Below are 57311 nucleotides of genomic sequence, written 5' to 3' on the forward strand. Positions count from 1 at the left end.
GAACGCCTTGGAGCCTTCGTCCTGCAGCGACCAGTGCCAGTTGGTGGAACCGAAGATCCCCTTCACGTTGGCGCCCGCACCCTTCGCCATCAGGCGGGAGTAAAGCGGAACAACGATCTCGAAGTTCTTGTTGTTCACCAGCTTGTCACGCAGGCCGAACTGAACCGCGTTGGTCAGCGAGTTCACCATGTTGCCGCCGTAGTGGTTCAGAACCAGCACGTCCGCGCCCGATTGCAGAACCGGCGCGATGTAGGACGAGAAGTCGGTCTGTGTCAGCGGCGTTTTCACGGCTGCAACAGTTTCCCAACCCATGGCTTCGGTCGAGGTGCGCACGGCTTCTTCGGTCGTGTAGCCCCAGTTGTAGTCAGCCGTCAGGTGGTAGGCTTTACGATCCGTGCCGTAGTTGTTGGCCAGGATCGGCGCCAGCGCCGCACCGGACATGTAGGAGTTGAAGAAGTGGCGGAAGCCGTTGGCCTTCTTGTCCTTGCCGGTCGTGTCGTTCGAGTGGGTCAGACCCGCCATGAAGATCACGCCCGCCTCTTGGCAGAGCGCCTGCACGGCCACAGCCACACCGGAGGACGAACCACCCGTGATCATCACGGCGCCGTCTTTTTCGATCATCGAACGTGCCGATGCGCGGGCTGCGTCAGATTTGGTCTGCGTGTCGCCTGTGACGTACTCGACCTTTTTGCCCATGATGCCGTTGCCTTGCAGGGCCTTGGACGAGAAGGTGTTCATCAGGCCGCCGTCGCCGCCACCGTTCAGGTGCTCGACCGCCAGCTCGTAGGCGCGCAGTTCGTCCGCACCTTCGTCAGCGTAGGGGCCGGTTTGCGGCACGTTGAAGCCCAGCGTCACGGAAGAGCCGGTGGGCTCGTTCGTGAAAGCAGCGGCCGACTGCGCCGTAAAGATCGTTGGTGCGGCAACACCGGCACCCGCGATGGCACCGGTCTTGAGCACGCCACGGCGCGTCAGATTCATTTTGGACATGAATATCCTCCCATTTGTTGAAATGCGCGGACCTGCTCCTCAACCGGACCGCGCGCGCACATTGTGCAAAGCCACTATCGCGTATGGTTGGAAAATTGCGCAATAAACCCCTTGTTTTGCAGAATTATTTTGTAAACAATTGCACAATGCGACGGTATACTTTGTAAAGTTCATTATGTCGCAGCGCAGAAACGCGTTGAAATAACTCACAAACGCAAGGGAATGGTGCATGGCGCGAGACGCACTGACTGGCACGCGAATACGCGAGCGGCGCGCCATGGGTGGGCTCAAGCAGTCCGATCTTGCCAAGCAGATTGGCATATCAGCGTCGTATTTGAACCTGATCGAGCATAATCGCCGCAGAATCGGCGGTAAGCTGCTTCTGGATATCGCCGCTGCGCTTGACGTCGAACCGACCGTATTGAGCGAGGGGGCCGAGGCCGCGTTGATCGCCGCCTTGCAGGAGGCCGCCCAACGTGCCCGTTTGCCTGAAGAAGAGAGTGCGCGGGCCGAGGAATTTGCGGGCCGGTTTCCAGGTTGGGCTGAGGCACTGGCGGCGGCCCATCGCAAGATCGCAGACCTTCAGCGCATGGTCGAAACCCTGAGCGACCGTTTGGCGCATGATCCGGAACTGGCCGCATCCGTGCACGAGGTCTTGTCGACCGCAGCGTCCATCCGATCGACGGCGTCCATTCTGGCCGAAGACAAGAGCATCACCGCCGAGTGGCGCGACCGCTTCCACGCCAATATCGATGCAGACAGCCGCCGCCTGGCGCATAGTTCGAAGGCGCTGGTCGGTTTTCTGGATGCCGAAACGGGGGAGGCGGCCCCGTCGGGGTCCCCGCAGGAAGAGGTCGCGGCCTTTCTCGCAGGTCATGCGCAGGCATTGGAGACATTGGAAGGCGGCGACGCGGAGGCTGATCGGCTTGTTACGACTGCCACAGAGCTCGCTTCGGCCCAGTCGCGGCATTTGGCCCGCACGATCCTTGATCGCATGGTTCAGGACAGCGCCCGGGTTGGCTTGTCCGATCTGAAAGATGCGCTGTCATCGCATGGGCCGGATGTTATCACCCTGGCCGGTCATTTTGGTGTGTCGGTGCCTCATATCATGCGCCGCCTGGCGGCGGTACAGCAGCTTGATGCCGGGTTGGTTGTTGCGGATCGCGCGGGCAGCCTGCTGTTTCGCAAGGACACGGATGGGTTTGCCATCCCACGTCATGGGGCTGCGTGCCCACTTTGGCCGCTGTTTCAGGTGATGGGCCAACCGGGGCAGGTCATCCGGGCGCGGGTCGAGATGCCCACCCGCGACAATGCCGTATTTGATTGCTACGCCGCTGCCGAACAGGTGGGACCCGCCATTCTGAATGCCCCGCCGCTTCTGGAGGCCACGATGCTGATCCTGCCGGCCCCTGATACACCAGGCGCGCGGGATGTGCCGATGGAACAGGTGGGCCCGGCCTGCCATATCTGTCCCCGGTCCGGATGTCGGGGCCGCCGCGAGCCGTCGATCCTGAGCGACGGGTTCGGTGGTTTTTGACAGGTCTGCCAATTCCGCACATAGTTGACGGGCGGGGTCCAAAGAGCGAAACAGCCTCCGGCCTGCGCGATTTGGGGAGGAGACGCAGACATGGGCAAGCATGTCCTGCTCGTTGAAGACGAGATCAATATTATAGAAGCGATACAGTTTCTGCTGAGCCGGGAGGGCTGGAAGGTGGATACCCACTCCGATGGCGCAACGGCCGTCGAAACAGTGCGCACCATGAAGCCCGATCTTGTTGTGCTGGACTACATGCTGCCCGGCAAGAACGGTATCGACATCCTGACCGAACTGCGCGCTGATCCGGAGTTTGCCCGGTTGCCCATTCTGATGCTGACCGCGCGCGGTCAGGGCAGGGATCGGGAACTGGCGGAGCGGGCGGGCGTCAGCCGCTTCATGAGCAAGCCGTTCTCCAACACCGAGGTGATGACGGCGGTCCGTGACCTTGTGCAGCTGGCGCAATGAGTGATCAGACCCCCAGCGCGACCCTGTTTCTGGAAAAGCGCAGCTATCGCCGTCGTCGGCTGATGGATGCCTTGCGCCTGTTGCCGATCGTCGGGGTGCTGTTGTGGATGCTGCCGGTGTTCTGGCCGAGCGGAGGGGATCACCCTGCCGATCCAACACCTGTCGCGATGTCGAGCGCCGTCACATATGTGTTTGTCGTTTGGATACTGTTGATCCTGGCCGCAGCTGTCTTGTGGTGGTTCATCGGTGAGCGTGACCGGGCGGACGAGGGCTCATGATCTCGGTCAACCAGCTGCTTGGCGTCAGCCTGGTTTACGTGGCCTTTCTGTTTGCCATCGCCTTTTTTGCCGAACGTGCATCCATGCGTGGCAAAGGCAGCTGGTTGCGGTCGCCGACCGTCTACACGCTGTCCCTGTCGATCTATTGCACCGCCTGGACATTTTATGGCGCCGTAGGCTACGCCGCCCGGTCGGGGATGGAGTTTGTCACCATCTATTTGGGCCCGAGCCTTGTGATGATCGGCTGGTGGTGGGTGCTGCGCAAGTTGGTGCGGATCGGACGGGCGCAGCGGGCCACATCGGTCGCCGACCTGATCTCGGCCCGGTATGGCAAGTCCAACCTGTTGGCCATCGTGGTGACCGTCATGGCCGTGATTGGCGTCACCCCGTATATCGCGCTGCAATTGCAGTCCGTCACATTGTCGCTGTCGATATTCTCCGAAACGGGCCAGCCCGACAGCCTGAGCCAGCAGACCGCCGCGTTCTGGGTGGCTGGGGGGCTTGTTGTGTTTACCGTGCTCTTTGGCACGCGCAATCTGAACGCCAATGAACGCCACGACGGTGTGGTTATCGCCATCGCGGTCGAAGCGGTCGTCAAGCTGGTGGCCTTGCTGGCTGTGGGCATCTTCGTCGTCTGGGGGATTGCCGGTGGCATCGGGCCGATGATGGAGCGGATCGACAACTCCAGCATCGGTGAATGGAGCATGGACCGCAGCCGCTGGGCCGCCCTGACCATGTTGTCGGCCGCCGCCTTTCTGGCGCTGCCGCGCATGTTCCAGGTCATGGTGGTCGAGAACGAGGATGAGCGGCACCTGCAGATCGCGAGCTGGGCGTTTCCCCTGTACCTGATGTTGATGAGCCTTTTCGTTGTGCCGATCGCAGTTGTTGGCCTCGACATCCTGCCGGCCGGATCCAACCCCGATCTTTTCGTTTTGACCGTGCCTTTGGCCGAAGGGCAGGGCGGGCTTGCAACGCTGTCCTTCCTTGGCGGTTTTTCGTCGGCCACATCCATGGTCATCGTGGCGACGCTCGCCTTGTCCACAATGGTGTCGAACCATGTGGTCATGCCGGTCTGGCTGAGCAGGCAGGCCGAAGGCGCGCAGGTTTCAGGTGACGTTCGAAACGTGGTGATCCTCGCCCGCCGGGCGTCGATCCTGATGATCATCTTCTTTGGCTACATCTATTATCGCCTGTCAGGTGGCGGAGCAGCGCTGGCCGCGATTGGCCTGATTTCCTTTGTTGGGGTGGCACAATTCCTGCCTGCCATGCTTGGCGGCATCTTTTGGCGCGGCGCGACGCGCTGGGGGGCTTTGGCGGGCCTGCTGGTCGGCTTCGCGGTTTGGGTGTTCTGTTCGCTTCTTCCGAGCTTCGGTCCCGATGCGATTCTGAGCACGGCAGTGTTCGAACAGGGCATTGGCGGTCTGCGCTGGCTGCGCCCGCAAGCGCTGTTCGGGATCGAGGGGATAGATCCGACCGTCCATGCGATGGTGTGGTCGCTCAGTCTGAACGTGGCTGTCTTTGTTGGGGTGTCGCTTGTCACCTTCCCCACGCCTTTGGAACGTCTGCAAGGCGCACAATTCGTCAATGTATTCGACCATTCCACGCAGGCCCGTGGTTGGGATGCTGCCCTTGCCACGTCCGAAGACCTGATGATCATGGCGCAGCGTATCCTGGGCCCGGCGGACGCGCTGTCATTGTTCCGGGCCGAGGCGCAGCGGCAGGGTTTGACGGGACATTTGCCTGAGCCGACGCAGGGTTTCCTGCAAACCCTTGAGCGCGAATTGGCAGGGTCCGTTGGATCGGCCACTGCCCATGCGATGATCAGCCAGCTTGTGGGCGGAACATCGGTGTCGGTTGAAGACCTGATGGCGGTCGCGGACGAGTCCGCGCAAATCCTGGAATACTCCAACCGGCTTGAAGCCAAGTCCGCCGAGTTGAGCCGCACGGCACGCCAGTTGCGCGAGGCCAATCAGAAACTGACAGCGCTTTCGGTGCAAAAGGATGCGTTCCTGGGCCAGATCAGCCACGAGTTGCGCACGCCCATGACCTCTATCCGCAGCTTTTCCGAAATCCTGCGCGACACCGATAAGCTGGATCAGGCGGACAAGACGAAATACGCGTCGATCATTCACGGTGAAACGATACGGCTGACCCGGCTTCTGGATGACCTGCTGGACCTGAGCGTGTTGGAAAATGGCCAGGTGAGTTTGAACCTCGAGCAGGGGAACCTGAACGATGTCATTGCGCAGGCAGTCCTGTCGGCGGGAGGTGCACGTTCGACCCAACTTCGTATCAACCATGTGCGCTCTGATCTGGATGTGCCGCTGAGCACCGATCTGGACAGGTTGCGGCAGGTGTTCATCAACTTGATCACCAACGCCCAGAAGTATTGCAACGCGCCAGAGCCGTCGCTGACGGTTGATATCTTGCAACACGGCGGCGGGTTGCAGGTCGTGTTTCACGACAATGGAACGCTCATTCCGCCCGAAGCACGTGCGCTGATCTTCGAAAAGTTTTCTCGCATCAATGACAAGGATGGTTCGGGCGCGGGTCTGGGTCTTGCGATCTGCCGCGAGATCATGGCGCGTTTGGGCGGTGACATCACCTATGAGCCGCGGGCCGACGGAAATGCATTTATCGTGCATTTGCCCGGTCAGGCTGCCTTGGCGGCGCAATAGCGCAAAACTTTGGACCGCATAAAGCGGTTGGTAACCTATCGTCCCTAGACCTATGCCGTACGTGCAGGCCGTAGAAACGGCGGAGTTTATGGGCGAAACCGAAAAAACAAGTGTTCTGGGACGCATTGCTGCTGCGGGGCGGGATGTGCGTCAGGCGCGGGCAATGACGTTGCCCAAGGCCATGCGTGTGACGCTGGCCAAGGTTGCGGATGCGCTGATGGATCTGCCCATGGCTGTCATCGGTGCGGTTGTCGACAAGATGCCAGGCGATGCAGTCGAAGGGCAGTTGAAGGATGACGCCTTGCTCATGCTGCTGGACGGACCCGATGGGCATGTTGGCGCGGCTGCGTTCGATCCTGTCCTTGTCGGTGGTTTGATACAGCAGCAAACCATGGGCACTGTGCAACCGGATCAGGGCGCGCCGCGGGCCATGACGCGCACCGACGCCGCGATCTGTGCCCCGCTGATCGACATGCTGTTCGAACGCATCGTGGCGGTTCTGGATGAGCAGGAAGACAAAACCCTTCTGGAGGGCTTTCGCTTTGGGGCCAAGGTGGAAGACACACGCACACTGGCAATGGCACTGGATGCGCAGGATTATGCGTTGGTCCGTCTCACCGTTGATGTAGCGCGGGGGGCGCGACAGGGCGAAATACTGTTCGTTCTGCCGTTGCCTGACCCTTTTGATCAGACGGAAGGCGATGATGACGAAGAGGACACGTTCGAGCAGTCGAGCATGACCGATACGGTGATGGCGTTGAACGCGGACTTGAAGATGGTGCTGTGCAGTTTGCATCTGCCGCTCGGCGCGCTGCAAAGCATGTCGCCCGGTGATGAATTGCCGGTCACGCCGGGCGCATTCCCGAACGTGCAGATCACGACCAGTACCGGTCGTATCGTGGGACGCGGGATCGTCGGTCATGTCAACGGGGTCCGCGCCGTCAAACCGCAGCGCAAGCCCAGCCATGCCACCCAGCCCTTGCGGCGCGTATCTGACGAGCCTCTGGTAGATATGCCTCGGGTCGAAGAAATCCCGGGCCCTGCGCGGCGTGAAGGCGAGGCAACGAAGGACGTGACAGAGGACGACATAGAAGCCGCAATGGCGGCATTGCGGCCAGGCGATCCGGTTCTTGGTCAAGACGTTGCGCCGGAGGTCGACAGGGATATTGCGAACGCATCGGGCCTGGTCGAAAACCTGCCTGCTCTCGCGGATTTGCCTCACCTGGACGATTTGCCCGATCTTGCAGACCTGCCTGACCTGAGCGACCTACCGGATCTTGCCGCGAACGGCGGTTAGCCGCCCTTTTGCGCGGCTATGGCTTCAAGTGTCGGGCGCAGGGCATCAAGGTCGTACCCGCCATCCCGCGCGGTGCGCAAGATATCGTCGCATGACATGCGTCCGGCTTGTCCCAGACACCACACGACCGTCGACCGTGTGCCAGACGCACAATAGGCGAGCACCGGTGTTTCCGTTTCCTCTGCGAACGCCATGTGCTGTTCGACGTTGGCGGGGGTCATGGTCTGATGTGTCAGGGGCAGCCTGTGAAACGTCAGGCCGGCCGCTTGTGCCGCAGCCTCCAACGCGTCGGCCTGAAAGGCCGGGGGGACCTCTGGATCCGGTCTGTTGCAGATCACGGTTTTGATCCCGGCTGCCGCAATGTCCGGCATGTCCGCAGGATCCAGTTGCGGTGCAACAAAATAGGCGGGCGTAATCTGTCTGATATCCATGGCCCTTGGTTTATGCCGGGCACCGCCTACTGTCCAGCGCACGGGCCGCAGGCCAGTGTCACGTGCCCGTCAAAAGCACAGCATCTCATCGCTCGCTCGATGCTTGGGCCGGATCATGACAATACGTGACCGGCCGAAAAAGATGCAGAACAGCGCCGATCCAAATGTGTCGGATCGGACCCGCACGACGCCGCGAGGTGATGCGGCCTTGGGCCTCGGTCCCAATGTGACTGAAAGGCCGGGACCGTGGCGAGCGTATCCCGACCACTACAAAGATCAGTAGGGTGATGGTTGTGGATCCGTCCTGTCAGGATGGTCGAGCATGCCAGCCACTATGCGGCACGGACGTACGACCCGGTTTTCCGAAAGTGGCGGTGCCATTGCCGCGTCTTCACTCATACGGGCCTTGGCGGGCCTTCGCACCTGGAACACTCGGATCCGTTGTGAGCTACCCCAGAAAGATCCCGACGATCACCAGCATGAGACCCAGGACCGACACGAATAGCGCGCCGAGGTTCAAGGGAAGCACGCGCGACATGACGGCACGCATCTGAGCATCCTCCAGCCCGTCGGCCCTCGCGCGCCAGACCTTGAGAATGCACCAGACAAGCCCGATCAGGCCAAGAACCGACAAGGCGGCTCCGCCCCAGATTATGCCGTCGAATATGGTAAAATTGCGATCCTGTTCCATGAAGACGGGCTATCCGAGCGCCGCTGCGATGACAAGAGATCAACCCCCTTGCGACACCGTGCCTGCACCGCTATCCAGCGCTCTGATCACCAGCCAAGGAGCGCGCAATGACCGACACCGCCACCAATGCCGAAAGCTACCGTGTCACGGCGGATGAATTGCGCCAGTTCATCGAACGTTTTGAACGGCTCGAGGCCGAGAAGAAGGACATCGCGGATCAACAGAAGGAAGTGATGGCCGAGGCCAAGGCGCGTGGCTACGACACCAAGGTCATGCGCAAGGTCATTGCGCTGCGCAAGCGCGACAGCGATGATATTGCCGAGGAAGAAGCTGTCCTTGAGCTATACAAGGAAGCGCTGGGCATGGGCTGAACGCTCAGCCGTCTTTTACATCACTGGGCTGATCTACCGGCGTGTAGTTCAACCAACGCAGGGGCAATGCGCCACCTTTCGGCACAATCCCGATCTTGACCGGGTTGCCAGTTCGTTTGTCTGTCAGCGAAAGCGCGGACTCGCCGTCCTTGATATGTTTGTCGCCCCATTGCATGAGCGCCAGGATGACCGGAGCAAGCTCCCGACCTTTCTGGGTCAGAACATAGGCATAGCGCGTGCGGGCTGACCCATCCCTGTACGCCTCCTTCTTGGCGAGACCGTTCTCGACAATTTGCGCAAGTCGGCCGGATAGTACGGATTTCGGTATGCCGATGTCGGTCTGAATGTCCGCAAAGCGGCTGACACCGTAAAACATTTCCCGCAAGATCAACCAAGTCCACCGATCCGGCACCTGCTCGATGGCCAGTGCTGCACCGCATTCCGTCAGTGACACAGGCGCTTCCCGTACCGGCCCTTTTTCTGAGTTTGACATTTGAACTCTGCTCTGCCAATTATTTTTATGAAACGCAGGATACCCAAAAATGCCGGTTCAGACCACTGAAAATAAAGCCAAAGGCGGCGGCTGCTATTGTGGCGCCGTCCGGTATGCGATTTCGGAACGTCCAACTGTAAAGGGTCAGTGCCACTGCCGAGCCTGTCAGTACATTGCGGGCGGAGCACCTCAGTATTTCATGCTTGTCCCCGTCGAGGGCTTTTCATGGACGCAAGGGCGGCCGGTCACGTACACGCGCCCCGACCTCGACACTGCGGTGACGCGGCATTTCTGCGGCGTCTGCGGAACACATTTGGCCACGTTCCGGCAGGATAGTTCGGACGTTGTTGTCAAGGCGGGCACGCTGGATGATCCAAGCCGATTTGCCCCACATGTTGCAATTTGCCATGCACAGGCGCAGCCGTTTCACAACGTGCCAGACGGGATACCGGTCTTTGAAGATCTGCCAGCGCGCTAGGGCGCTATGAAGCTCACACCCGGGATGCGCGCCACGCGCTCCATATCTTCTTCGTAGATATCGGTCATCGCTTCGATTGTATCCTCGGTCCAGCCGGGAGCATTCAACTCTTCCTCGATCTCGTCTTCGATGGCGAATTTGTCGAGGAAGGCAACGATCACCCGCCGCTTCTGCATTTCGGTCATGGTGGGGTGCGTCTTGAGGTAGGCGCGGAAGCGCTGCATGCCCTCTTTGGACATGATCTCGGACAGCAGGTCGAATCCGCCGACGATCTTCTCACCGTGTTCGAGGCCCGCCAACTCGCGCACGATCTGTGCCCAGAGCATCGGCATGTCCTCGAAACACCAGGTGGTTATGGTGACGTCGGGTGCCGCCGAACGGATCGCTGACAGCGTTTCGGACCATCGGATCGCGTACGGGTCGGCGCCACGCAAAAACGCTTCCATGTCGTCCTGCGGCGCCTGATCGAACAGCGCCGGCAGAAAGGTTGCAGGGTTACGCATGGCAAGGAAAAGCTCGACCTCGTCATGTGCGAAAAGAGCCGACAACTGGGCGACCCTTTCCGGTGCCGCTTCGTAGATAAACCCGTTGCGTATGCAGGAGCGCGGAGCGCCGAACAAGAACATGTGGCTCAGGATCATGCGGTCGGCGTTTTCCTCATCTAGGATGAGGTCCAGCAAAACGTCCCGGGCATCTGGTGCGGGAGGTGCCTCCTGAAGTGCCGCCATGGTCTGCTTCAGCAGGCTCCGATACTTTCCAGGCCCCGGGACTGCGATCCCGCGTTTGGAAAAATCCTCTTTGTTGCGCAGCAGGCAGCGAACCAGGCGCTCCTCCTCTGTGAAATGGGCACCTGCGTGAAGGACAATTTGCATGCGGATCGACCTGTCGGGCTTTGTGAACGACATGGGTAGATATACGGGAAACGGGCCGGGATAAAACCTCTGACCGGAGTGGAAAAACGATCTTGCCACCGCGATGCGCAAAGAGTAGACGATGCGCCCAAGGCCCCTATAGCTCAGCTGGTAGAGCAACTGATTTGTAATCAGTAGGTCCGCGGTTCGAGTCCGTGTGGGGGCACCACTTCTTCTCGTTTTAAGCATTGAAAACAATGGGATGGCCTCCGAAGGGTTATTTGCGGTCACCATTTTGGTCACCAATCCGCTGCGCAGGCACGTCATCGGTCTGATGTTAGATCAATCATTTTGCTCTCGCCGTTAAGGGGGGGGGGCGCTACGATCTCCAAGGCGGTTCGCATCCAGACCGGTCATACCTACCAACACGAATTTTTCAGATTTCTGAAAAACACACCCCCTGCATTGCTACCGAGCATAGAGGTGAGACTGAATTTCCACGAAGGCCGTGCGAATTTCCGCAACGCTTCCCAGAACACGTTTTGCGTCGTTCGTTCCGCCGTACTTAATCTTTAGGAAGTCCCCAATTTTCTTGAGGTCAAGCTCATCGACTCCACGCGCTGCATATGAGCTCAGAACATATGCTAAAAAATCTTTCATCTCGGCTTCGTAACCGGCCAAGCCAGAATTAGCCGCACTTTCGGCCCTGTCTAATCGACTGAGAGGAGCCAGAGCGAAGCGGACATGTGCGAGGACGTCAAAAACATCGCTGTTGGGCGCGTCGATTAGTCTCCGCATGTCATCGATTTTCTCGCGGTCGTATCCTCGATCTTGAAGCTGGGCCAAAAACCTGGATCGTGTTTCTGGATCGCTCCAAATCTTGCGCAGTTGGTCTTCATCCGAGATTAAGCCCTCCAAGTCGCCAAAAAGTTGGTTCATGAACTCTTTTGCGGAGATAGGCCTGCCGTCGTGTGACCAATAAGTCGTCGTTCCGATGAACCTGATTTGGCGTTCCTTCCCATCAGCCAATCGCACAACGACTTTTTCCGCAGGTGGTGGCGTTGGCGTCGGTTCGCCGGGTCCGACTGTTGGGGGTGGCTGGGTCGTCGGTTCACGAGGTGGGTCAGGGTCCAATGGCTCTCCGTCCCATTCAGGATCGTTGAAATGCTCGTAGGCCTTCACAAAGTCGATGATTGTGAAAAAGTCTTTTCCCTCAAACGTTCGCGTTCCGCGCCCCACAATCTGTTTGAACTCAATCATCGACTTGACTGGGCGCAATAAAACGATGTTCCGCACATTTCGAGCATCCACACCAGTAGAGAGCTTTTGCGATGTGGTTAGGATCGTGGGAACCGACTTCTCGTTGTCCTGAAATTCGCGAAGATGTTGTTCGCCAAGTGCCCCGTCCTCCGCAGTGACCCGCTCGCAATAATGCGGGTCATCGCTGGTTTTGATTTGGTTGATGTAGTCGCGGACAAAGGCTGCATGGGGCTGTGTCGCGCAGAAGACGAGCGTCTTCTGGTTCTGATCGATCTCGTCCATGAACTGCGTTATGCGGCTTTGCTCACGTTCGGGAATGAAGATCGTCGTGTTGAAGTCACCTTCGCCGTATTCCTTTTCCTCATCTATCTCGCCGGATACCACGTCGTCTTGGTCGTCATATGTGTAGGTGTCGAGCGTGCTGGCCATTTGGCGGACCTTGAACGGCGTTAGGAAACCGTCTTCGATGCCGTTCTTGAGAGAATAGCTATAAACAGGCTCCCCGAAGTACGAATATGTATCTGCGTTCTGCTTGCGCTTCGGCGTTGCAGTCAGGCCAAGCTGAACAGCGGGCGCGAAATACTCCAAGATGCCGCGCCAAGTGCTCTCGTCTTTTGCGCCGCCTCTGTGGCATTCATCCACGATGATCAGATCGAAGAAGTCCGGCGCATAGTCGTAAAAATTTGCTTCGCCTTCGCCGTCTTTTCCTTCGGTCATGAACGTCTGGAAAATTGTGAAGAAGATGCTCGCGTTCTTGGGCATCTTGCCCTTTTTGCGGATTTCGTCGGGTGAGATGCGCGATAGGGCGTCCGCTGGGAAGGCTGAGAAAGAATTGTAGGCCTGATCGGCGAGGATGTTGCGGTCGGCGAGGAAAAGCACTCTGGGGCGGCGTGAGGGCTCATAGGAGAGGTTCCAGCGGGCCTCGAACAGCTTCCATGCTATCTGGAAGGCGATGGACGTTTTGCCTGTCCCTGTGGCGAGGGTCAGGAGGATGCGGTCTTGGCGATTAGCTATGGCATCCAGGGCGGCGTTGACCGCGCGGGCTTGATAGTAACGCGGTTCCCATTTGCCACCACCTGTCTCGAAGGGGATGGAACCGAATTTCTCTCGCCAAGGGTTTGGGGTGGGGAAGATACGTGCCCAGAGGTCTTCCGGCGTCGGGAACGGCGTGATCTCGCGCTCCGTGCCCGTCTTCATATCGACTTCGTGCCAGCCGATACCGTTGGTGGAATAGGCGAGCGGGGCGTCGATCCGAGTGGCGTAGTCCACAGCCTGCCCACGCCCGCTGGTGGAGCCTTTGGAGGCTTTCTTGGCCTCGATCACCGCCATGACATGATTGTTCATGCGCAGCACGTAGTCGGCGGGTTTGGGGGCGGCGCGGTTCTGTCCGACGTTGATCCGACCAGGCCACAGCATTTCTTCGCGGTTGATACGAGCACCGGGGATGGCGTCGGGGCCATACCATCCCGCTTTCATCAATTCGGGATCAATCCGATTGGCGCGAGTATCTTCTTCGGTCTCGTCAAAACTCATACGCGCAACGGTAGTGAAATTCGCTGAAGCGTAAAGAGGTTAGGTGAGTTCGCCTGCGAAAGCTCTTTGCAGAAGGGATTGGCGGAGATCGTTGATATTTGCGATCTTGTCGGTTGCCGACGCCAATAGTGCAGCATGGGCTTCCGAAATCTTTTCCATTCGTTTAACAGCTACAGTCTGCTGTGTTTGGGGTGGGCACTTTAGTTTGAGCGTCTTCACATCTCTAATGTTGATTTGCATAAGAGCTGCACCATAGGTCTTTTCAGAAATCTGCTTCTGCAAAAAACTGGATTGGCATTGATAGAACCCAAAAAGGCGGTTCATTCGTTCGTTAAACCTAATCGGAACGATACCGCGAGTTACATTGGCGCCTCGGAGTTCATGAGACGACAAGCTAATGGTCCCCGTTGTTCCCCTTACACAAAGCAGCAGTTCTGTACCGTTGAGTTGCGTGCGCGAATAAGACGCCGCACGCTCTGGTGCGACCCTTTTTAGACCCGCCGGTGATACGATTTTGCCACCCAAATCGACAGGACGCACAACTGGCAATCCGTTCGCCACGTCCTCACCGGGTTGGACGATGCCGTAAGAGAGCGAGCAGTCTTCGTTTGCCAATTCCTGTAAGGTAAACTCTGGCCATTCTTCTTGCGCGAAAACTTCATCAAGCGATGACGTGAACAAGTCCCGTACGTTCTGGAGGTTGGCGTCGGCGTGGGCGCGGGCGCGGGCCAGTCCCTCGAAGGCCTCATCCAAAACCGCAACAATCCGCTGTTGTACTTCGAGCAGTGGGAGGGGGATTGGAATTTCCCGCAATCGGCCTTGATTGAGCTTGGGAACGGTCATGCCCGATACGAACGGCATGAGGTCCGTGCCGTTCAGATAGTAGATCAACCAGTCATCCAAAACTTGATCTCTATGCGGGCGGATCACATGAGCGTGGTTGTTGACCCACGCCTTGCCCTCAATGGCGAAGGCTGAGTTTTCGCCCGCTTCCCATTTCGCGCCATCCTCGCCAATCAGTACCAGCGGTTCATCAAAGAGGTATCCATCGACGTGATCAAGAACGCCAGTTGCTCCATAGTATGGGTATGGGCCAGCCGTCCTATCCTTCTTAGTAATTGGTTTTCTCAATCGATCTAGTACATCGACTAGTTCGCCAAGTGGTTTCGTTGGCCAGCCGAAGTCAGCAGTGTCCTTCACAGCATTCCCCGAATGTCTTCGAGGATTTGCGCTGTCTCGGCATCCCGTGCCAGCATGTCGGCAATGATCTCTTCGGGGCACCGCAGAGCCTCGGCCTCGGGAGCGTTGGGGTTCTTGACCGACAGATCGTAGGTGTCCTCGTCCAGATCGGCGCGGTTCACGATCCAGCTTTTCGGACCGTTCGGGCGGGTACGTTGCAGATCGACAAAACCCGCCAGATCGTTGTCGTTCAGCGGGTTGGTCTTGCCGAGGCTGCGGCCCGGATCGAGCTGGTAATACCAGATGTCCCGCGTCGGCGCGCCTTTCTCGAAGAACAGCACAACGGTCTTGACGCCCGCGCCCTGGAAAGTGCCTTGAGGGCAATCGAGGATGGTGTGCAACTTGCAGGTCGCCACGAGTTCGCGCCGCAGCTCGACACTCGCATTGTCGGTGTTGCTGAGAAACGTGTTCTTGATGACGATGGCCCCGCGCCCGCCTGCCTTAAGTTTGCGGATAAAGTGCTGCAGGAACAAATAGGCGGTTTCACCAGATTTGATCGGAAAGTTCTGTTGGACTTCTTTGCGTTCACCGCCGCCAAAGGGGGGATTGGCAAGGATCACGTCGTGACGGTCCTTTTCCTGAATATCCATCACGTTCTCATTGAGCGTGTTGGCGTGGATCAGGTTGGGCGTGTCGATCCCGTGCAGGATCATGTTCATAATGCCGATGATGTAGGCCAGCGACTTCTTTTCCTGACCGAAGAAGGTGTCGCGCTGGAGCGTCCGAAAATCCGCTGCCGAGATGTCTGGCTTCATCAGGTAGTCATAAGACTCACAAAGAAAACCGGCAGAGCCGACAGCGCCATCATAGACAGTTTCGCCAATCTTCGGATCGACCACCTTGATCATCGCCCGGATCAGCGGGCGGGGCGTGTAGTATTCCCCCCCATTGCGCCCCGCGTTGCCCATTCGCTTGATGCGGCTTTCATAGAGGTCAGACAGTTCGTGCTTTTCGGCTTGGGTGTTAAACGACAGTGCATCCACGATCTCTAAAACATCGCGCAAGGTGTAGCCGGACCGGAACTTGTTGATGATCTCCGAGAAAATCTCGCCGATCTTGTATTCGAGCGTGTCGGCGCTGGACGCAGAGGCGCGGAACGCCTTCAGGTAGGGGAATAACTCGTCATTGACAAATGCAACAAGATCATCGCCGGTGATGGCGTTGTCGTGCTCCAGCTTTCCGTCTTCAGTCTTCGGCGCTGCCCAGCTTTGCCATCTGAATTGCTTTGATAGGATAGGCGTGTAGTCACGCCCTTCGAGCTCCGCCTCGTCCATGCGCGATTGCTCAAGATCGTCGAGGTATTTTAGGAACAAAATCCACGACGTTTGTTCAGCGTAGTCGAGTTCGGATGCCAAACCCTGCTCGTTGCGCATTTCTTTGTCGATGTTGTTGAATGCGTTCTCAAACATGCGCAGCTCATCCCATTTTGCGTCAGGGTATATGGTTGGCGCGCGCTGCGTTCAATCGGCGTTTGTCTCTAACCTTGCTGCTCATTGGTGGGGTTGTTGTGTGTGGGCATAGGACGACAAGCCCCAGGCATTCGCCTTAGGCTCGCGTTCCTGTGCCCGTTCATCTTGCGTCTGCTCACCGGAGCCGGTCGCCGCTACGGGGCCCCTGATGTCACATCGATCCCGTGCATCAGGATTGGCCGCTACTTTCGACATTGGATCATATGCCGGGAACCGGGCTTCGGCCTCTAGGACTGCCCTTGGCGTTTGGTTCCGCCCCGTGGTACGCCGTCCGCGTCTGGTGCCACCGTCTTGTCAGTACCGTCCACCAGTGCGGCCCCGCGTACTTGCCTGTGCGCGGGGTCACGTCAGCCGCTAGGGCTGGGATTGTTTTTCCAGCAGGGATTTGATGCGCGTGTCGATCTCGGAGCGATCCCAGTAAACGCTGCCAGAGAGCTTCACAGGGCGCGGCAGAATGCCGGATTGGATGTCGCGGTAGATCGATGCCTTGGAGCGCCCACCGAGCTTCTGCGACAGCTCAGAAATCGTGATGAGTTGGATGTCCATAATTCTCTCCGTCTGATTGAGACGACTTGAGAATTATTGGTGTCAGAACGGAGCAGCTAACCCCCAACACACCCAGATGTTGGATGTCGAGTTGGGGGTCAGGCGTCAAAGTCCGTCATAGCAACGAGGATTTTGAACGCTTTTTGCAGGTCTTCGAAGTCTCGCTGATATTCTTCGCCTTTTTCCACGGCGGTCTCAGCGGCCCGCCGCCAATTTGCCTTTTCTCCTAAGGCCAGGAACACGGCTTCAACGCATTTTCCGAATATCGATGAGGGTTCCGCGCCTCGCTTTGCTGCGCTGGGCGTGAGGCCGAATTGTCTGAACAGGTGCGCGATCTCAATCGCTACAGTTGTTGCAGGGACATTTTGACGGCTCGGTTTCAGAATATCTGAATGCGACTTGGTAGCCGAAAGAACCTTGTTTTGTACTCTCAGGCTGCTTTCGATGAAGTCAATGAAGCCTTCGCCGTACTCTCGTTCCATGTCAGACTGAACTTCAGCATTTGCTGAAAGGACAGCAAGTAACGCCCTAAAACCTTTGCGTTTCTTTGCCGCTTTTTCCCGCACTTCAGCAAGTATCTTGTCACCTTCGCGTCGGTGACATTGAGCTATCCAATTGCCCAAGGCTTCAGCGCGTACATCATCAAAGATGGCCTGCATCTTCCGGGCTTTGACGTATAATCCGTCATGCGTGTATTGGCGAATGAGTGCATCTCGAATGATGCTGCCAACTTCAAGGTGGGTTTCGTTCATGCTCGACCTGCAAACGGGATGACATCAACAGCCGTGTGACCATCCAAGAATGAACTCCACCGGTTCATTACGGCTCGCCGCTTCTCAACAAACGAGCCACGAATGTAAGCGTTGGTGGCGCTGTCGCCGACTTTGTGGTGTAGAATTGTCTCCGCAATCCGTTCCGAACAAACATCGTTCGAGACGACCCAACCGCGAAAACTTGCCCGGAAGCCATGTGCGGTTACGTTCGTACCACGCCGCTTGAGCGATGCTCCAAATGTGTTTTCACTCAAATAGGGGCGTTTCTTGTTTGCAGGTGAAGGAAAGATATAGCCGCTTCCGTTGTCAAAATCCTTCGCGCGATCCAAGAGCGCGCGCGCTTCCGGTGAGAGCGGTACGATGTGGTCGCCGCGGTTTTTGACTTTCATTTTCGTCGCTGGGATCACCCATGTATCGCCGTCAACCTCATGCCACATTGCTTGTGTGACGTTGCTGACACGCACCACCGTCGAGACCAAAAATTTGAACGCTGTATCTACCACCCCGTCATCGTAGCTTTGATAAAGCATCGGCACTTCCTGCCATGGCAGGGATGCATGACTGCTCGGGCGTTTGTTTTGTCTACCCAACAGCACTTTCGCCAATGGCACGGCATTCAGATTGACGTCGTGCCCTTCGGCGGCTGCATGTTCCAGGATGATTTTGAGCCTGCCGATGGCTTTGCGAGCCGTATCTGGCATGTCGGTCCAAATCGGTTTCAATGCATCACGTACATCGCTTTGATGAATTTGGTCGACGCGCAAATGGCCAAGGCGCGGAAGCACATGGTCCCGCACTGGCGAATACCACCGCCCTGCAGTGCCACCGTTGTGCAATTGTGCTTTTCTGGCCTCAAATGCTTCTGGTGCGATCTGTGACAAAGTTGGAACGCCATTCTGACGGGCAGCCTTTTGAGCCGCGCGTCTACTTTGTGGAGATACACCATCGGCGATCAGCTTCTTCATCCTTGCGGCCTCAACGCGGGCCGATGCGAGTGTGAAATGCGAAGCCGTTCCAATTACACACTCTGCCCGACGCCCGCTTTCTGGGTCCGTGTAGCGCAGCAGCCAGGTGTCTTGCGCGTTCGATCTTCTGCGGAAGTAAAGGCCATTTCCGTCGGCATGTTTGCCCTCTGGAAGCGCCTTTAGCTTGGTGTGTGTTAGCTTGGACATCGGAAGTGACCTCATAGTGGTGACCAAAGCACAAGTTTGGTCACCAAATCTTATGCGATGCGCCGTGAGTAATTGCAATCACATGCTACTACTTGCTACTCAGAGCTGGGCTAAAAATGACGTTAAAGTAAAGGCTTGTGAGTTCAGATGACACCTAGTGCGATAAGCTGAACCCAATAAATGTGGTGCCGTGTGGGGGCACCATTTCATCCTTGTTCACTGCTGCGACTGATGTTTTGGTCGGGTCTGGCCGTTGTTTGACAGGATGCATCGCGACCTCGAGTGAAAAGCATGGTGTTTGCCGGTCGGATCGTGCGTGTCTTTGTTGCCTTCGAGGGGCTTTTCCCACTGTTCGATTGACAAATATCAAGCGCTTCGGGGTGTGGTGAATTCGCCTTGCCTAAACCCGCTATAAACCGGCGTTGTACGGCACAATTCGATGACCGCACCGCGATGGTATGCAGGCAAGTATCTGCAAGTGGACCGACATGAAGCCACCGCATGCTTCGGCGCAACAATTCCCTTTTCTACAACGGTTTAGCAATCCGTTTGCGGTGCCTGCGTGCCATAAACCATCGGTATAGGCATGGTCTTGAGCCGTGCGTAAACCGCCAACCTATCGACCGGTTCGGCTTCTTGCACAATCTGTTGATCAACCCACGGCGGATCCCCCTGCCGTCACATTGAAAGGTTGATTGCTCATGCCGTTGACACCGAACATCGCACCGCGCGTCGTGTGTTCACCATTCACGCCGCTTTCGTTGCTCGCCTTTGCGCAACAGTCCTTACGTGTCCCGTCCCGCTTTCTTAAAGCCGGACGAAATACGTTTGCGAGCCCTCGCCGTTCTGCGGTCATGCAGATGACAGATGAGGTGGCGTGATGCGCAAATTCGTTTCGCAAAACGTTGCTTGTCCGCGCGCTGCGTTGTGCGGCGCCAAATGCAAGCGCCGATCCCAGGCGCATGTCGGGCAAACGGCCTCCTCAACCCATCCACCACTTTCAAGGCACGCACCACAGTGGTCCGTGCACAGCACCAAGGAGACAGACATGAAGTATTTCAAGAAAATCCGGAGCGACGTCGATGTGTCCCCGTTCCTTGAGGAAATCGCGAGTGTCGATGATGCGTGGGCACAAGCGACGGGACGTCAGGACAAGATCGCCGTTCAACGTGAGGCGCTTGCCATTCCCTTGCGTGGTCTGCGCAAGTCGATGATCCTGGGGCGCAAGCGCCGCGACGTACACGAGAGCCGGTGGACAACCGGGTCGATCAAATTCCCCGTGGCGCGCAGTTTCATCGAGGATGTCGCACGTGAGCTGGACGCGGATATGAGCCGCGCCAAGATTGTCTGTCTGCCTGCAGGGCGTCGTGTCTACCCGCATATCGACCGGGGTGAGTATTATCGCTTCCGGGGCCGCTATCACTTCGTTCTGAAGTCCACCGCGGGGTCCTGGCTCAAAGCCGGCGATGAAGAGATCCGGATGAAGGAGGGCGAGCTTTGGTGGTTCGACAACGACCAAATGCACGAAGCCTTCAACGACGGTGACGAGGATCGGATCCACATCATCTTTGACCTGCTTCCAGCAGACATGCGTGCCAATGCCGCTACCGCGACCGAAAAGGCTCGCGCAAAACTTGAAAAGGCAGCCTGAACAATGTCACGCATTCAATTTCGCCACGGCATACCCGGCGTTGTGCCAAGCGCCTGGGTCATACATCCCGACGCGGGCAGCCGCGCGGTTGCGCCCGTGGTTGCCGTACATGGTCTGAATCGTGAGACTGAAGTTATGGCCAACCTGTTGGCGCCCCGTGCCGACGCCACCGGGCGCACGATTGTCCTGCCGATTTTCGATCGCACCTCGTGGCGCCGCTACCAGCGTGCGGCCTGTGCGCAACGGTCCGATTGGGCATTGATTGCGCTCCTCGATGCCTTGCGCGACGAGCGTGTGATTCAAGGCGGGCCTCCGGATCTGTCCGGCTTTTCTGGCGGTGCTCAATTCGCGCATCGTTTTGCATGGCTCCATCCGGACCAGGTCGCGCGGCTGTGCCTGGTGGCACCGGGCTGGTGGACCTTCCCAGATGCGCGCGGAGCGTTCCCGCTCGCCATCGGCACTGGCTGCAATGGACAGTCGTTTCGCTTGCGGGCCAATATCAAGCGCTTTCTGGACCGCCAAATGCATGTCTCGGTCGGTGCCTTGGACGTCAAACAGGACAGGAACCTCCGTCAGGACGCGGAGGTCGTTGCCCTGCAAGGGGCCAACCGGGTTGAACGCGCAAGGCGCTGGACGGCTGCGGCGATCCGTGCGGCGCGGCGTGTTGGCGTGGCGCCCCGGATCTCTTTCGATCTGATGGCCCACTGCGTGCACAGCTTTTCCGATTGCGTCGCCAACGCGCGCCTGGATCGCGCATTCGTGCCTGACTTTACCCCCCAACTTCAGACAAATCAGCCGCCCTTTCGCGGGCACGACCAACTTGGAAAGGTAGCCTAATGGAACTTCTGGATATGAACACCGATGCCGCCCAACATATTGCAGGCGCGAAATGGAGCTTTGTAACACGCCGCGTGCGTCGCGGTACGGTTCGGAAGCTGGATGGTGATCTGAGCGCCGTGCGGGCCGGTGACCTCGTCTTGGCGGAAGTGCAATGCATTGGCAGCCACAAGCGGTTGCAACTGAGCGACGGGCGCTACTCGGCGCTTTACCCTAAGGATCGTATCGTCCTGGCCTGCGGCGATCGCTTTGCGGAGGACCAGTTCGAAGGCAACGCGGCGCTTTCGCCAGATGGGTGCGACCTGCTTGCCGGCGGCGGGGTGGTTGGCTTGATGCAATCACGCAATGGAAAGGTCAAACGCCCGACCAGACTGTCGGTGATTGGACGGCTGGCGGACGCGGATGGCAAGGTGCTGAACCTTGATCAGTTCGCTCTCTCACACCATTCGGGATCTCGGCCCGAGCGGGTTATCGGTGTTCTGGGCACAGGAATGAATGCGGGAAAAACTGCAGCAGCGGCCGGTCTGGTGAACGGCTTTGCCCGGTTCGGCGACAAGGTGGCAGCGATCAAGGCGACGGGCACCGGATCGTTCGGTGATGTGCACCAATATGAAGCAGCGGGCGCTGCCCGTACCTTCGATTTTACCGATGCGGGGCTCGCCTCGACCTTCCGGCAACCGGTTGAGCGACTTGACGCCCTGACCCGTTTGCTTCTGTCAGCCGCGTCGGATTGCGATGTCGCCATTGTCGAACTTGCCGATGGTGTGAGCCAGGTGGAGACAGCGGAGTTGCTGCGCCGTCCGGACTACCGGTCGCTGTTCGATGCCTTCATGTTGGCAGCCCCGGGCGCGCTGGCATCCCGCGGTGCCCTGTCCTGGCTGGCCGAGCACGACATCGTGCCCATCGCGCAAACGGGCCTGATGACACAGGCACCGCTGGCGGCGCGCGAAGCCGAAACGCTTGGCTTGCCGGTTCTGTCTCGCGAGGATCTGTCGGACCCGGCGACTGCGGGTTCGCTGCATGCGCTGCTGTCGGAGACACAGTCGGGGCATGCGGCATGAGCCGTAGACCCGCCATAGCTGCACATCGCCGGTGGATAGGACTGAGCGTTCTGGTCTGCCTGGCGATCGGGCAGGCGGCCACAATGGTCGTGACCGCCTTTGCCACGCGAGACGTTATTGGCGCGCTCAGGGAAGGAAATGGCATTGTTCCCGTTCAGGCGCTGATTGCGATGGTTGCGGCGGGTTTCGCGATTTTCGGACTTCGATCAGCGGAAGGGGCGATCGGTGAACGCACGGCTCAAAGCTATGCTGCCGATATTCGCCGCACACTGTTCCTGCACATGACCAAGATGCCAACAAGTGCCATGGCGCGCAGGCGGGCAGGTGCGACAGCCTTGCGCTATGTCGGTGACTTGACGGCATTCAAGGGCTGGGTTGCGCGGGGACTGGTCCGGTACATTTCTGGCGCAGTTACGATACCCGCGGCATTCCTGATCCTTTACTGGCTCGAGCCGAGGCTGGCTCTTGCGGCCGCTGTGCCGATTGGAGTTGTCGTGATCACGATCTTCCTGCTTGGTCAACCGCTTGCCGATGCCCATGCGACGTTGCGTTCCAAGCGGGCGCGACTTGCGGCCGACATGGCCGAGCGACTGCCGCAGGGCATCGCGCTGCGCCGCTCTGGCCGGGTCAAGACAGAGTTGCGCGCGCTCGATGCCAAGTCGGAAAAGATCGTACGCGCGGCGGTCTGGCGCGCTTGGCTTGCTGAAACGGTTCGCGCAATGCCGGATGCAGCGGCTGGGATTGCAGGGGCACTGTGTTTGTGGGTTTGCCTTGATCTCCGCCTCAGCGTGGCGGATGCAGTCGCGGCGCTGACCGCTCTTGCGCTGGTGGTCTGGCCATTGCGTCATCTGGCTGACGCCCGCGACCGTCAAAAGGCATTTGGCGTGGCGCGTGCGAAGCTGGATGCGACACTATCCACCCCCCGGATGCGCAGTTTGAAGAAGGCCAATGCCGATCCAGACGCCCCCGCCGTCGCACTGGATGGCGTGCGGATGCCAGGTAGCGCGCCGTTGAACCTGACCCTGCAATGCGGTGAAATGCGCCGACTTTCAGGCCCCGCCAGTTGTGGAAAAAGCCGCCTGCTGCTGACCCTTGCCGGGTTCGAGGCCGCACCGGACGAAGGGATGCTCAAGGTTTTCGGCAGTGCGCCTGCTGCGTCGAAAAGTGGCCGTATCCTTTATCTTGGGCAATATGCACCCACTCTGAAAGGGTCGTTGCGCCGGGAGGTTACGCTTGGCACAGGATGCGATCCCGAAAAAGCGGAGTTGCGCGATGTGATCAAACGCGCCGGGCTTGTCGACATGACAGAGCGGCTTGGCGGTCTGAACGGCCAGGTTTCGGAGGGCCGCCGCAATCTGACCTCAAGCGAGCGCGGACGGCTCTTCCTGGCGCGGGGACTGATCGCGCGCCCGGATCTGGCATTGATCGATGCGGACGAGATCGGATTGAAAGGTGAAGCACTTGCCGTTCTGCTGGATCACTTTGAGTGTCTCGGCGCTGCAGTGCTGATTGTGACGTCGGACAAGGCGGCCCAGATCAGGCTGGGCTCACCGGTGCGACTGCAAACAACGGGTAACTACAGTCGTGCGGACGCGGCGTGACGGTTGTTTGTCCTTTTGCACAGGCGACACAAAAATGAGCGGCGTCGCCCAGTCCGCCGTGACGAAGCGAACATAATTCCTAAACGGGGGAAGATTTCCGCCAAAATTTTGTGCGAAATAGCGGATATTGCGCAAAAATAACGCACATAGGCTTGATTTGGCCCATTAATTGAGCGGCAGCTGGTGAGAAACAGAGCGAGAGCGATACCACTTGCGGCGGGCTGTACGGCTCGAAGTCGTGCGATGGTGTCGGCCTAGGAAACCAAGAACACCACCGCACTCCGCATCAAATGCGTAGGGGGGCATATGGATGTTCGGAATTCCGAATGCAACGCCCTGCGCGACACGCAAGGGGACACAGATGTCTAAACGACTACTCACCACAACCGCTGCCTTGGCCGTGATGGCCGCCCTGCCTGCCGCCGCTCAGGATTGTCCGATCAAGGTTGGTGTTCTGCACTCGCTATCCGGGACAATGGCGATTTCGGAAACGACGCTCAAAGATACGATGGAAATGCTGGTCGAACAGCAGAACGAAGCGGGTGGTGTTCTGGGCTGCCAGCTTGAGGCTGTGGTTGTGGACCCGGCATCCGACTGGCCGCTCTTTGCCGAAAAGGCGCGCGAATTGCTGACCGTGCACGAGGTCGACGTGATCTTTGGCAACTGGACGTCGGTGAGCCGCAAGTCCGTCCTGCCCGTGATCGAAGAGCTGAACGGCTTGCTGTTCTACCCCGTCCAGTACGAGGGTGAGGAAAGCTCGAAGAACGTGTTCTACACCGGTGCCGCGCCGAACCAGCAGGCGATCCCGGCGACCGATTACTTCCTCGAAGAACTGGAGGTCGAGAAATTCGCGCTTCTGGGCACCGACTACGTGTACCCGCGCACCACGAACAACATCCTTGAATCCTATCTGAAGGACAAGGGCATCCCCGCCGAGGACATCTTCGTCAACTACACGCCCTTCGGTCACTCCGACTGGTCCAAGATCGTGGCTGACGTCGTGGCGCTGGGCGCTGACGGCAAGAAGGTCGGCGTGATCTCGACCATCAACGGCGACGCCAACGTTGGTTTCTACAAGGAACTGGCCGCTGCGGGTATCTCGGCTGACGACATCCCCGTTGTGGCATTCTCAGTTGGTGAAGAAGAGCTTGCAGGTCTCGACACATCGAACCTCGTCGGTCACCTGGCCGCGTGGAACTACTTCCAGTCGGCAGACAGCGAAGCCAATGAGGCGTGGGTCGAGGCATGGAAAGCCCGCATGGGTGAAGAGCGTGTGACCAACGACCCAATGGAAGCGCACTACATCGGCTTCAACATGTGGGTGAACGCCGCGACTGCAGCAGGCACGACCGATGTCGATGCCGTGCGCACCGCCATGTACGGCCAGGAGTTCCCGAACCTGACGGGCGGTACAGCCGTCATGCTGCCGAACCACCACTTGGCCAAGCCGGTTCTGATCGGTGAGATCCAGGAAGACGGCCAGTTCGACATCATCAGCCAGACCGAAGAAGTGCCGGGCGACGCCTGGACCGACTTCCTGCCGGAGTCGGCCGTGCTGGTCTCGGACTGGAAAGAGCTGGGCTGCGGGATGTATAACACCGAGACGTCCACCTGCGTCCAGATCAAGTCGAACTACTGATTTGAACCTTCGGGGGCGGGCAGCTGCCCCCGATCACCTACTAGGATTGGATGCCCATGTCGGTTTTCCGTCGCTTCTTTGTTGCGGCCTTGTCCCTTCTCGTGACGCTGGCCGCTTTGCCTGTCTCTGCCCAGGATGCGCAGGCGCCGATCCAACGCCTGTTGCAAGAGCATGGCGAGATCATCGCCAAAAGCTCGCGCCGTACCATTGGCCCTGCCATTGATGCGCTGGCCGCCAGCGGTCTGGACGAGGCGCAAACCGTGCTCGAACGCTGGCGCGAAAAGGAGATGTGGCAGAACAAGGACACAGGGCTTTTCGTCTATGCCGAGGAAATCGACCGTCGCACCATCCGCACCTTCGACTTTGCCACTAGCGAGGCGCTGGGCGAGTTCGAAGACAAGGCCTACAAACAGCTCAAACCCAACAGCGGCATTCGCGGTCTGATCAGCGCGGCCCTCGTTCGCTTCCAGTTGACCGACCCCAACCCGCAGGCGCGCACCGCCGCGCTGAACGCGATTGAGCGCGATGCTGATGAGACCCACCTTGCCGCGTTGCGCGCCGTGGTTGATGCCGAGAGCGATGCAAATATCGCGCAGCGCATGAAGCGGTTGGAACGTCTCCTGACCATCCGCTTTGCCGAAGAAGACGCTGAACGGATCGCCGCCATCCAAAGCTTCGAGGGTGATCTGGGCGTGGACGTCCGTGCGGCGCTCAACCCCCTTGTCGTCACGCGGCTCGATGTCGACAGCGTCCTGCCCAATGACGCCGATGTCGTACGACAGATTGAGCCTGGGACAGACGCGCTTGATGTCGACTCGGCCTATGCACTTCTCGTATCGAAGGACCTCGCGGTCGAACGCATCTCTCGCGACGCCCAGAAGGCGGCACTGATTGCCAATATCGACGGGGGTAGTGTAGGCGGCATCCAGTTAGCCTCGCTCAACACCGAAGCCGGACGCGATCTCGCCTATACCGCACTGGTCCAACAGGGCGCGGTAGAACCCGCTGCCACGGATGCCGAGGTCAGGGAAACACTGGAAAACTTCGCCTTCTTCGAGCGCTACAGCGCCGTATCGCCCGAGGTCGCGCTGGCAGCCCAAGCCGTGCTGAAGGGCATCGAAAACAAGGTTGCCGTGAACCAGACAATCGACCTTGGCCTCGACGCGCTATCTCTTGCTTCGATCTACTTTCTCGCGGCCATTGGGCTCGCCATCACCTTCGGCGTCATGGGCGTCATCAACATGGCCCACGGTGAGTTCATCATGATGGGCGCCTATACGGGTTACGTTGTCCAGCTGTTTGTGCCCGACTACACGCTCAGCATCCTCCTCGCCATCCCGCTCGCCTTCATGGTGACCTTCGGCGCGGGTGTCGCGATGGAGCGGCTGGTGATCCGTTGGCTCTACCACCGCCCGCTTGAAACGCTGCTTGCAACCTTCGGCATCTCAATCGCGCTGCAACAACTCGCCAAGAACATCTTCGGCACCCAAGCCCGCCCACTCACGGCCCCCGGGTGGCTCGACGGCTCGCTGGTCTTCAACGACATCGTGTCGATCAGCTACATCCGCATCGCCATCTTCGTCCTCGCGCTCCTGTTCCTCGCCCTGTTCCTGATCGTGATGAACCGCACGCGGCTCGGGCTCGAGGTGCGGGCGGTCACCCAGAACCCGCGCATGGCGGCGTCGATGGGCATCAACCCCGACCGCATCAACATGCTGACCTTCGGTTTCGGCTCGGGCATCGCGGGCATCGCAGGTGTCGCCATCGGGCTCTATGCCAAAGTCACATCCGAGATGGGCAGCGACTACATCGTGCAATCCTTCATGACCGTGGTCGTCGGTGGGGTCGGTAACATCTGGGGCACGCTGCTGGGCGCCACCATGGTCGGCACGCTGCAAAAGGGGATCGAGTGGTTGAACCCGTCCAACACGTTGGCAGCACAAACCTACATGATCCTTTTCATCATCCTGTTCATCCAGTTCCGGCCGAAGGGCATCATCGCCCTCAAGGGCCGCGCGGCGGAGGCGTAAGCGATGACCGACGCAACACTCGCGCCAGCCCGCCAACCTATTGTCCGGCGCTACCCGGTCTTGCTGGTGTTCCTCGGGTGCCTCGCACTCTTCACGCTCGGCGTCACGATCCTGTCTGAGGGGTTCGGGATCGGCATAATCTCAACCAGCTTCGTCAAGACATTGGGCAAGACGCTGTGCCTCTGCCTTGTCGCGCTCGCCATGGACCTTGTCTGGGGCTATTGCGGCATTCTCAGCCTGGGTCACATGGCGTTCTTCGGCATCGGCGGCTACGCCATTGGCATGTGGCTGATGTACGCGCGCACGGAAATCATCGTCGTGCAAAGCCTGTCCGCCGCACCTTTGCCACCGACGGCACAGGAAATCTCTGACGGGATCGCCACACAAATCTTCGGCGTTGTCGGCGCATCGGAGTTTCCGCCGATCTGGGCCGTTGCGCATTCGCTGCCGCTGCAACTGGCCGCCGTGGTTCTGGTGCCGGGCCTGCTGGCGCTGGTCTTTGGCTGGCTTGCCTTCCGCAGCCGGGTCACGGGTGTCTACCTGTCGATCCTGACCCAAGCCATGACCCTCGCGCTGGCCCTGTACCTGTTCCAGAACGACAGCGGGCTGCGCGGCAACAACGGTCTGTCGGGGCTGCAAAACCTGCCGGGGCTGGGACACGTGCCGCAATCCACAATTTCGATCTGGTTCTTCTGGGCTTCGGCGCTGGCGCTGGGCCTCGGCTACATTCTCTGCACCTGGGTCGTGTCGGGCAAATTCGGTTCTGTGATACGCGCCATACGCGACGACGAAAGCCGGGTGCGGTTCCTCGGCTACCCTGTCGAGGCATACAAGCTCTTCGTCTTTACGCTCACCGCCGTGATCGCCGCCATCGCTGGTGCGCTGTATTATCCGCAGGCGGGTATCATCAACCCGGCAGAGATTGCGCCCATAGCTTCCATCTACCTTGCCGTGTGGGTCGCCATCGGGGGCAGGGGGCGGCTCTATGGTGCCGTCATTGGTGCCGCTTTCGTCTCGCTCCTGTCCACCTACTTCACCGGCGGCCAGGCGCCCGACATCAACCTTGGCTTTTACACGATCCAATGGGTCAACTGGTGGACTGTCCTTCTTGGGCTCTCCTTCGTAGTTGTCACGCTCTTTGCACCCAAAGGGCTGGGCGGATTGTTCGACTTGATCGCTGCGCGTACAGCGCCTGACCGGCATGGCGCAGACCTCGGCCCCGATGTTGGAGCCCTGCGTGAGAAGGAGGCAGAGAAATGAGTTCCCTTCTCGAGGTTTCGGGCGTCTCGGTGTCCTTTGACGGGTTCAAGGCCATCAACAACCTCACCTTCCAGATCGGCGAGGCCGAAATGCGGGCGGTGATCGGACCCAACGGAGCGGGCAAGACCACCTTCATGGACATCGTCACGGGCAAGACACGGCCCGATGAGGGCAGTGTGCTGTGGGGCGAGAAATCTCAATCGCTGCTGTCGATGTCGGAAAGCCAGATCGCCCAGGCCGGGGTCGGGCGCAAGTTTCAACGCCCAACGGTGTTCGAGGATCAGACCGTCGCCGAAAACCTTATGCTGGCGTTGAAAAAGAAACGCGGGCCGTTGGCCGTGCTGGGCTTTCGGGCCTCGGGCGCGGATCAGGACAGGGTGGTGGAATTGGCCGAGGAAATTGGCCTGTCTGGTGCACTGGGTCGCAAATCGGGTGAATTGAGCCATGGGCAAAAGCAATGGCTCGAAATCGGGATGCTGCTCGCGCAGGAGCCCAGATTGCTGTTGGTCGATGAACCGGCGGCAGGCATGACCCCGGCCGAGCGCGAACACACGACCGAAATCCTGGTCGAAGCGGCCAGGACACGGGCCGTGGTCGTGGTGGAGCATGACATGGAATTCGTGCGCCGCCTGAACTGCAAGGTAACGGTGCTACACGAAGGGTCGGTTCTGGCCGAAGGGTCGATTGACCATGTGACATCGGACGAAGCTGTGATCGAGGTGTATCTTGGTCGATAACCTGTTGGAAATTGAAGGGCTCACGCTGCACTACGGCGGCAGTGAAATCCTGCGCGGCGTCGATCTGGCGGCACGGACGGGTGAAGTCACATGTGTCATGGGCACTAACGGCGTGGGTAAGACAAGTCTGCTCAAGGCGATCTCCGGTACGCATGGGCGCAGTGGCGGGCGGTATCGCCTCGGCGGGCAGGAGATTGGCAAGCTCAGCGCACATGCGCTGGCCCAAAAGGGCGTGGCCTATGTCCCCCAAGGGCGCGAGATATTTCCGTTCCTGACCGTGCAAGAGAACCTGGAAACCGGGTTTGCCTGCTTGCCGCGCGCACAACGTCGGGTCCCTGACGAGATTTTCGACCTGTTCCCCATCCTCAGGGAATTTCTTCATCGACGCGGCGGCGACCTGTCGGGTGGTCAACAACAGCAGCTTGCCATCGCGCGAGCCTTGGTGACTAACCCGAAACTCCTGCTGCTCGACGAGCCCACCGAGGGTATTCAGCCCAACATTATCAAGCAGATCGGCAACGTGATTTCGACCCTCCGCGAACGGGGGGAAATGGCGATCGTTCTGGTTGAACAGTATTTCGACTTCGCCTTTGATCTTGGCGACAGGTTCACGGTGCTGGAACGCGGGGCGGTCAAGCTGGAAGGAGAGCGATCCCGCATTGAACGTTCGGATTTGCTACGGGCGGTATCCGTCTAGATGGTGTCAGGTGACCGCGCAGTAGCGGTCCACGATGGCGTTGATCTCGGACGCCACAATGGGTTTGCGTAGATAGCCATTCATGCCCGTCGACGAGATTGCCTGATCGTCGTGGTAGTCACCATCCGCGGTAACGGCAATGATCGGTATGTTTTTGGGCGGATCCGCGGCCTGTTTACGAATGCTCTGGGCGGCGTCCACACCCGAGACGTTTGGCATATGGATATCCATCAAGATCACGCCATACATGTCTGGATTGGCAAGGACGATATCCTGACACTCCTGACCATCGCTTGCGATATCGAAGTCGTACCCGAGTGTGTGAAAAATCTCGCCCATCATGTACTGGGTGAAACTGTCATCCTCGGCGAGCAGGATCTTTTTGGCTGTGGCAGTCATGCGGCTGCTTCCTCGATGTCCTGCGTTGGAATACGCAAGGTGAATGTCGTGGTATAGTTGAGATAACCCGAAGGGCTCTCAACCTCAAGGTGTCCACCCATCAGTTTTGCGAGATCGGAACTGATCGACAGACCCAAACCGGTCCCGCTATACCGTCGGGTCAGACTGTCATCGACCTGCAAGAACCGTTCAAACACGTTGTTTGCATCCTCGGGCGACAGCCCCGGACCGGTATCGGACACGGAAATATCAATCATCTTCTTTCCGGATGTATCATCTGGTGACCGCCGCAGGTCGATCAGCAGGGCGCCTTCGGTCGTGAACTTGGCCGCGTTGTCACACAGGTTGTGCACGATCTGACTGACCCGCTTGTCATCCATGCACACCGTATCCGGCAGGTCATCCGCCAATTCGACGATGACTTCTATGTCCTTGCCGTAGCGCTTGACCGAACCATTGGCGGTGTTGCACCACTGTTGCGCAATCGAGGCGAGATTGGTCTCCTTCGGCGTCAGCTTCACTGCATTCGCTTCCAGCCGCGACACCTCCAGAACGTTGGTCAACTGCGCCAAAAGAACATTTGCCGCTTCCAAACCGGTTGCAGCCTGCTGTTTCTGGCGCTTCGGCACATCCGACATTTCAATGAGCTGAAACAGCCCCATCATGGCATTGAGCGGCGTTCGCACTTCGTGGCTCATATTGGCCAGAAAGCGTTTACGCGCCAGCGAAGCGGCGACAGCATCGTTTTCAGCTTTCTTGCGCTGCGCAACCTCGCGTTCAAGGGCGGTGATCTGTTGTGTGAGCCGCTGACTCATATCGTTCAAAGCAAGTACGATCCTGTCGATGGCGTCTGTTTGCGGGCGCCTTGTGCGATCAAGCGACAGGTTCAATGGCGTGGACCGCGACGTTGACGCATCGACTTGGCGTACGACATCAGTCAAGTGCCGCGTCACCATCCAGTAGTATGCCAGCAACAGGGCAAAAGCCACAAGGTAAGCCTTGATCAGATTGGTTGTTACAAGAGCAAAAAACTGCGCCCAAAGGTCCGCCCAGATGCTTTCGAGCGACAGGTAAATCGTCAGTGTTCCTATCGGTTCGTTCAGGCCATCCATGCGTCGGACAAGATCGAATTCCGTGCGTCGTTCCACGTAATCCGGGTCGCCATATTCGAACAAATGCCCCGTTGTCGATTGCAGCTCCACATGTGCGACGGCGGGGTCGGACTCGATCCCCCTGAGGATGATGTCAACTTGATCGAAATCGAATTGCCACAGCGCATTCTGCAAAGGGTCCACGGAGGTCGCGCTGACCCGGTCAACGACCTGAAAGGCAGTGCCGACCTGGCGTTGATAGCTGAGATAGAGTTGCACCCCGGCAGCGAAGGCCGAAAAAACCGTGCTGACCAACAGCGTCACCAGAACCAGTCGAAGGCCCAGCCTGTCCTTCAATGCTGTCCGAACAAAGGTCATCCGTTACTGATCAACATGCAGTGCCAGAATGTCGTCGAGCGTGCCGTCGCTTTGCATCGCCCGCAAAGACGCATTGAAATCTGCCATAACTTGATCACGGTTCGGAAAATCCTTTCGCATGGCCATGTGGACGTCTTGCGACGTCATCACTCCCGGCACGAACTCAAGCCGGTCAGACAGGCTCGGGTCAAGATTGCGCATTGAATAGTTTACCACATCCACACTATCGAGGGTCAGTTCAGCGCGTTCAAAGGCGACCATTTGCAAGGCTTGCAGCGTTGTGGTCACGACAGTTTTGTTCAGGTAGTCGGCGCTGTCGAATTCGTCCTCGTACAGAAATCCATCACCAACGGCGATCGAATACGGCTGAAGGTCGGCGACGTTTGTATATCTGTGATCGCCTCCGATCCTTTGCACCAGTTGTACATCGGTGGAGTAGAAGGGCTGTGAATACTGCAGGAACGAGGTCAGATCAGGATCGAAGAACAGGCTGCCAACAACATCGTACTCGTTGCGCCGCACTCCATCCATGATGCGCGCCCACGGCAGAACGTCGCTGTCCACCTGATATCCGGCATGTTTGAACACGGCAGCAATGACATGTAGTGACAAACCTTGCTGTGGCAGACTGGCGCCCGAGAAAGGCGGCCATTCATCCGCGACGACGCGAATGGTTGGCTTGTCGGATGCGGCATGGAGTGATGTTGCAAAACACGTCCAAATTGCGAGGAAAATCAGGAGAGGCTTCATAGAATTCAGTTCCCGCGAACATCAAAAAAGTGCTGACATAAAAACGGTATTTATCGTTTAATTTCAATTAATGGTTGCGTAAATGCACGCAAAATTTTGGCCGAGTCGCATCTCGTGGAAGGGTGTCGTTCCGGTTTGTGTCGACATTCGTGAACCTGCAGCAGCTAAATCGACTGGTGATCACAGCCCGCCCGAGCGATACGCGGGTCGGCGCAGGTCAAACGTCCTGTGGAATGCTTCAAAGGGCTTTGGTTGTGGGGGCTCTTCTTAGTTCCTGATTTTGAACAGAAAATTTCTACTAATATTTTAGTTTGACAGAAATTTTACTTTGCGCATATCGTAAGCGCAGTCGGCGAAATCCGGCTCACATAGAAATTTGGGAGGACACAAGATGCGCAAGTATCTTCTCTCCGCGACGGCTGTTGCTGCAGTCATTGCGGGGCATGGGACCGCTTTTGCCGATACGGCGGCGGCCCAGAAATGGATTGATCAGGAATTTCAGCCATCCACGCTCTCGAAGGAAGAGCAGATGTCGGAGATGGAATGGTTCATCGAAGCGGCAGAGCCGTTTTCTGGCATGGAAATCAATGTGCTGTCCGAGGGCATTCCGACGCACGGCTACGAATCCGAAGTGCTGACCAAGGCCTTCGAGGAAATCACGGGCATCAAGGTGAACCATCAGATCCTCGGCGAGGGCGAGGTGGTGCAGGCCGTTCAGACGCAGATGCAGACGCAGCGGAACCTCTATGACGGCTACGTCAACGACTCTGACCTGATTGGTACGCACTCGCGCCTGCAACTGGCCTATAACCTGACCGAACAGATGGCGGGCGACTGGGCGGCGACAACCTCGCCGACGCTGGACCTTGAGGACTTCATGGGCATCCAGTTCACCACGGGTCCCGATGGCAACCTCTACCAGCTGCCTGACCAGCAATTCGCGAACCTCTACTGGTTCCGCAAGGACTGGTTCGACAACGAAGAGTACAAGGCCGCGTTCCAGGAGAAGTACGGCTACGAGCTTGGTGTTCCGGTCAACTGGTCGGCCTATGAGGACATCGCCGAGTTCTTCTCGGAAGACGTCAAGGAAATCGATGGCGTCGCGATCTACGGCCACATGGACTACGGTAAGCGTGCGCCTGACCTTGGCTGGCGCATGACCGATGCCTGGCTGTCGATGGCCGGTGCCGGTTCGGTGGGTGAGCCAAACGGCGTGCCGATCGACGAATGGGGCATCCGCATGGAAGCCGGTTCGTGCAACCCCAACGGCGCAAGCGTGACCCGCGGTGGTGCTGCGAACGGCCCGGCAGCGGTTTATGCGATCCGCAAATGGGACGAGTGGCTGCGCGCTTACGCGCCGCCCGGAGCGGCGTCCTATGACTTCTACCAGTCGCTGCCTGCACTGGCCCAAGGCAACGTGGCCCAGCAGATCTTCTGGTACACAGCCTTTACCGCCGACATGGTGAAGCCGAAGTCCGAAGGCAACAATACGGTGGACGATGACGGCATGCCGCTCTGGCGGATGGCGCCCAGCCCGCACGGCCCATACTGGACCGAAGGGCAGAAGGTCGGCTACCAAGACGTGGGCTCGTGGACGTTCCTGAAGTCCACACCTTCGGAGCGTGCACAGGCCGCATGGCTCTATGCCCAGTTCGTGACTTCCAAGACTGTCGATGTGAAGAAGTCCCATGTGGGTCTGACCTTCATCCGCGACAGTTCGGTCAACCACGAGAGCTTCACCGAACGCGCGCCCAAGCTGGGTGGTCTGGTCGAGTTCTATCGCTCGCCTGACCGCGTGGCATGGTCGCCCACCGGCATCAACGTGCCGGACTATCCGAAGCTGGCCCAGATCTGGTGGCAGCAAATCGGTGACGTGAACTCGGGCGCTTTCACACCGCAACAGGCGATGGACCGTCTGGCCGAGGAAATGGACATCACCATGGCCCGGATGCAGCAGGCTGACGAGGCGGCTGGTGTCTATGGCGGCTGTGGCCCCCGCCTGAACGAAGAGCGGGACGCCGAATGGTGGTTCGCCAATGGCGGTGCCAAGCCGAAGCTGGAGAACGAGAAGCCGCAAGGCGAGACCGTCAACTACGACGATCTGGTCGCCCGCTGGCAGCAATAACTCCCCGTGGGTCCGCCCCTGCACACGGGGCGGGCCGACCTGGGCCGGGGCTCTGATTGCGCCCCGGCCTTCTACGAAAATTGGACACAACCCATGACAATCGAGCTGAAAGCGGCGGTGAAGGAGATCCGGGGGATCACCCACATCAAGCCGACCTCTCTGGTGCTGGAGACGGGACATTTCAACGTCCTGCTCGGGCAGACCGGATCGGGCAAAACATCCCTGATCAAGCTGATGGCAGGCCTTGATCCGCTGGCCTCGGGAGAGGTCTGGATGGACGGGCAGAACGTGTCGAAACTGTCAACACAGAAACGCAACATCAGCCTCGTGCACCAGTTCTTTGTAAACTATCCGCAGATGACGGTCTTCGACAACATCGCCTCCCCTTTGCGGGTTGCAGGCATGGCGAAGTCTGAAATTCAGGGCCGCGTGGAAGAGGCAGCCGATATCCTGCAACTGCGCCCTATGCTGAACCGTCGCCCGCAGGAATTGTCGGGCGGGCAGCAGCAGCGCTGCGCGCTGGCCCGTGCGATTGCCAAGGAAAGCCGGGCAGTGTTTTTGGACGAGCCGCTGGCGAACTTGGACTACAAGCTGCGCGAAGAACTGCGTGAGCAACTGCCCGAACTCTTCGCGGGGCGAGGGGCTGTTGTGGTCTATGCCACCTCCGAGCCCGAAGAGGCGCTTCTGCTCGGCGGCAAGACCGCGTTGATGGATGATGGTGTCGTCACACAATTTGGACGGACCGCGGAAATCTACCGGAGGCCCGACAACCTGACCGCCGCGCGCGTATTCTCGGACCCGCCGATCAATGCGGCAAGGATGTCGAAGGCAGGGACGACCGCGACCCTTGATACCGGCGCAAGCTGGACGGTTTCTGGGTCCGCAGCGGATCTGCCTGATGGGTCGTATACGCTGGCGATCCGGCCCCATCATGTGACACCTGTCCCCGCAGGGACAGATTATGTGAAATTATCTGGTAAGGTTCTGGTAACGGAATTGTCCGGCTCGGAGTCCAGCGCGCATTTTGAATTGGGCAGGGACGGATGGGTTTCCCTCGCCCACGGTGTGCACCCCTATGAGGTGGGCGAGGCGCATGATTTCTACATGGATGCCAGCCAGGCATTCTATTTTTCGGAAGACGGGAGGCTTGTGGCCTGATGGCGAAGATCACGCTTTCCAACCTGCGCCATTCCTACTTGCCGAACCCCTCTGGCCCCGCAGACTATGCGCTCAAGGAGATCGACCTCGACTGGCAGGACGGCGGCGCCTATGCGCTGCTAGGGCCGTCGGGCTGCGGCAAGTCCACGTTGCTCAACATCATCTCGGGCCTGCTTGTGCCATCGGAGGGTCGTATCCTGTTTGATGATCGGGACGTGACGGACCTGCCACCCGATCAACGCAATATCGCGCAGGTGTTCCAGTTCCCGGTGATCTACGACACGATGACGGTACGCGAGAACCTGGCCTTTCCCCTGCGCAATCGCGGCGTGGATGAGGCGCGGATTGCGGCGCGTGTTTCTGAAATTGCAGCGATGCTGGAGGTCGAGGAGATGCTCGACACCCGTGCGTCGCATCTGTCGCCCGACAACAAGCAGAAGATTTCGATGGGACGGGGCCTTGTCCGGGACGACGTGAACGTCGTGATGTTCGACGAGCCCCTGACGGTCATCGACCCGCATCTGAAGTGGAAGCTGCGGTCGAAGCTGAAAGAGCTGCACCAGCGGGTGAAAGCGACAATGATCTACGTCACCCACGACCAGACAGAGGCGCTGACCTTTGCCGATCAGGTTGTGGTGATGCAGGAGGGTGAGGTGGTGCAGATTGGCACGCCGGTCGAGTTGTTTGAGCGGCCGCAGCACACCTTTGTCGGCCACTTCATCGGCTCGCCCGGTATGAACGTGCTGCCTGCGGAAGAGCACGGCGGTGGGGCGCGGTTCGAAGGACGGCACGTGGCGCTTGAGGGTGCTGTCGTAGGGCAGGGTGGTACAACGCAGATCGGCGTGCGGCCCGAGTTTGTGTCGCTTGCCGATGCGGGTCTGCCCGCGCGGGTGCGCAAGGTGTCAGATGTCGGCCGTCACGCGGTAGTTGAGGCCATGGTGGGCGACACGCCTGTCAAAGCCATTGTTGAAGGCGAGCTGCCTGAACAGGGGGCGGAAGTGCATCTGGCATTCCGGCCATCCCACACGCGGCTTTATCGTGACGGGTGGTTGTCTACTGAAAAAGAAGGGTCGGCTGCACAATGAAGACCGAAAATCAACGCGCGTGGTTCTTTGTTCTGCCCGTCCTGCTGCTGGTTGCGTTCAATGCGCTGGTGCCGATCATGACGGTGGTCAACTACTCGGTGCAGGAGACGTTCGGGAACAACGTGTTCTTCTGGCAGGGGCTGGACTGGTTTGAACAGATCCTGCGGTCGGACCGGTTTCAGGCGGCTTTGGGGCGGCAGTTCCTGTTCACCTTCTTGATCCTGATCATCGAGATCCCGCTGGGGATCATCATTGCGCTGTCCATGCCGAAGAAGGGCATGTGGGTGCCGGTCTGTCTCGTCCTGATGGCGCTGCCCATGCTGATCCCGTGGAACGTGGTCGGCGCGATGTGGAACATCTTCACCCTGCCGAAGATCGGGCTGCTTGGGTACTTCATGAACGACGTGCTGGGCATTTCCTATGACATGACACAGAACCCCTTTGCCGCGTGGGTGACGATCATCGTCATGGATGTCTGGCACTGGACGTCACTGGTGGTGCTGCTGAGCTACGCGGGTCTCGTGTCGATCCCGGATGCGTATTATCAGGCGGCCAAGATTGACGGTGCGAGCCCTTGGAAAGTGTTCCGCTACATCCAGTTGCCGAAGATGAAGACCGTGCTGACCATCGCGATCCTGCTGCGCTTCATGGACAGCTTCAACATCTATACGGAGCCGTTTGTTTTGACCGGTGGCGGGCCCGGCAACTCGACGACACTCTTGTCGATTGACCTTGTGAAGATTGCCCTCGGCCAGTTCGACCTGGGTCCGGCGGCGGCGATGAGCCTGATCTATTTCGCGATCACGCTGCTGGTGTCGTGGCTGTTCTACACTCTGATGACGAAGGATGATGCGAAATGAGAAAGCGGTCCCTTATCCCGATCCTCTACATCGCGTTCCTGATGTTGCCGATCTATTGGCTGGTGGCGATGTCGTTCAAGACGACGAACGAGATCCTGTCTGGCTTCAGCCTGTTCCCGCAGACCTTCACGCTCGACAATTACAAGGTCATCTTCACCGACCCGAGCTGGTATTGGGGCTACATCAACTCGATCATCTATGTGTCGATCAACACGGTGATCTCGGTCGCTGTCGCGTTGCCTGCGGCTTACGCATTCTCGCGCTACAGGTTTCTGGGCGACAAGCAGTTGTTCTTTTGGCTGCTGACGAACCGGATGGCTCCTGCGGCGGTGTTCGCTTTACCCTTCTTCCAGCTTTATTCGTCTGTCGGCCTGTTCGACACGCATATCGCGGTGGCGCTGGCGCATTGCCTGTTCAACATCCCGCTGGCGGTCTGGATTCTCGAAGGCTTCATGGGCGGCGTTCCGAAGGAGTTGGACGAGACGGCTTATGTCGATGGGTATTCGTTTCCGCATTTCTTTGTCGTGATCTTCCTGCCGACGATCAAGGCGGGTGTCGGTGTGGCGGCGTTCTTCTGCTTCATGTTCTCTTGGGTGGAGCTCTTGCTGGCCAAGACGCTGACGGCGGTGCAGGCCAAGCCCATCGCGGCGGAGATGACCAAGACGGCGTCCTCTGCCGGCTATGAATTGGGGCTGCTGGCGGCGGCGGGGACGCTGACGATCATCCCTGGCGCTATCGTGATCTATTTTGTGCGCAACTACATCGCCAAGGGCTTTGCCCTGGGGAGGGTGTGATGAAACGACTTCTTTGTCTTGTGGCGCTGCTGCCCACGACCGTGTGGGCGCAAGGGTGGGGCAATGTGGCCAACCAGCAGGAGGAGAAGGGGTTTTCCTGGACCGACCCGCTGTGGCCCGCGTTCTGGATGGCGTGGACACCCGCGACATTTGCGCTGTTCTGCTGCATCTTCGGTGCCATCGCGATCATCGGCGTGCTTGAGGTGTTCAAATACCGTGATGGCGTCGAACGGCGCGGAGTGCTTGGCTTGACAACAACGCTGGGCGACCGGCTGTTCATCTCGCTTTTAGGCTCTGCCTATATCTTTCTGGCGTGGCTGGGGCTGGTGGGTCAGCCGCTGTGGGGGCCGCTGGGCCTTGCCATCGTGTGGGGCGTGTTTGTTTTCTGGAAGGTATGAGAAAGCGTTTTGTGAAACGAAAGTTTTCGTATTTACTCACTCGGCATAACGAGTGAGCGATACGTCTTGGATAGGACGGCATGAGACAAAAGAAGAAAAGCGAACTGCTGACCGAGGTCGAACTTGAGTTCATGACAGAGCTCTGGGACTTGGGCGAGGGGACCGTACGGGATGTTCTGGACAAGCTGCCGGAAGACCGGAACCTCGCATACACCTCGGCCGCGACCATTCTGCGCATACTGGAGCAAAAGGAATTTGTGACCAGCCGCAAGGATGGCAAGCGCCATGTCTTCAAGCCGACGCTGGGCAAGGATGCGTACCAGACCCGCTCACTCAAGGATCTGTCGATGAAATTGTTTGACGACACGCCCGCGTCTTTGGTCGCGCGGCTGGTCAATGACGATGCGCTGACAGAGGAAGCATTGGGGCAAATCCGGGCACTTGTGGATCGGAGGTTGAAAAATGATTCCGGGTGACGCGCTGCTCGACGCATTCATCAATGCCAATATTCTTCTCGTCGTAGCCTATGGCCTTTGGTCGGCTGCGCGTTTTTTGTTTAATCGGTTTGGGTTGAAACACAGCTTCGCGACACAGCTGCAGCTGCTGAACAGTGTGTTCGTAGTGATTGTCCTGTCGCCCTTTGTGATCCTCGCCTTCACGACACTGCAATCGAACGGCTATGCCCAATCGGTCAATGTGAACCTGTCGGACATGGTGGTGGCCTACTACCTGAACGGTGGCTTCAGCATGCAGGCGACCGAGTTCGAGCGGCTTGTAAACATGCGCGATACGTTCTTGAACAATGTCGTCAATGCGGCGGGCTGGGTCGCGTGGTCGGTGATCGCTGCATTCCTGATTGGCCTCATTGTCGGCATCGGCCGCCTTGTGTTTTCGATGTTCTGCCTGTTCCGCATTGTATCGGCGAGCTACGGATGGCGGCAGTTTGGGTGCATACGTCTGCGTTTGTCCGACAAGACGCTGGTGCCGTTTTCGACGAGAGGTATTTGGTACTACTACGTCGTCATTCCTTCGCACATGTTGGGTGAGCCAAAAGAGCTCAGCGTGTCTCTGGCCCATGAATTCCAGCATCTGCGGCAAGGCGATATCGAGTGGGAAATCGTGCTTGAGGCACTCAAGCCGTTCTTCTTCCTGAACCCGGCCTTTCATGCGTGGAAGCGGCAGGTTGAGAACCTGCGGGAGCTGTCCTGCGATGCGGAAGTACTGACACGTGGGCGGATAGATGTGCGTGCCTATTGCGATACGCTGCTGGCCGTCTGTCAGCAAACGCTGAGACGCGACCGCATGTTTGTGGTGGCGGTGCCAAAGGTGACACTGGTCACGGCGGATCGGTCGGCGCTGCGCGACGGGCGCATGAGCTTTTTGGAGCAGCGTATTCTGTCGCTCTTGGACATGCGCCACCTGCGCAGGCCCCGCTTACTGTATCTGGCGACATTGCTGCCGCTTGCTGTCGCCATCATGCTGACGGCGGTGGCAATTCAGCGCCCCGGTGACTGGAGCCAGGATCGATTGATGCTGTCGACTGTCGTGAACCTTGAACGCCTGGATGAGATCAACCGTCTGTCCACGTTCGGGCGTATCCGGAACTGAACCCTAGCGGTCGATCTTCCATGCGTTTGCATCCGGGTGCACCAGCTTTTGCATGGGCGCTTCGTTCGGGTGGCTGATGCGGTGCATCAAGGCGCGGGCCAGAAAGTCGCCGGCGATGTCGACGTTTTCTTCGAGAACAAGGATACCGGGGCGGAAACGGCGCAGGAAACTGACGGCCTCTTTGGCAGCAATGTCAAAGTCCTGTTCCAATGTCAGACCCATCTGTTCCAGTGCGGACACCATGGTGACGCAGCCGCCAATGCTGGGCGCGATCAGAGCGTCCGGACGTTCGGGTTGATTGAACATGTCCGTTATGGCGTGTTCGACGGCTGTGATGGTGCTGTGCGAAGTGGCACCCTCAACGATTGAAAACTCGACGCCTTTGGCCTGTGCAGCATCGCGCGCGCCTTCGATCATGTTCTGCGAATAGGTTTGCGACTGCGGCGGGGCGAGAAGGGCGATGTGCTTTCTGCCGCGCGCGGCCAGCGCTTCGACCGCGAGGGCGCCGAAGGCTGTGTTGTCATAGTCGAAATATGCATGTTCTTCCGATGACGCCGTGCGGCCATGTGCGACGAAGGGGAACTTGTGTTCCATCATGTAGCGCACGCGGGGATCGTCCGGTTCGGTCTGGTTGATGATCAGCCCATCTGCAGATCCGGTTTCCACGATGTAGCGGATGGGGGTCATTGGATCCTCATCCGGGAAATACGGGGTGATAATCACGTGGTAAGGCGTGCCGCGCAGGGCCGATGTCACGGCAGAGATCAGGCGCGCCGTGTTGTTCATGGCGTCATGTTCGGTCGACATCACCAGAGAGATCACGTTCGTGCGCCCGGTGCGGAGGCGCACCCCGGCGCGGTTCGGCCGGTAGCCGATCTGACGTGCGATGTCACGCACGCGCGCCTTGGTGTCCTTGCGGATGTCGGGTGCGTCCGCGAGCGCGCGGGAGACCGTCGGCACGGCCAGCCCGGACAGCCGCGCGATGGTCTTCAAAGTTGGCCGTTCACCCGGTGCAAGGACGATGTCCTTGGGTGAGTCTGTTGTGCCAGACTTGGTCATGGGCGGCCCTTTCTGATGCGCGAGGCGACCTTTTGGCGAGGAAGCGCTTGCGCGGATTGCCAGCGGAATCAAGCCGTTGGCGGTGCGTTGATAATTAATTCGACTGTCAGCAAAATTCTACCTTGATCGAAAAATCTAAATCGTTGTAGCAATTACTATAACGATTTAGAAGTCAGGGAGGACTCAAGATGAAAACTTTTTCGAAACTGCTGGGCTCAGCCGCCTTGCTGGGTGCGTCGGTGGCGCATGCGGGCGAGCTGGAGGTCACCCATTGGTGGACATCGGGCGGTGAAGCTGCAGCTGTGTCCGAGTTTGCCAAGGCATTTGATGCCACCGGCAACACGTGGGTTGACGGCGCTATCGCAGGCTCGGGCGGCACGGCGCGTCCCATTATCATCAGCCGCATTCTCGGTGGTGACCCCATGGGGGCCACGCAGTTGAACCATGGTCGCCAGGCGGAGGAACTGATTGAGGCCGGTCTGATGACGGACCTGACCGAACTGGCAGAAGCCGAGGGCTGGACCGATCTGGTGAACCCGCCTGCGCTGCTGGATGCCTGCACCTACGAGGGGCGCATCTACTGCGTGCCCGTGAACATTCACTCGTGGCAGTGGATCTGGTTGAGCCATGACGCTTTTGCCCAGATCGACACGCCAGTGCCATCGAACTGGAACGAATTCGCTGCAGCAGCCCCCAAGCTGGAAGAGGCCGGTATCGTGCCGCTCGCCATGGGGCAGCAGGGTTGGCAGCAGAACGGCGCCTTTGGCGTGATGACCATTGCCATCGCCGGGCTTGATGCGTGGCGCAAGGTGGTGGTCGACAAGGATGCGGATGCCGCCCGTGGGCCGGAGTATGCCGCCGTGTTCGAAGCTGCCGTGGATGCGCGCAACTTTGCCTCCAATTCAAACGTGCAGGACTGGAACCTTGCCACCAACATGGTCATCACCGGCAAGGCTGGTGCGCAGATCATGGGCGACTGGGCGCAGGGTGAGTTCCAGATGGCCGGCCAGGTTGCGGGTGAGGACTATACCTGCCTGCCGGGTCTTGGTGTGAACGAAATCCTCGATACCGGTGGCGACGCTTTCTACTTCCCCGTGATTGACGATGAAGAGACGAAGAAGGCGCAGATGGCGTTGGCGTCCACCCTGATTTCCCCAGAGGTGCAGGTGGCCTTCAACCTCAAGAAAGGGTCGCTGCCGGTGCGCGGTGACGTTGATCTAAGTGCCGCAAATGACTGTATGCAGAAAGGTCTCGATATCCTTGATGCGGGCGGGATCATGCCGTCGGGTGACATGAACCTGACTGCTGATACGCAAACGCAGATCGAGGATCTGATGGCCGAGTTCTGGACCTCCGACATGTCTGCTACCGACGCGCAAGAGCGTTACGCAGACATCATTGCGTCCGCCGACTAAGGGCGCACCTCCCAGTCACCTGCCCGGGCGACCGGGCAGGTGCAGTGCGGCATAGGGCGGGGTCCTGTCATGTCTTCTTCTACCAAAGCGCGGCGGCCTTCGAGCCTGTTCCGCAACCTGTCGGCCAAGCTCGCGTCGATCCCGATGGTGCTCACCGCACTGGTGGTGTTTGTCGGCGGTACCGCGTGGACCGTGGTCTATTCCTTTACCTCGTCCAAGCTGTTGCCCAAGGCGAATTTCGTCGGGTTGGATCAGTATGAGCGGCTGTGGAGCACGCGGCGCTGGTTGATCTCGATAGAGAACCTGGCCGTTTACGGCTTTTTCTCGATGATCTTTACCTTGGTGATCGGGTTCACTCTGGCCGCCCTGTTGGATCGCAAGATCAGGGGGGAGGATGTGTTTCGCACCATCTTCCTGTATCCCTTTGCCCTTAGCTTCGTCGTGACGGGGTTGGCGTGGCAATGGATCCTGAACCCCGACCTTGGCGTACAGAGTGTGGTGCGCGGCATGGGGTGGGAGAGCTTTACATTCAACCCGCTAAACGACCCCGACATCGTGATCTACGGCATCCTTATTGCGGGGCTGTGGCAGGGCACGGGCCTGATCATGTGCATCATGCTTGCTGGCTTGCGCGGCATTGATCAGGAGATCTGGAAAGCCGCGCGGGTGGACGGGATCGGCACGGTCAAGACCTATGTTCGCATCATCATTCCCATGATGCGGCCGGTCTTCATCACCGCGCTGGTGCTGATCGCGAGCGGGATCATCAAGATCTATGATCTGGTGGTGGCGCAGACTAATGGTGGGCCCGGCATCTCGTCCGAGGTGCCTGCGAAATACGTGATCAACTACATGTTCCGCGCTCAGAACCTGGGCCAGGGGTTTGCAGCGTCGACCATGATGCTGCTCAGCGTGGTGATCATCCTGATCCCGTGGGCCTACCTCGAATTTGGAGGCAAGAAACGTGGCTGATGCAGTGACCCCGCGCGGCCCGAAACCGCGCCCCCGCTTTTCGCGCACCAATATCATGCTCTACGGCACGCTGATTGTCGTGGCGGCCTACTACGCGCTCCCGCTCTACGTTATGATCGTCACGTCGCTTAAGGGCATGCCCGAAATCCGGATCGGCAACATCTTTGCCCCGCCGGTCGAGGTGACCTATCAGCCTTGGGTCAAGGCGTGGGCAGAAGCCTGCACCGGCATCAATTGCGAGGGCCTGAGCCGCGGGTTCTGGAACTCGGTCCAGATCCTGATCCCATCCGTGATCCTGTCCATCGCGATTGCATCGGTGAACGGCTACGCGCTGGCGAACTGGAAGTTCAAAGGGTCCGAGGTGTTCTTCACCATTCTGATCGTTGGGGCCTTTATCCCCTATCAGGTGATGATCTACCCAATCGTGATCATCCTGCGCGAGATGGGGCTGTACGGAAACATCTGGGGACTGGTGCTGGTGCACACGGTCTTTGGCATGCCCATCCTCACGCTGCTCTTCCGGAACTACTTCACATCCGTCCCTGAGGAGCTGTTCAAGGCCGCGCGCGTCGACGGGGCAGGGTTCTGGGGTATCTATTTCCGCATCATGCTGCCCATGTCGCTGCCCATCTTCGTGGTGGCGATCATTCTGCAGGTCACAGGTATCTGGAACGACTTCCTGTTCGGCGTGATCTACACCAAGCCCGCCGACTATCCGATGACCGTGCAACTCAACAACATCGTCAACTCGGTGCAGGGCGTGAAGGAATACAACGTCAACATGGCCGCCACGCTGCTGACCGGTCTTGTTCCCCTCATCATCTACTTTGCATCCGGCAAGCTGTTTGTCCGGGGCATCGCCGCAGGCGCGGTGAAAGGCTGATCCATGACTTCTGTTCTTGTCAAAGACCTGACTTTGAAATTCGGCGCGCTGACCGTGCTCGACAACCTCAACATCGACATTCCGGAAGGCGAGTTCCTCGTCCTGCTGGGCGCATCCGGCTGCGGTAAGTCCACGTTGCTGAACTGCATTGCTGGTTTGCTGGACGTGACTGACGGCGAAATCCACATCAATGACCGCAATGTCACGTGGGAGGAGCCCTCGGGCCGCGGCATCGGCATGGTGTTCCAATCCTACGCTCTCTATCCGCAGATGACGGTTGAGGGGAACCTGTCCTTTGGCCTGAAAAACGCGCGGATGCCGAAGGATGAGATCCAGAAGCGTGTGGCACGCGCCGCTGAGATTTTGCAGATCGAACCGCTATTACAACGCAAACCAGCGGCCTTGTCCGGGGGGCAGCGCCAGAGGGTCGCCATTGGGCGGGCGCTGGTGCGGGATGTGGATGTGTTCCTATTCGATGAGCCGTTGTCGAACCTGGATGCCAAGCTGCGCGCCGATCTGAGGGTCGAGATCAAGCGCCTGCATCACAGCCTGAAAAACACGATGATCTACGTGACCCACGATCAGGTGGAGGCGATGACGCTTGCCGACCGGATTGCCATCATGAAAGGCGGGATCATCCAGCAACTGGACACCCCGACCGAGATCTACAATCGGCCGAGGAACAAGTATGTCGCGGGCTTCATCGGCAGCCCCGAGATCAACTTTTTCGAAGGCACTATCGAGGGCGATGCCTTTGTCACTGGCGGCGCACGCCTGTCGCTTGACGGGTATGCGTTCAAGGTGACCGCGACCAGTGGCCCAGCCTGGCTGGGCATTCGTCCAGAACATATCGTTTCGGGTGAGGCCGCCGCGTCACTGCCAGTCACTGCCGAAGTAACCGTGGATCTTGTGGAACCTATGGGGTCTGACACGCTTGCGTGGGCCAGCCTTGCAGGTGTGCCGTTGCGCATCCGCATGGACGGGCAGGCGGCGGTGGCATCCGGTGACCGGATCAGGATCGGGTTTGACCCGGCCCGCGCGTCCCTTTTCGACAAGCAGACCGAGGAAAGGCTCTGACGCGATGCTGGACCTGAGTGGCCCATGGCACTTGTCGGATGAGACGGGCCAGTACACCGCGCCAATGGTGCTTCCTGGCGATGGGATCGGTGCCTTGCGTGATGCTGGTGTCATCCCGGATCCGTATTGGGGCCGCAATGAATATGACTTGCGCTGGATCGGTGAACGCGACTGGCTGCTGACCCGCACCTTTCACGCCACAGGCCGGCACATGACCTTGGTCCTGTCGATGTTGGATACGGTCGTGGATGTTTCGCTGAACGGTAAGACTGTTCTGCACGCCGACAGCATGTTTCGCACCTACCGGGTCAATGTATCGGACGTTCTGGTTTTGGGCGAAAATGTTATCACGCTTCATTTCCGTTCCGCGCCGAGGATCGCCAAGGCGCGGGCTGAGGCGCAGCCTTTCCCAATACCTTTTCAAACCGACAACTGCCCGATCCCGCACGGAAACATGCTGCGAAAACCGGAATGCGACTTCGGCTGGGATTGGAATATCGCGCTTGCGCCATTTGGCTTGTATGGCGACATCCGGTTGGAACAGAGCGGTCCGCGCATCGCCGATGTGATCGTTGAGCAGCACCACAGCAACAATCGGGTCGTTGTCGATTGCACTGTTCTTGGCGATGCCATCGCGGATGGAACTGAGATTTCCGTCAACTTGTGTGGTTTGACCGGTGTGAGCCAGATGCTCTCCGGCAAGGCCCGCGTGTCGCTGAATATCGAGGCACCGGACCTGTGGTGGCCCGTGAGCCATGGCGCGCAGGTTCTTCACGATCTGGTTGTTTCTGCTGAGACACTGCAGAAAACCTGCCGCATTGGTTTACGTGATATGCGACTGGTGACGGCGCCGGATGATGCGGGCACTGGTTTCGCCCTGAAAGTCAACGACCGCCCCATTTTCATGAAAGGTGCGAACTGGATCCCGGCAGATGCGCTGGCCGGTGCGATCACACCCGATACCTGTCGCGATCTGCTGCAATCGGCGGTGGATGCGAATATGAACATGATCCGCATCTGGGGCGGTGGGCGGTACGAGCCGGACTGGTTCTATGACCTCTGTGACGAGATGGGGCTGCTGGTGTGGCATGATTTCATGTTTGCCTGTCACCTCTATCCGTCGACGGATGAGTTTCTGGCAGAGATCGACACGGAAGTCCGCGAACAGGTGGCTCGTTTGAACCATCATGCCTGCATCGCGTTGTGGTGTGGCGACAATGAGCTTTTGGGCGCCTTGACCTGGTACGAGGAAAGCCGCAACGACCGTGACCGCTACCTTGTGGCCTATGACCGATTGAACCGCACAATTGAAAAAGCGCTGCGGGAAACCGCTCCAACCGCGATCTGGTGGCCTTCTAGCCCATCTCCCGGACCGCTGAGTTTCAGCGGGGACTGGCATGATGACAGTTCGGGTGACATGCATTTTTGGTCGGTCTGGCACGAGGGACGCGACTTCGAGCACTACCGGGAGATACGCCCGCGCTTTTGTTCCGAGTTCGGTTTCCAATCCTACCCATCGATGGACGTGATCCAACGCTTTGCTGATCCCGCCGATTTCAACATCGCATCCCCAGTGATGGAGAGCCATCAGAAGAACGCGGGCGGCAATGCGCGGATTGCCGAGACGATGTTTCGATACTTCCGTTTCCCCAAAAGTTTCGAAGACTTTGTCTATCTCAGCCAAGTGCAGCAAGCGCTTGCCATCAAGACAGCAGTTACCCATTGGCGCGGGTTGAAGCCGCACTGCATGGGCACACTCTACTGGCAGCTTAACGACACGTGGCCGGTGTGCTCCTGGTCGAGCCTTGATCACGGTGGAGGCTGGAAGCTGCTGCACCATGCTGCGCGACGTTTCTATGCCGATGTGACAGTAGTTGCCGTTCCAACGGGTGACGAGATTGAGCTCCGGGTCGTCAACGACACGGCATCGGTCTGTGACGTGGATGTTGCGGTTTCCGCCGTTGCCCCAACAGGAGCGTTGCGGCCGCTTGGTCGGGCGTCTGTAAAATCAGGGACAGTTGAAGCGGTTAGTGCTCTGTCCGTTGCCGTAGATGCACTCGGCTCCGATGACATGCTTTGGTTCGAGTGGTCCGTGGATGGCCGCTCTACGTCATACGACCATTTCGCCCCGCATCGCTATAAGTCCTATCCGTTGATCGCACCGCATGTGGTGGCCGACATCAAGCAGGAAAAAAGCGCGTGGCGCATCACGCTGACGGCGCGGCATCTGGCTCTGTTTGTGTCCGTCGAAGCGGATCAGCCTGGCCGTTTCAGCGACAACTGCTTTGATCTGATCCCCGATAAACCCGTCACGATCCTCTTCCATCCGCGCGACGAGGAGAGTTTGCCAGACTTCACATTGCGCGATCTTCACTCTGCCACGCATCTTACCTGAAAGGCCTCGACATGACCGCTTTGTCCTATCAGCTCTACAGCTCCCGTATGTTTCCGCCGCTCGAAGACACGCTCAGCATGCTGGCGGAGATCGGCTACGCACATGTTGAAGGCTACGGCGCTCTTGTCGCTGATGCCGATGCGATGGATGCACTGGAGCGCGGGCTTCAGGCCACTGGGCTGACGATGCCAAGCTGTCATGTCGGTCTGGCCATGTGTGAAAGCGATCCGGACGGCGTTCTGCGCATTGCAGAACGTTTCGGGATCGAAACGGTTGTGATCCCATTCATCATGCCAGAGGACCGTCCGACGGACGTTGCAGGTTGGCTGGCATTCGGCGCAAGACTCTCCGCCGTAGCCGAAAAGCTGGCCAAAGCCGGTCGTAGGCTGGCCTATCACAACCACGATTTCGAGTTTGTGCCACTGGCCGACGGCAGTTTGCCGATCGATCTGATCCTCGAAGCTGCACCCGAGGTGTTGTTCGAGTATGACGTCGCCTGGGCCGTACGCGCGGCAGCTGACCCCATGGCGCCCATTGACCGCTACGGCGCACGCATTGCCATCGCCCATCTCAAGGACATCGCGCCGGAGGGCGAGGCTGCGGACGAGGAAGGTTGGGCCGACGTGGGCCACGGCACCATGGAATGGCCAACGCTGTTCAATGCGCTCAAGGCTGCGGGGACGCGGTACTTCGCTGCCGAACACGACAACCCGAGCGATCACAGGCGCTTTGCCCAACGGTCGTTTGACGCGACCCAGACCTTTTGAAGGAGACCGCCATGCAAGGCATTGGCATCATTGGATGCGGCAACATTTCGACCGCATATCTCACCCTTGCGCCCCTTTTCAAAGGGCTTGAGGTCCGCGCCGTTGCAGACCTGAACCCGTCTGCGGCACAGGCGCAGGCCTCTGCCTTTGGCGTGCGGGCTAACACTGTCGACGGCCTGCTGGCTGCGGATGACATCGACATCGTTGTGAACCTGACCATCCCGGACGCGCATTTCGAGGTGACACGCGCCATTCTGGAGGCGGGCAAGCACGCCTATTCGGAAAAGCCCATCGTTCTAACGCAGGAGCAGGGCGAGATCCTCCGCGGCCTTGCGGCCGAGAAGAACCTGCGCATTGGTTCTGCCCCCGACACCTTCCTCGGTGGAGCACATCAGGCAGCACGTGCGGCCATTGACGCGGGTCAAATCGGTGAAGTGGTCGCGGGTACCGCGCATGTGATGAGCCACGGGATGGAGCATTGGCATCCTAACCCGGACTTCTTTTTCCTGCCCGGTGCAGGACCGATGCTGGACATCGGCCCCTACTACGTGACCAACCTGGTTCAGCTTCTCGGCCCTGTGAAACGTGTCGGCGCGCTGACATCGACGCCGTCAACAACACGCACCATCCTGTCGGAACCGCGGCGGGGTGAGATAATCCCGGTCAAGACGCCCACCAACATCCATGCCCTGCTTGAGTTCGTGAACGGAGCGACCATCACACTGTCGACCTCATGGGACGTCTGGGCGCACCGTCACGGGAACATGGAACTCTACGGAACAGAAGGGACCATGTTCCTGCCGGATCCGAACTGGTTCTCCGGCACGGTCGAGGTGACAGGCAAGGACGGTGAAACACGCGCGCTTGAAACTGAGAACCATCCGTTGGGCGTGCCCAACCAAGAAAACAATGGCGCGGCTAAGGCGAACTACCGTACTGCCGGCCTGGCCGACATGGCCGCCGCCATGAACGAAGGGCGTCCGCACCGCTGTTCGCTGGAGCTGGCGCTTCATGCGGTTGATGTGATGACGTCGGTTCTAAAGGCCGGTGAGACGGGCGAGATGGTCACGCTCAGCACCACTTGCACACGGCCGGAACCATTGACCGAAGAAGATGCGAAAGCGTTGCTGAAGTAAGGGCAGGGGCGCGTCAGGCGCCCTTGCCAAGATGCCGGGACAGGGCGGCATCCACGCCATCAGCCCAAATCAGGCTTAACCAAGCCTCGAATGATGTGCTGAACGCCTCTTCGTTCGCAAGCTCTTGATAATACTGGTTTTGCGCGAGCCAAGCCTGCGGGTTGGTCTTGGCCTGTTCGGCTGCCGCGACCAGCGCATCCCAATGCGGATCGTTCGGCTCGATCCGACTTCCGTCCTGGCGGGTACCTGCACACATCCGCGCCCAGAGCGCTTCGACCAGGCTCAACCCATCGACTGTGCCACCCGCTTTCAGTGCATCTCGCAGGATTGGGAGGACAAAGCCGGTGTGGCGCGATGAGCCATCGAAGGCCACGCGCCGCGTGGTGTCACGGATTTCCGGATTGGAGAACCGGGTTTCGATCAGGTCCACATACGCCGTTGGCGTGAAACCCGGCACTTCGAACACGTAGGGTGCGATTTCCTCCATCTGCACCTTGCGGAAAAAGGCCCGGATTTGCGGATGCGACATGCAGTCGGCAATCGTCTGCAGCCCCAGCAACTCACCGGCGTTGGCCAGCACCTGATGTCCCGCGTTCAGAATGCGAATTTTCATCGCCTCGTAGGTATGGACCTCGTCGGTGAAGATGGCACCTGCCTTGTCCCAGTCGGGACGCCCGGCGCAAAAGGCGTCTTCGATCACCCATTGGCGAAAGTTTTCATGGGTCACAGGAGCGGCATCAGCGATGCCGAATTGGGCCGCGAGCGCAATCTCGTTCGGACCCGTTGCGGGCACGATGCAATCCACCATCGAATTGGGAAATGTTGCGTGAGTGGTGAGCCAATCAGCGAGGGTGGGGTCGGTTGCGCGCGCAAGCGTGACGATCACGTCACGCAGGATATCGCCATTGCCTTGGAGGTTGTCGCAGCTTTGGCTGGTGAATGGGCCAACGCCCGCAGCCTTGCGCCGCGCCAGTGCGGCGACCATGGCACCGAAGGCAGTACCGGGTGTTTCGGGGTGCGCGATGTCGCGGGCGATGTCAGGGTGCGACAGGTCCAGACCGCCCGTATTCGGATCGATGTAATAACCACCTTCTGTCACTGTAAGCGCGACGATGCGGATATCGGACCGCGCCATTGTTTCAATCAGTGAGGCGTTGTCCGCCTCGACAGGCAGAAAGTCGATCATGGAGCCCACGACCTCGGCCGAACTGCCGCTTGGGTCGAGTTCGACCAGCGTTGTCAGGCAGTCCTGTGCCAGCAGCTTGTCCCGCATGACCGCGTCGCCGGGACGCACACCTGCACCGATGATGGCCCAGTCTTGCGCCAGTCCGTCCTGCATCAGCCGATGCAGATACCACGCCTGGTGGCCGCGGTGAAAATTACCGACACCGATGTGCACGATGCCGGGGCGCAAGCCTGCGCGGTCGTAAGTGGGGCGCAGAACCTCATCAGGCAGCGCCGGAAGCGCCGCATCCGAAAGGGGAACAGCGGGGCGTTTCGCGGAACCGTCTGCCATCAGCTCATCCATTGTCCGCCATCGACGTTGTATGTTTGGGCGACGATGTATTCCGCCTCGTCACTCGCCAGGAACACTGCCATGCCAGTGAGGTCGTCGGCTGTACCCATCCGACCATACGGAACCGCCTCGCCGACTTCACGTTTCTTCTGGCCCGGTGCCTTGCCTTCATACTTGGCAAAGAAGGCGTCGACCCCGTCCCAATGCTCGCCATCGACCACGCCGGGTGCGATGGCGTTCACGTTGATGCCGTGCTGGATCAGGTTCAGCCCCGCAGATTGGGTCAGCGAGATGACGGCCGCCTTGGTCGCGCAATAGACTGCCACAAGCGGCTCGCCCCTACGGCCAGCCTGGCTAGCCATGTTGATGATGCGCCCCTTGATCCCGTTGTCGATCATGTGCTGCGCAACGGCCTGCATGGTAAACAGCGTGCCTTTGACATTGATGTCGAAGCAGCGGGCAAAATCGTCTTCGGTGATCTCGGTGATGGGTGCAGCGGTAAAGATCGCGGCGTTGTTGATCAAAATGTCGATGGGCCCGAAGCCACAGCTTTCCGCCATGCCAAGCGCTTCGCGAATGCTGTCGGTATCCGTCACGTCCATCCGCACGGACAGCGCATTGTCGCGGTCCAAGGTATTGGCCGTTTCCGCCGCCCGGTCCTGGTCGATGTCGGCGATGATCACGCGCGCGCCTTCACGCAGATAGGCCTCAGCAAAGGCCTGGCCGATCCCGCGGGCTGCCCCGGTAATCAGGGCCGTTTTTCCGGCAAGCCGCGTCATTCGATCCGCAATCCATCTGCGCCAAAGCGGTGGATCACGTCCTCGCGCGGGGCCAGGCGCACGCGGTCACCATGCTTGAACCCCACCTCGCCATCGGCGCGGACCGTGATCGTTTCGGCCAGCCCGGAGTTGTGGATGTGAAAGAAGGTGTCGGAGCCAAGATGCTCTGATACGCCCACCGTACCCTCCCACGGACCGGTATCCGACGAAACTGCGATGTGTTCGGGCCGTATACCGATGGTCTTGGCGCCGTGCTTTTCAGCCTCCGCCCCTTCGATGAAGTTCATCTTCGGCGAGCCAATGAAACCCGCAACGAACAGGTTGCGCGGCGTGCGGTACAGGTCGAGTGGAGAGCCCACCTGTTCGATATGACCCGCCCGCAGCACGACGATCTTGTTCGCCATGGTCATCGCCTCGACCTGGTCGTGGGTCACATAGATCATCGTGGTCGCAAGGCGGTTGTGTAGTTCGGAGATTTCCAACCGCATTCCCACACGCAGCGCCGCGTCGAGGTTCGACAATGGCTCGTCAAACAAAAACGCCGCAGGCTCACGCACAATGGCACGGCCGATGGCAACCCTCTGGCGTTGACCACCAGAGAGTTGCCCCGGCTTCTGCTCGAGATAATCGTCGAGGTTCAGGATCTTGGCGGCACCTTCGACTTTCTTGTCGATCTCGGCCTGATCCATCTTGGCCATCCGCAATGGAAAGGCGATGTTCTTGCGCACCGTCATGTGCGGATAAAGCGCGTAGGACTGGAACACCATGGCAAGCCCGCGCTTGGATGGCGGCACCTGTGTGGCATCCTCTCCGTCGATCATGATCTTGCCCGACGTCGTCTCTTCCAGGCCGGCGATCAGGCGCAGAAGGGTGGACTTCCCGCAGCCAGACGGGCCGACGAAGACCGCGAATTCGCCATCTTCGATGGTCAGGTCGAGAGGCGGGATGACCTGTGCATCCCCGAAACTCTTGGTCACGTTTTCAAGTACGATACGTCCCATTGGTTTTCCTTTTTATGCGGTTCCGCGTTGCTCGGTGAGCGCGGGCATTCCTATTTCACGGCGCCGAAGGTCAGGCCTTGGACCAATTGTTTTTGACAGAACCAGCCCAGAACGATGATCGGGCCGACAGCGGCGGCAGAGACGGCGGACAGGCGGCCAAAGAACAGACCCTCGGGCGCGCGGTTGCCTTCGATCAGCTTGGAGAGTGTGGCAGCCTCGGTCGTGGTCAGGCGGACCGTCCAATACGCTTCGTTCCAGCAGAAGATGAAGCACAGGAGGGCCGTCGATGCGATGCCGCCCCAGGCCAGCGGGATCAGGATTTCCTTGACCTCACCCCAAGTGCTCACCCCGTCCATCTGACCCGCTTCGATGATGTCCTTGGGGATTTCCTTGAAGTAGGTGAAGAGCATCCAGATCACGATGGGAAGGTTGATCAGCATCAAGACCACAATGACCATGAAGTGGGTGTCAAAGAGGCCCAGGCTCTTGGTCAGGAACGTCATCGGATAGAGCACGGCGGCGGCGGGCAACATCTTGGTCGACAGCATCCACATCAGCACGTCCTTGGTCGCCCGGCTGGGGTTGAAGGCCATGGCGTAGGCACATGGGATACCGACGGCGAGGGCAAAGATCGTGGCAAAGACCGACGTGATGACCGAGTTGGTCGCAAAGCGCCAATAGTCGTAGTTCTCGGTCATGTTCAGGTAATTTTCCAACGTGGGCGTGAAGAAAATCAGGAACTCGGGCTTCACCGCGTCGGCGTCGGTTTTAAAGCTGGTCAGGATCAGCCAGAAGATCGGGAAGAAGAACAACAGGCCCACGACCCACGCCAGCACAGGGCGGCTCAGTTTTCCGAAGCGGGATGTTTCTGCAACGATGGCCATGGTGCTTACTCCATCAATGTCTTGCCGATCATCCGCAGCAGGAAGATGGCAACGATGTTGGCGAGGATGACGGCGAAGATGCCCGTGGCGCTGGCGGCCCCGATGTTGTTGTTGGCAAATTCACCGATCAGGTAGGGCAGGTTCTTGTTCCCGTTGCCGCGGCTGACGATCTCGATCTCGGCGTACAGCGACAGGTGGAAAATGGCCTGGATCATGACGACGATGGCGATGGGCCGCGACAGGTGGGGCAGGGTCAGGAAGCGGAATTGCGACCAGGTGCCCGCGCCGTCCAGCACGGCGGCCTCTTTCTGCTGCTGATCCTCCGATTGCAGCGAGGTCATGAAGATCAAGACGGCGAATGGCGTCCACTGCCACGTAACCATGATGATCACGGCATAGGCCGATGTCTGCGTGGCGCGGAAGGAAATTGGTTCAAGCTGCGGCCAGAGCGAAAAGAACCAGCCGACAAGTGGCGCATTTTGGAGCGATGCAATGACACTGTTGATGCCACCAACGGCAAGTCCTTGCAGGCCCAGCACAGGGTCGAGGATCATGTTGATCCACAAGACCGCGTTCACGGCGGGCATCACGAAGAAGGGCGAGATCAAGAGCACGCGGACAATACCACGGCCCGGAAAGGCCTTGTTGATCATCACGGCGATCGCGACGCCAAGGATCACGGTCAGAAACAGGATGCTGCCGACAATGAGCAGGCTGTTCTGGATGGCGAACAGGAAATCCTTGGAATTCAGAACGAATTCGTAGTTTCCTAAGCCGCGCCAGTTGCTGAAGCTGGGCGTTGTCCATTCGGGGCGACGCAAGTTGTTCAGCACGTAACGGATAAACGAGAAGTAAAGTGTCAGGCTCAGGGGCACCAGCATCCAGATCAAGAGCAGGATGACGGCCGGTGTTTGAAGCAGACGGGGAAGCTTTCTATCAGACATAATCCTAGATCCCGGCGCCGCGCGTGGTGGCGATGCCAATTGGAATGGTGTGAGCAATGTGTGAGTGCCAGCCTAGGCCATTTTCCGATTTTGGAAACCGATCGATCTCAAGGCCGGTTGAGGGTGGGAAGCCCGGCGAACCGGACCTCCCATAAGTCTGGGAAGACTTAGTAGTAGCCTGCTTCGCGCATAACCGAGTCCGCGACGTCCTGCGCTGCGGCAAGTGCGTCTTCTACGGACTTCGCACCAGACAGCGCGGCAGACATTTCCTGGCCGAAGGCGCTGCCGATTTCCGGGAATTCCGGAATGGCGACGAACTGGACGCCAACATAGGGCTTCAGCTCGGTTGCACCGGGTGCCGCGGAGTCGATCGCTGCCATTTCCGCGTCAGCAAAAGGTGCTGCCGCTTGGAACTCGGGGATCGCGTAGGTGGACGCACGCTGACCTGTCGGCACGTTGCCCCAGCCAAAGTCGGGGTGGTTTGCAACGGCTTGCACGTAGTCCTTGGATGTTGCCCACTCGATGAATGCCTTGGCTTCTTCGGCATTCTCGGTGCCCGCAGGCACGGCCATGGCCCAGGCCCACAGCCAGTTCGCACCAACCGGGTTACCGGCATTCGGCGACTGCGCATATGCGACGTTAGGGTTTTCCAGGAACGAGGCTGCAATTGTCGCGTCGATCCAGAGGCCGCACTTGTCTTCGTTGTAAAGGGCGAGGATCTCGTTGAACGAATTGCCTTCCGACCCGGGCGGGCCATAGTTGCTCAGCAGATCCACGTAGAAGGTGACAGCTGCGTTCCACTCGGGCGAGTCCAGTTGCGGTTTGTAGTCTGCGTCGAACCAGCGCGCGCCGAACGAGTTGGCGACCGTTGTGATGAAGGCGGCGTTGTCGCCCCAGCCTGGCTTGCCGCGCAGGCAGGCGCCATAAACGCCATTGTCGGGGTCATGCATGGCGGCCGCAGCGGCCTTGACGTTTTCCCAGCTGTCATTGTCGGCAATCGTGACGCCAGCGGCATCGGCCAGGTCCTTGCGATACATGACCATCGAGCTTTCGCCATAGAACGGGGCAGCATAAAGCTGACCGTCATAGCTCAGACCTTCGCGCATCGCTGGCAGGATGTCGTCGACATCATATTCGTCGCTGAAGTTCAGCGGCTCAATCCAGCCGGCTTGCCCCCAGATGGGCGCTTCCTGCATGCCGATGTTGATGATGTCATACTGACCGCCACCGGTGGCCGTGTCGGACGTGACCTGCTCGCGCAGCACGCCTTCTTCTAGCGACACCCATTCCAGCTGAACGCCGGTTTCTTCGGTGTAGGCCTCTGCGACCTTCTGCATGTTGATCATGTGACCGTTGTTCACGATCGCGATTGTGAGTGACTTTGCGTGGCCGTCTGCCAGTGCGCCCGTTGCCGTGATCAGCGACAATGCCGTCGCCGCACGAAGTGCGTTCTTAAGGTACATCCGACTCCTCCCTTGATTGGATGTTGTGCATAAACGCTATCGCCAGAACTGTCGCCGCGTCAAATTATTTTTTACGCGCGTAAAGAATTTGTCGAAAGCGTCAGAAAAACAGGAACTAAGCAGAGTCCCGCATGATCAAGCGCGCCGAAAACAGCGTCTCGTCCCGCGTCGAAAACCGGACGCCCGATTCGATCAGATGGAAAAGCGTGTCCACCGCGTGGCCCGATACACTGGCATAGTCATGGGCCGCCGTTGTCAAAGCGGGGCAGGTGTACCTGGAGAATGGATGGTCGTCGTGTGAGGCGACCCGCA

Annotated in this window: 53 protein-coding genes and 1 tRNA gene (2 of these 54 cut by a window edge); 32 read left to right on the top strand and 22 right to left on the bottom strand. The window is 58.9% G+C overall.

The genetic code is table 11. The annotated features are described in order from the left end of the window. Positions 1 to 987: the 5' portion of a substrate-binding protein gene (locus tag KUV51_RS13790; protein WP_222522213.1), read on the bottom strand. 351 nt of this gene lie to the left of the window's left edge; only the first 987 of its 1338 coding nucleotides appear in the window; it begins with the start codon at positions 985 to 987; the stop codon falls past the left edge of the window. Between the two features lie 229 nt (positions 988 to 1216). Between KUV51_RS13790 and KUV51_RS13795 the strand changes: the two genes are divergently transcribed. The 5 genes from KUV51_RS13795 (at position 1217) to KUV51_RS13815 (ending at position 7242) form a co-directional block, all read left to right on the top strand. Continuing rightward, positions 1217 to 2524 (top strand): helix-turn-helix transcriptional regulator, encoded by a 1308-nt coding sequence (locus KUV51_RS13795; RefSeq protein ID WP_222522214.1) that lies wholly within the window; start codon positions 1217 to 1219, stop codon positions 2522 to 2524. Positions 2525 to 2614: 90 nt separating this feature from the next. After that, entirely contained in the window at positions 2615 to 2989 is a 375-nt protein-coding gene (locus tag KUV51_RS13800) for a response regulator transcription factor (RefSeq protein ID WP_222522215.1), read from the top strand. Continuing rightward, entirely contained in the window at positions 2986 to 3267 is a 282-nt protein-coding gene (locus KUV51_RS13805) for a hypothetical protein (protein ID WP_222522216.1), read from the top strand. The genes KUV51_RS13800 and KUV51_RS13805 overlap by 4 nt, the downstream gene beginning before the upstream one ends. Further along, positions 3264 to 5945, top strand: a complete 2682-nt coding sequence (locus KUV51_RS13810) for a sensor histidine kinase (RefSeq protein ID WP_222522217.1) — start codon at positions 3264 to 3266, stop codon at positions 5943 to 5945. Before KUV51_RS13805 ends, KUV51_RS13810 begins: the two co-directional genes overlap by 4 nt. Before the next feature lie 88 nt (positions 5946 to 6033). Beyond that, the gene (locus tag KUV51_RS13815) at positions 6034 to 7242 is read left to right on the top strand and encodes a hypothetical protein (RefSeq protein ID WP_222522218.1); all 1209 of its coding nucleotides are present in this window, start codon (positions 6034 to 6036) and stop codon (positions 7240 to 7242) included. Here KUV51_RS13815 and KUV51_RS13820 read toward each other — a convergent pair. Together KUV51_RS13820 and KUV51_RS13825 are read right to left on the bottom strand one after the other, a co-directional pair. Next, complete coding sequence (locus KUV51_RS13820) at positions 7239 to 7673, bottom strand: TIGR01244 family sulfur transferase (RefSeq protein ID WP_222522219.1); 435 nt, start codon at positions 7671 to 7673, stop codon at positions 7239 to 7241. The two genes, KUV51_RS13815 and KUV51_RS13820, sit on opposite strands and share 4 nt — an antisense overlap. 448 nt (positions 7674 to 8121) lie before the next feature. After that, positions 8122 to 8364 carry a hypothetical protein gene (locus KUV51_RS13825; protein ID WP_222522220.1) on the bottom strand — a complete coding sequence of 81 codons (243 nt, stop codon included), beginning with the start codon at positions 8362 to 8364 and terminating at the stop codon, positions 8122 to 8124. Positions 8365 to 8471: 107 nt separating this feature from the next. Between KUV51_RS13825 and KUV51_RS13830 the strand changes: the two genes are divergently transcribed. After that, entirely contained in the window at positions 8472 to 8735 is a 264-nt protein-coding gene (locus tag KUV51_RS13830; RefSeq protein WP_222522221.1) for a DUF2312 domain-containing protein, read from the top strand. 4 nt (positions 8736 to 8739) lie between these two features. On the opposite strand, the gene KUV51_RS13835 is transcribed toward KUV51_RS13830, so the two are convergent. Next, positions 8740 to 9228 (bottom strand): winged helix-turn-helix transcriptional regulator, encoded by a 489-nt coding sequence (locus tag KUV51_RS13835; RefSeq protein WP_222522222.1) that lies wholly within the window; start codon positions 9226 to 9228, stop codon positions 8740 to 8742. A 49-nt stretch (positions 9229 to 9277) separates the two neighbouring features. On the opposite strand from KUV51_RS13835, the gene KUV51_RS13840 reads away from it, so the two are divergent. Next, positions 9278 to 9706: a GFA family protein gene (locus tag KUV51_RS13840; RefSeq protein WP_222522223.1), complete on the top strand. Its 429-nt coding sequence runs from the start codon at positions 9278 to 9280 to the stop codon at positions 9704 to 9706. On the opposite strand, the gene KUV51_RS13845 is transcribed toward KUV51_RS13840, so the two are convergent. Next, on the bottom strand, positions 9703 to 10578 hold the full coding sequence (locus KUV51_RS13845) for a hypothetical protein (protein WP_222522224.1): 876 nt from the start codon (positions 10576 to 10578) through the stop codon (positions 9703 to 9705). The two genes, KUV51_RS13840 and KUV51_RS13845, sit on opposite strands and share 4 nt — an antisense overlap. A 132-nt stretch (positions 10579 to 10710) precedes the next feature. Between KUV51_RS13845 and KUV51_RS13850 the strand changes: the two genes are divergently transcribed. Further along, positions 10711 to 10786, top strand: a tRNA-Thr gene (locus tag KUV51_RS13850). 239 nt (positions 10787 to 11025) lie between these two features. On the opposite strand, the gene hsdR is transcribed toward KUV51_RS13850, so the two are convergent. From hsdR to KUV51_RS13880, 6 genes are all read right to left on the bottom strand, one after another. Further along, positions 11026 to 13350, bottom strand: coding sequence for an EcoAI/FtnUII family type I restriction enzme subunit R (hsdR, locus tag KUV51_RS13855; RefSeq protein ID WP_222522225.1), 2325 nt, complete (start codon positions 13348 to 13350; stop codon positions 11026 to 11028). Between the two features lie 39 nt (positions 13351 to 13389). Further along, positions 13390 to 14550 carry a restriction endonuclease subunit S gene (locus KUV51_RS22280; protein WP_222522226.1) on the bottom strand — a complete coding sequence of 387 codons (1161 nt, stop codon included), beginning with the start codon at positions 14548 to 14550 and terminating at the stop codon, positions 13390 to 13392. Then, entirely contained in the window at positions 14547 to 15998 is a 1452-nt protein-coding gene (locus KUV51_RS13865) for an N-6 DNA methylase (RefSeq protein ID WP_222522227.1), read from the bottom strand. Before KUV51_RS13865 ends, KUV51_RS22280 begins: the two co-directional genes overlap by 4 nt. A gap of 414 nt (positions 15999 to 16412) precedes the next feature. After that, positions 16413 to 16604 (bottom strand): helix-turn-helix transcriptional regulator, encoded by a 192-nt coding sequence (locus KUV51_RS13870; RefSeq protein ID WP_222522228.1) that lies wholly within the window; start codon positions 16602 to 16604, stop codon positions 16413 to 16415. A 98-nt stretch (positions 16605 to 16702) separates the two neighbouring features. Then, positions 16703 to 17356 carry a hypothetical protein gene (locus KUV51_RS13875; RefSeq protein WP_222522229.1) on the bottom strand — a complete coding sequence of 218 codons (654 nt, stop codon included), beginning with the start codon at positions 17354 to 17356 and terminating at the stop codon, positions 16703 to 16705. Beyond that, positions 17353 to 18549 (bottom strand): tyrosine-type recombinase/integrase, encoded by a 1197-nt coding sequence (locus KUV51_RS13880; RefSeq protein WP_222522230.1) that lies wholly within the window; start codon positions 18547 to 18549, stop codon positions 17353 to 17355. The genes KUV51_RS13875 and KUV51_RS13880 overlap by 4 nt, the downstream gene beginning before the upstream one ends. A 1048-nt stretch (positions 18550 to 19597) precedes the next feature. Between KUV51_RS13880 and KUV51_RS13885 the strand changes: the two genes are divergently transcribed. The 9 genes from KUV51_RS13885 (at position 19598) to urtE (ending at position 30062) form a co-directional block, all read left to right on the top strand. Then, positions 19598 to 20200 carry an aspartyl/asparaginyl beta-hydroxylase domain-containing protein gene (locus KUV51_RS13885; RefSeq protein WP_222522231.1) on the top strand — a complete coding sequence of 201 codons (603 nt, stop codon included), beginning with the start codon at positions 19598 to 19600 and terminating at the stop codon, positions 20198 to 20200. 3 nt (positions 20201 to 20203) lie between these two features. Next, complete coding sequence (locus KUV51_RS13890; protein WP_222522232.1) at positions 20204 to 21037, top strand: alpha/beta fold hydrolase; 834 nt, start codon at positions 20204 to 20206, stop codon at positions 21035 to 21037. Then, a complete protein-coding gene (locus tag KUV51_RS13895; protein ID WP_222522233.1) occupies positions 21037 to 22098 on the top strand; it encodes a hypothetical protein in 1062 nt (353 codons plus the stop codon). The genes KUV51_RS13890 and KUV51_RS13895 overlap by 1 nt, the downstream gene beginning before the upstream one ends. Then, the gene (locus KUV51_RS13900) at positions 22095 to 23699 is read left to right on the top strand and encodes an ABC transporter transmembrane domain-containing protein (protein WP_222522234.1); all 1605 of its coding nucleotides are present in this window, start codon (positions 22095 to 22097) and stop codon (positions 23697 to 23699) included. The genes KUV51_RS13895 and KUV51_RS13900 overlap by 4 nt, the downstream gene beginning before the upstream one ends. Positions 23700 to 24060: 361 nt before the next feature. Continuing rightward, positions 24061 to 25338: an urea ABC transporter substrate-binding protein gene (urtA, locus tag KUV51_RS13905; protein ID WP_222522235.1), complete on the top strand. Its 1278-nt coding sequence runs from the start codon at positions 24061 to 24063 to the stop codon at positions 25336 to 25338. A 56-nt stretch (positions 25339 to 25394) separates the two neighbouring features. Beyond that, complete coding sequence (urtB, locus tag KUV51_RS13910) at positions 25395 to 27368, top strand: urea ABC transporter permease subunit UrtB (RefSeq protein ID WP_222522236.1); 1974 nt, start codon at positions 25395 to 25397, stop codon at positions 27366 to 27368. A gap of 3 nt (positions 27369 to 27371) precedes the next feature. Next, the gene (gene urtC / locus KUV51_RS13915) at positions 27372 to 28628 is read left to right on the top strand and encodes an urea ABC transporter permease subunit UrtC (RefSeq protein ID WP_222522237.1); all 1257 of its coding nucleotides are present in this window, start codon (positions 27372 to 27374) and stop codon (positions 28626 to 28628) included. Beyond that, positions 28625 to 29365, top strand: a complete 741-nt coding sequence (gene urtD / locus KUV51_RS13920; protein ID WP_222522238.1) for an urea ABC transporter ATP-binding protein UrtD — start codon at positions 28625 to 28627, stop codon at positions 29363 to 29365. Before urtC ends, urtD begins: the two co-directional genes overlap by 4 nt. Before the next feature lies 1 nt (position 29366). Beyond that, complete coding sequence (gene urtE / locus KUV51_RS13925) at positions 29367 to 30062, top strand: urea ABC transporter ATP-binding subunit UrtE (protein ID WP_222522418.1); 696 nt, start codon at positions 29367 to 29369, stop codon at positions 30060 to 30062. A gap of 6 nt (positions 30063 to 30068) precedes the next feature. Here the strand turns inward: urtE and KUV51_RS13930 are convergent, their stop codons facing one another. The 3 genes from KUV51_RS13930 to KUV51_RS13940 are packed head-to-tail and all read right to left on the bottom strand — an operon-like array spanning position 30069 to position 32680. Continuing rightward, complete coding sequence (locus KUV51_RS13930; RefSeq protein ID WP_222522239.1) at positions 30069 to 30461, bottom strand: response regulator; 393 nt, start codon at positions 30459 to 30461, stop codon at positions 30069 to 30071. Next, positions 30458 to 31930, bottom strand: a complete 1473-nt coding sequence (locus KUV51_RS13935) for an ATP-binding protein (RefSeq protein WP_222522240.1) — start codon at positions 31928 to 31930, stop codon at positions 30458 to 30460. Before KUV51_RS13935 ends, KUV51_RS13930 begins: the two co-directional genes overlap by 4 nt. A gap of 3 nt (positions 31931 to 31933) precedes the next feature. Then, entirely contained in the window at positions 31934 to 32680 is a 747-nt protein-coding gene (locus KUV51_RS13940; protein ID WP_222522241.1) for a substrate-binding periplasmic protein, read from the bottom strand. A 391-nt stretch (positions 32681 to 33071) separates the two neighbouring features. Between KUV51_RS13940 and KUV51_RS13945 the strand changes: the two genes are divergently transcribed. From KUV51_RS13945 to KUV51_RS13980, 8 genes are all read left to right on the top strand, one after another. Continuing rightward, entirely contained in the window at positions 33072 to 34805 is a 1734-nt protein-coding gene (locus KUV51_RS13945; RefSeq protein WP_222522242.1) for an ABC transporter substrate-binding protein, read from the top strand. A gap of 93 nt (positions 34806 to 34898) precedes the next feature. Beyond that, complete coding sequence (locus tag KUV51_RS13950; RefSeq protein WP_222522243.1) at positions 34899 to 35963, top strand: ABC transporter ATP-binding protein; 1065 nt, start codon at positions 34899 to 34901, stop codon at positions 35961 to 35963. Continuing rightward, positions 35963 to 37048, top strand: coding sequence for an ABC transporter ATP-binding protein (locus KUV51_RS13955; protein ID WP_222522244.1), 1086 nt, complete (start codon positions 35963 to 35965; stop codon positions 37046 to 37048). Before KUV51_RS13950 ends, KUV51_RS13955 begins: the two co-directional genes overlap by 1 nt. After that, the gene (locus KUV51_RS13960) at positions 37045 to 37908 is read left to right on the top strand and encodes a carbohydrate ABC transporter permease (protein ID WP_222522245.1); all 864 of its coding nucleotides are present in this window, start codon (positions 37045 to 37047) and stop codon (positions 37906 to 37908) included. Before KUV51_RS13955 ends, KUV51_RS13960 begins: the two co-directional genes overlap by 4 nt. Then, entirely contained in the window at positions 37905 to 38702 is a 798-nt protein-coding gene (locus KUV51_RS13965; RefSeq protein WP_222522246.1) for a carbohydrate ABC transporter permease, read from the top strand. The genes KUV51_RS13960 and KUV51_RS13965 overlap by 4 nt, the downstream gene beginning before the upstream one ends. Then, complete coding sequence (locus tag KUV51_RS13970) at positions 38702 to 39100, top strand: DUF2160 domain-containing protein (RefSeq protein ID WP_222522247.1); 399 nt, start codon at positions 38702 to 38704, stop codon at positions 39098 to 39100. The genes KUV51_RS13965 and KUV51_RS13970 overlap by 1 nt, the downstream gene beginning before the upstream one ends. Positions 39101 to 39180: 80 nt before the next feature. Beyond that, on the top strand, positions 39181 to 39576 hold the full coding sequence (locus KUV51_RS13975; RefSeq protein ID WP_189370976.1) for a BlaI/MecI/CopY family transcriptional regulator: 396 nt from the start codon (positions 39181 to 39183) through the stop codon (positions 39574 to 39576). Beyond that, positions 39563 to 40708: a M56 family metallopeptidase gene (locus KUV51_RS13980; protein ID WP_222522248.1), complete on the top strand. Its 1146-nt coding sequence runs from the start codon at positions 39563 to 39565 to the stop codon at positions 40706 to 40708. Before KUV51_RS13975 ends, KUV51_RS13980 begins: the two co-directional genes overlap by 14 nt. Before the next feature lie 3 nt (positions 40709 to 40711). Here KUV51_RS13980 and KUV51_RS13985 read toward each other — a convergent pair whose 3' ends face one another. Continuing rightward, entirely contained in the window at positions 40712 to 41767 is a 1056-nt protein-coding gene (locus KUV51_RS13985; protein WP_222522249.1) for a LacI family transcriptional regulator, read from the bottom strand. Positions 41768 to 41955: 188 nt separating this feature from the next. On the opposite strand from KUV51_RS13985, the gene KUV51_RS13990 reads away from it, so the two are divergent. From KUV51_RS13990 to KUV51_RS14020, 7 genes are all read left to right on the top strand, one after another. Further along, positions 41956 to 43182, top strand: coding sequence for an ABC transporter substrate-binding protein (locus KUV51_RS13990; RefSeq protein WP_222522250.1), 1227 nt, complete (start codon positions 41956 to 41958; stop codon positions 43180 to 43182). A 69-nt stretch (positions 43183 to 43251) separates the two neighbouring features. After that, positions 43252 to 44154 (top strand): carbohydrate ABC transporter permease, encoded by a 903-nt coding sequence (locus KUV51_RS13995; RefSeq protein WP_222522251.1) that lies wholly within the window; start codon positions 43252 to 43254, stop codon positions 44152 to 44154. Further along, positions 44147 to 45037 carry a carbohydrate ABC transporter permease gene (locus KUV51_RS14000; RefSeq protein WP_315898831.1) on the top strand — a complete coding sequence of 297 codons (891 nt, stop codon included), beginning with the start codon at positions 44147 to 44149 and terminating at the stop codon, positions 45035 to 45037. The genes KUV51_RS13995 and KUV51_RS14000 overlap by 8 nt, the downstream gene beginning before the upstream one ends. Positions 45038 to 45040: 3 nt before the next feature. After that, entirely contained in the window at positions 45041 to 46114 is a 1074-nt protein-coding gene (locus tag KUV51_RS14005) for an ABC transporter ATP-binding protein (RefSeq protein ID WP_222522252.1), read from the top strand. A 4-nt stretch (positions 46115 to 46118) separates the two neighbouring features. Next, positions 46119 to 48509: a beta-mannosidase gene (locus KUV51_RS14010; protein ID WP_222522253.1), complete on the top strand. Its 2391-nt coding sequence runs from the start codon at positions 46119 to 46121 to the stop codon at positions 48507 to 48509. An 11-nt stretch (positions 48510 to 48520) separates the two neighbouring features. Beyond that, positions 48521 to 49276, top strand: a complete 756-nt coding sequence (locus tag KUV51_RS14015; RefSeq protein ID WP_222522254.1) for a sugar phosphate isomerase/epimerase family protein — start codon at positions 48521 to 48523, stop codon at positions 49274 to 49276. An 11-nt stretch (positions 49277 to 49287) separates the two neighbouring features. Next, positions 49288 to 50412 (top strand): Gfo/Idh/MocA family protein, encoded by a 1125-nt coding sequence (locus tag KUV51_RS14020; protein ID WP_222522255.1) that lies wholly within the window; start codon positions 49288 to 49290, stop codon positions 50410 to 50412. A 13-nt stretch (positions 50413 to 50425) separates the two neighbouring features. Here the strand turns inward: KUV51_RS14020 and KUV51_RS14025 are convergent, their stop codons facing one another. From KUV51_RS14025 to KUV51_RS14055, 7 genes are all read right to left on the bottom strand, one after another. Continuing rightward, positions 50426 to 51928 carry a mannitol dehydrogenase family protein gene (locus KUV51_RS14025; RefSeq protein ID WP_261385848.1) on the bottom strand — a complete coding sequence of 501 codons (1503 nt, stop codon included), beginning with the start codon at positions 51926 to 51928 and terminating at the stop codon, positions 50426 to 50428. After that, positions 51928 to 52707 carry an L-iditol 2-dehydrogenase gene (locus KUV51_RS14030; RefSeq protein ID WP_222522257.1) on the bottom strand — a complete coding sequence of 260 codons (780 nt, stop codon included), beginning with the start codon at positions 52705 to 52707 and terminating at the stop codon, positions 51928 to 51930. Before KUV51_RS14030 ends, KUV51_RS14025 begins: the two co-directional genes overlap by 1 nt. Next, positions 52704 to 53708, bottom strand: a complete 1005-nt coding sequence (locus tag KUV51_RS14035; RefSeq protein ID WP_222522258.1) for an ABC transporter ATP-binding protein — start codon at positions 53706 to 53708, stop codon at positions 52704 to 52706. Before KUV51_RS14035 ends, KUV51_RS14030 begins: the two co-directional genes overlap by 4 nt. A gap of 50 nt (positions 53709 to 53758) precedes the next feature. After that, positions 53759 to 54592 carry a carbohydrate ABC transporter permease gene (locus KUV51_RS14040; RefSeq protein WP_222522259.1) on the bottom strand — a complete coding sequence of 278 codons (834 nt, stop codon included), beginning with the start codon at positions 54590 to 54592 and terminating at the stop codon, positions 53759 to 53761. A 5-nt stretch (positions 54593 to 54597) separates the two neighbouring features. Continuing rightward, the gene (locus tag KUV51_RS14045) at positions 54598 to 55536 is read right to left on the bottom strand and encodes a carbohydrate ABC transporter permease (RefSeq protein WP_222522260.1); all 939 of its coding nucleotides are present in this window, start codon (positions 55534 to 55536) and stop codon (positions 54598 to 54600) included. A gap of 167 nt (positions 55537 to 55703) precedes the next feature. Then, entirely contained in the window at positions 55704 to 56999 is a 1296-nt protein-coding gene (locus tag KUV51_RS14050) for an ABC transporter substrate-binding protein (RefSeq protein WP_222522261.1), read from the bottom strand. A gap of 115 nt (positions 57000 to 57114) precedes the next feature. Next, positions 57115 to 57311: the end of a LacI family DNA-binding transcriptional regulator gene (locus tag KUV51_RS14055; RefSeq protein ID WP_222522262.1), read on the bottom strand. 835 nt of this gene lie beyond the right edge of the window; the window shows 197 of its 1032 coding nt (coding positions 836-1032); its start codon lies off the right edge, out of view — the gene reads right to left on this strand; it ends in the stop codon at positions 57115 to 57117.

This window comes from Tateyamaria omphalii, assembly GCF_019802125.1.
In the GTDB taxonomy this organism is placed as follows: domain Bacteria; phylum Pseudomonadota; class Alphaproteobacteria; order Rhodobacterales; family Rhodobacteraceae; genus Tateyamaria; species Tateyamaria omphalii_B.

Coding starts and splice junctions, on each gene's coding strand:
- KUV51_RS13795 (WP_222522214.1), top strand. CDS start 1,217: ATGGCGCGAGACGCACTGACTGGCACGCGAATACGCGAGCGGCGCGCC.
- KUV51_RS13800 (WP_222522215.1), top strand. CDS start 2,615: ATGGGCAAGCATGTCCTGCTCGTTGAAGACGAGATCAATATTATAGAA.
- KUV51_RS13805 (WP_222522216.1), top strand. CDS start 2,986: ATGAGTGATCAGACCCCCAGCGCGACCCTGTTTCTGGAAAAGCGCAGC.
- KUV51_RS13810 (WP_222522217.1), top strand. CDS start 3,264: ATGATCTCGGTCAACCAGCTGCTTGGCGTCAGCCTGGTTTACGTGGCC.
- KUV51_RS13815 (WP_222522218.1), top strand. CDS start 6,034: ATGGGCGAAACCGAAAAAACAAGTGTTCTGGGACGCATTGCTGCTGCG.
- KUV51_RS13820 (WP_222522219.1), bottom strand. CDS start 7,673: ATGGATATCAGACAGATTACGCCCGCCTATTTTGTTGCACCGCAACTG.
- KUV51_RS13825 (WP_222522220.1), bottom strand. CDS start 8,364: ATGGAACAGGATCGCAATTTTACCATATTCGACGGCATAATCTGGGGC.
- KUV51_RS13830 (WP_222522221.1), top strand. CDS start 8,472: ATGACCGACACCGCCACCAATGCCGAAAGCTACCGTGTCACGGCGGAT.
- KUV51_RS13835 (WP_222522222.1), bottom strand. CDS start 9,228: ATGTCAAACTCAGAAAAAGGGCCGGTACGGGAAGCGCCTGTGTCACTG.
- KUV51_RS13840 (WP_222522223.1), top strand. CDS start 9,278: ATGCCGGTTCAGACCACTGAAAATAAAGCCAAAGGCGGCGGCTGCTAT.
- KUV51_RS13845 (WP_222522224.1), bottom strand. CDS start 10,578: ATGCAAATTGTCCTTCACGCAGGTGCCCATTTCACAGAGGAGGAGCGC.
- hsdR (WP_222522225.1), bottom strand. CDS start 13,350: ATGAGTTTTGACGAGACCGAAGAAGATACTCGCGCCAATCGGATTGAT.
- KUV51_RS13865 (WP_222522227.1), bottom strand. CDS start 15,998: ATGTTTGAGAACGCATTCAACAACATCGACAAAGAAATGCGCAACGAG.
- KUV51_RS13870 (WP_222522228.1), bottom strand. CDS start 16,604: ATGGACATCCAACTCATCACGATTTCTGAGCTGTCGCAGAAGCTCGGT.
- KUV51_RS13875 (WP_222522229.1), bottom strand. CDS start 17,356: ATGAACGAAACCCACCTTGAAGTTGGCAGCATCATTCGAGATGCACTC.
- KUV51_RS13880 (WP_222522230.1), bottom strand. CDS start 18,549: ATGTCCAAGCTAACACACACCAAGCTAAAGGCGCTTCCAGAGGGCAAA.
- KUV51_RS13885 (WP_222522231.1), top strand. CDS start 19,598: ATGAAGTATTTCAAGAAAATCCGGAGCGACGTCGATGTGTCCCCGTTC.
- KUV51_RS13890 (WP_222522232.1), top strand. CDS start 20,204: ATGTCACGCATTCAATTTCGCCACGGCATACCCGGCGTTGTGCCAAGC.
- KUV51_RS13895 (WP_222522233.1), top strand. CDS start 21,037: ATGGAACTTCTGGATATGAACACCGATGCCGCCCAACATATTGCAGGC.
- KUV51_RS13900 (WP_222522234.1), top strand. CDS start 22,095: ATGAGCCGTAGACCCGCCATAGCTGCACATCGCCGGTGGATAGGACTG.
- urtA (WP_222522235.1), top strand. CDS start 24,061: ATGTCTAAACGACTACTCACCACAACCGCTGCCTTGGCCGTGATGGCC.
- urtB (WP_222522236.1), top strand. CDS start 25,395: ATGTCGGTTTTCCGTCGCTTCTTTGTTGCGGCCTTGTCCCTTCTCGTG.
- urtC (WP_222522237.1), top strand. CDS start 27,372: ATGACCGACGCAACACTCGCGCCAGCCCGCCAACCTATTGTCCGGCGC.
- urtD (WP_222522238.1), top strand. CDS start 28,625: ATGAGTTCCCTTCTCGAGGTTTCGGGCGTCTCGGTGTCCTTTGACGGG.
- KUV51_RS13930 (WP_222522239.1), bottom strand. CDS start 30,461: ATGACTGCCACAGCCAAAAAGATCCTGCTCGCCGAGGATGACAGTTTC.
- KUV51_RS13935 (WP_222522240.1), bottom strand. CDS start 31,930: ATGACCTTTGTTCGGACAGCATTGAAGGACAGGCTGGGCCTTCGACTG.
- KUV51_RS13940 (WP_222522241.1), bottom strand. CDS start 32,680: ATGAAGCCTCTCCTGATTTTCCTCGCAATTTGGACGTGTTTTGCAACA.
- KUV51_RS13945 (WP_222522242.1), top strand. CDS start 33,072: ATGCGCAAGTATCTTCTCTCCGCGACGGCTGTTGCTGCAGTCATTGCG.
- KUV51_RS13950 (WP_222522243.1), top strand. CDS start 34,899: ATGACAATCGAGCTGAAAGCGGCGGTGAAGGAGATCCGGGGGATCACC.
- KUV51_RS13955 (WP_222522244.1), top strand. CDS start 35,963: ATGGCGAAGATCACGCTTTCCAACCTGCGCCATTCCTACTTGCCGAAC.
- KUV51_RS13960 (WP_222522245.1), top strand. CDS start 37,045: ATGAAGACCGAAAATCAACGCGCGTGGTTCTTTGTTCTGCCCGTCCTG.
- KUV51_RS13965 (WP_222522246.1), top strand. CDS start 37,905: ATGAGAAAGCGGTCCCTTATCCCGATCCTCTACATCGCGTTCCTGATG.
- KUV51_RS13970 (WP_222522247.1), top strand. CDS start 38,702: ATGAAACGACTTCTTTGTCTTGTGGCGCTGCTGCCCACGACCGTGTGG.
- KUV51_RS13975 (WP_189370976.1), top strand. CDS start 39,181: ATGAGACAAAAGAAGAAAAGCGAACTGCTGACCGAGGTCGAACTTGAG.
- KUV51_RS13980 (WP_222522248.1), top strand. CDS start 39,563: ATGATTCCGGGTGACGCGCTGCTCGACGCATTCATCAATGCCAATATT.
- KUV51_RS13985 (WP_222522249.1), bottom strand. CDS start 41,767: ATGACCAAGTCTGGCACAACAGACTCACCCAAGGACATCGTCCTTGCA.
- KUV51_RS13990 (WP_222522250.1), top strand. CDS start 41,956: ATGAAAACTTTTTCGAAACTGCTGGGCTCAGCCGCCTTGCTGGGTGCG.
- KUV51_RS13995 (WP_222522251.1), top strand. CDS start 43,252: ATGTCTTCTTCTACCAAAGCGCGGCGGCCTTCGAGCCTGTTCCGCAAC.
- KUV51_RS14005 (WP_222522252.1), top strand. CDS start 45,041: ATGACTTCTGTTCTTGTCAAAGACCTGACTTTGAAATTCGGCGCGCTG.
- KUV51_RS14010 (WP_222522253.1), top strand. CDS start 46,119: ATGCTGGACCTGAGTGGCCCATGGCACTTGTCGGATGAGACGGGCCAG.
- KUV51_RS14015 (WP_222522254.1), top strand. CDS start 48,521: ATGACCGCTTTGTCCTATCAGCTCTACAGCTCCCGTATGTTTCCGCCG.
- KUV51_RS14020 (WP_222522255.1), top strand. CDS start 49,288: ATGCAAGGCATTGGCATCATTGGATGCGGCAACATTTCGACCGCATAT.
- KUV51_RS14025 (WP_261385848.1), bottom strand. CDS start 51,928: ATGGCAGACGGTTCCGCGAAACGCCCCGCTGTTCCCCTTTCGGATGCG.
- KUV51_RS14030 (WP_222522257.1), bottom strand. CDS start 52,707: ATGACGCGGCTTGCCGGAAAAACGGCCCTGATTACCGGGGCAGCCCGC.
- KUV51_RS14035 (WP_222522258.1), bottom strand. CDS start 53,708: ATGGGACGTATCGTACTTGAAAACGTGACCAAGAGTTTCGGGGATGCA.
- KUV51_RS14040 (WP_222522259.1), bottom strand. CDS start 54,592: ATGGCCATCGTTGCAGAAACATCCCGCTTCGGAAAACTGAGCCGCCCT.
- KUV51_RS14045 (WP_222522260.1), bottom strand. CDS start 55,536: ATGTCTGATAGAAAGCTTCCCCGTCTGCTTCAAACACCGGCCGTCATC.
- KUV51_RS14050 (WP_222522261.1), bottom strand. CDS start 56,999: ATGTACCTTAAGAACGCACTTCGTGCGGCGACGGCATTGTCGCTGATC.